Raw genomic sequence first — 50,171 nt, forward strand, 5'->3', positions numbered from 1 at the left:
TTTTTCCTTTCTGCCACTCCTTTTTTTGTCCTCCCCCTTGTATGCAACCGTTGCCTCCCCCCCCCCCCCCCCCCCCCCCCCTCCCCCCCCCCCCCCGCTCCCACAGGTTATGCGCTGCTCAGGTTGGGATTACAACAACGGCATCGAATAGTTGATGATGAAACGGCTCTGATCGACATCCCGGCCCGCGTCGGTGTTCGACTGGCCGTTGCGCAACGAGAAGCCGACGTTCTTGAAGGTGCCCGACTGAATCACGTAGTCCAGGGTCATGTCGCGCTCCCATTCGGACTGATCCCCGGCCTCTTGCGTCTTGATGCCCGTGCCCTTCAGGTACGCGATCGAGGCTTTCAACCCCGGCACCCCCAATGCCGCGAAGTCGTAGGTGTACTGGCCGAAACCGGTATTCTCGCCCGCCCTTGTGAAGCTCTGGATCATGCGGTCGGTGGGCAGGTAAACGCTGCCGCCGCCGGCGCCTTTGTCCGGCAGGCTGCCCTGGTTGGGTTGTACGAAGTTGCTGCCGTCCCCTACCTGCTGATAGCCCAGCATCACCGCGTGGCCGCCCTTGGCATAAGTGATCGTCGCCACCCAGGTGTTGTTATCGATTTCACCGTCGTTGTCTTCTGTGAAACCCGACACCCGATAGCCCTGTGCGCGCCCCGCCGCCGAGCTGTTGGCGCCGCTGGACGTGGTGTGGAAATAGCGCAGGTCGGTGGTGATCGCACCCGCTTCACCGAGGGACAACAGATGGGTCAGGCCGAAGAAGTTCTGGTTGTAGAAATCCTCCAGTTGCGCGAAGTAATACTGGGCCTTGAGGGTTTTGGTGACGTCGTAATCGCCACCGGCGAAGTAGAACTTGTTGCTGTCGCGGGTGGCGCCGGCAACCGACAGGCCGGTGCGATCCGTCGAGGCACGCCCCACCGCCTGCTCCAGCAATCCGCCGGTCAATGTCAGGCCATCGATATCTTTTGAAGTGATTTGGCTGCCGGTAAACGACTGTGGCAGCACACGAGCATCGTTGGAGAGCAGGATCGGCAGCTTGGGCAACAGCGTGCCGTAACGCAGTTCGGTGTTAGCCAGTCGCATCTTCGCGGTCGGGCCGAAGCTGCTCCAGCTGTCGGCGGCATCGTCGCCGTCCGAGGGGATCATGCCACTGCCGACATGGCGCCCTTTTCCGCTGTCGAGCGTCACGCCGAGCAGCGCCTGGGCATCAAATCCGAAACCGACGGCCCCCTGGGTAAAACCGGACTCATAGCGCAGCACGAAGCCCTGGGCCGTTTCTTCGGTTTTCGACGGCGCCGCCGTGCCGTCGCGGTTGTCGCTGTTGAAATACAGGGTGCGCATCGACAGCGTGGCCTTGCTGTCTTCCAGGAAGCCATGGCTATCGGCGGCCTGGACGCCTGCCGAGCCGCTGGCAAGAAGGATGGCGGCGGGGATTGCTCGTTTGAACATACGGGGGCTCCTGCGAAATTTCTTATCGTTATTGGGGTGTTCTGTTGCTTGTTTCAGGCGCGCAGGATTCCGCACCCGATGGCTGAACATGGGCTTGAAGGTGTCTGGTAAATGGATCGAGACCCGTGGCGCGAAACTCTTAAAACATTTCGGGAGGCGATTTTCAAACTCGATGAAAGTAGTTTTCGTCGAGGGATAAGGTCTGTCGTGCACAGACATGGATCGCGGTCGTATTTGAAAATCCGCCCCGCCGGTTTTCATCCATGGTCAATACTGTTGGCACTGTCCCAAGGAGACCCACCATGTCCCTGACGCTGTACTACCACCCCCTCTCGTCTTTCTGCCACAAAGTGCTGATCGCGCTCTACGAACACGGCATTGCCTTCGAAAAGCGCATCATCGACCTGTCCAACGCCGCCGAGCGGGCAGAACTGGAAGCGTTGTGGCCGCTGTGCAAATTCCCGGTCCTGCGCGATCACGACCGCCAGCGCAACGTGCCGGAATCGAGTGTGATCATCGAGTACCTGGACCAGCTGTATGTCGGCCAGCATCAGTTGATTCCCGATGATTGGGACATCGCGTTGCAGGTACGGTTGTGGGATCGCTTTTTCGACTGCCACGTCCAGCAGCCGATGCAACAGATCGTCGCCGATCGTATACACGCCACCCATGGCGACCTGAGCAAGCAACGCACGACCCTGCTCACCGCCTATGGCATGATCGAGCACCAGCTGCACGAGACCGGCTGGATAGCCAGCCCGAACTTCAGCATGGCTGACTGTTCCGCAGTGCCCGCCCTGTTCTATGCACGCACCCTCGTGCCGTTTCCCGACAACTGCCCGCGCGTGAGTGCGTACTTCGAACGCCTGATCCAGCGACCTTCGGTCCAGGGAATCATCGATGAAGCCCGCCCGTGGTTTGACTGGTACCCGTTTGCCGAGGCCCTTGAAGCACGGTTTCGCTAGCCGATGCCGAAGGTGATCGACGCTTTCTGAGTGTTGGCCCGCGCCTTGCTTTAGCTGATCTCGCTGAAGGGTCCCCCCCAATTTGGTGGAATCGCTGGAGGTGGTCATGTCGGGAAACACAACGCTGGCATTCGTCTTGGCTGTACTGGCTGCCATCGTGATCGTCATGCTCGCGGTTTACGCGGCAGCCGCGGCGACGCTGGTCACCGCGACCACCTTCACGGCCCTCGGCATTGCAGACAAGGTCATACCGGACATCCAACCCCTGACGGCCCTGGCCATCACGCCGAACCAAGCCATGATCATGGCCGCCCTGCAAGCCGGGGGGCTTTCGACCATCACCGAGTTCATGCAGCAGGTCAATCTGGTCATGATCACCGCGACACTCTAACCCCCCCTATCCCCTGTGGGGGCGAGCCTTTGTGGCGAGGGGATTTATCCCCGTTGGCCTGCGCAGCAGGCCCATTTTGGGGGGCCGCTGCGCGACTCAACGGGGATAAATCCCCTCGCCACAGTGTCTTGCCCGCCTCAAAACATCCTTAAGTGAACAGCATTACGCGCTTATGGAGCCACGAACACAGCCCTCCCCATAAACCCAACCCATCCCAGGTAATTTCCCCAATGTCGGGGCTACTTTCGCCAACTCGGTTGCGAGTGTGGCGATCCCGGCCTATGGTCCAGACGAAGCATTGCCGCAACCAATGCGTTAACGCGGCAATCCACCGAGGATCCAAGCAGCGAGGTGACGACATGCCCAACGACTCCCGCCCTGCCGTGCTCGAACTGATCGGTAACACGCCGCTGGTGCGTGTCAGCCGTTTCGATACCGGTCCCTGCACCCTGTTTCTCAAACTCGAATCTCAGAATCCCGGCGGTTCGATCAAGGATCGCATCGGCCTGGCGATGATCGACGCCGCCGAGCGCGATGGCCGCCTCAAGCCCGGTGGCACCATCGTCGAAGCCACCGCCGGCAACACCGGACTGGGCCTGGCGCTGGTCGGCCGGGCCAAGGGTTACCGCGTGGTACTGGTGGTGCCGGACAAGATGTCCACCGAAAAAGTCCTGCACCTCAAGGCCATGGGCGCCGAGGTGCACATCACCCGCTCGGATGTCGGCAAGGGCCATCCCGATTATTACCAGGACGTTGCCGCGCGCCTGGCCGCGGAAATTCCCAATGCCTTCTTCGCCGACCAATTCAACAACCCGGCCAACCCACTGGCCCATGAATGCAGCACGGCGCCAGAGATCTGGGCGCAGACCCAGCATGACGTGGACGCTATCGTTGTCGGCGTCGGTTCCGCCGGCACACTGACCGGATTGACCCGTTTCTTTAACCGCGTGCAGCCGAATCTTGAAATGGTACTGGCCGATCCGGTCGGTTCAGTAATGGCCGAATACAGCCGCAGCGGCACCCTCGGCACGCCGGGCTCCTGGGCGGTAGAAGGCATCGGTGAGGACTTCATTCCGTCGATCGCCGACCTGTCCAGCGTGCGCCACGCTTACTCGATCAGCGACGAGGAAAGCTTCGATCACGCCCGCCAATTGCTGCGTGCCGAGGGGATTCTCGGCGGATCGTCGACCGGCACCCTGCTGGCGGCGGCGCTGCGTTATTGCCGCGAACAGACCGAACCGAAACGCGTGGTCAGCTTCGTTTGCGACACCGGTACCCGTTACCTGTCGAAGGTCTATAACGATCAATGGATGAACGATCAGGGCCTGCTGCCGAGCAAGCGCTACGGCGACCTGCGCGACCTGATCGCACGGCGTTTCGAGGATGGCCGGGTGATCAGCGTCGGCCCCGATGACACCCTGCTCACCGCGTTCCAGCGCATGCGCCTGGCAGACGTGTCGCAACTGCCGGTACTGGTGGACGGCAAGCGCCTGGTCGGCGTGATTGACGAGTCCGACATTTTGCTGGGGGTGCATGAAGACGCGTCGCACTTTCGCAAGCCCGTTACCAGTGCGATGACCGACAAACTGCAAATCCTGCCGCCGGATGCCAGCCGAGATCAGCTTGAAGCAGTGCTCGACCGCGGGCTGGTGGCAATCATCGCCGACGACTCGGCCTTCCACGGCCTGGTTACCCGTTTCGACATGCTCAACCATTTACGGAGAACCCTTGCATGAGCCAGCACGATAAAAACGCCCCACCACGCGGCTTCGCCACCCGGGTGATCCACGCCGGGCAGACACCAGACCCCACCACCGGGGCGCTGATGCCGCCGATCTACGCCAACTCAACGTATCTGCAAGACAGTCCCGGCGTGCACAAAGGCTTCGACTACGGGCGCTCGCATAACCCGACGCGCTTTGCGCTGGAGCGCTGCGTGGCCGACCTGGAAGGCGGCACCCGGGGCTTCGCCTTCGCCTCCGGGCTGGCGACGATCTCCACCGTGCTTGAGCTGCTCGAAGCCGGTTCGCACATCGTTTCCGGCAATGACCTGTACGGCGGCACCTTCCGCCTGTTCGACAAGGTGCGCCAACGCAGCGCCGGGCACCGTTTCAGTTTTGTCGACCTGACCGACCTGAGTGCCTTCGAAGCCGCGTTGCAAGACGACACCCGCATGGTGATGGTCGAGACCCCGAGCAATCCCCTGCTGCGCCTCACCGACCTTGCCGCCATCGCCCGCCTCTGCCGCGCCCGCGGCATCATCTGCGTGGCCGACAACACCTTTGCCAGTCCCGCCATTCAGCGTCCGCTGGAGCTGGGCTTCGATATCGTGCTGCACTCGACGACCAAGTACCTCAACGGCCATTCCGACGTGATCGGCGGCATTGCCGTGGTCGGCCAGAACGCCGAACTGGCCGAGCGCCTGGGCTTCCTGCAAAACGCCGTGGGTGCCATCGCCGGACCGTTCGACGCCTTCCTCACGCTGCGCGGCGTGAAGACCCTGGCGCTGCGCATGGAGCGCCATTGCAGCAATGCGCTCCAACTGGCGCAATGGCTGGAACGTCAACCGCAGGTGGCGCGGGTTTACTACCCCGGTCTGCCTTCGCACCCGCAGCACGAACTGGCGCGTAAACAAATGCGCGGCTTCGGCGGGATGATCTCCCTCGACCTGAACACCGACCTCGCCGGTTCCAAGCGTTTTCTGGAAAACGTGAAGATCTTCGCCCTGGCCGAGAGCCTGGGGGGCGTGGAAAGCCTGATCGAGCACCCGGCGATCATGACCCACGCCACCATCCCCGCCGACACCCGCGCGCAACTGGGCATCGGCGATGCGCTGGTGCGGTTGTCCGTGGGCGTCGAGGATCTGGAGGATTTGCGGGCGGATCTGGCGCAGGCGCTGGCAACGATCTAACGACACACAAGCATCCCGACCGTGCCCGTCAGGCACGGTCGCCGATGCAGGCGTCACTGGACCTCTTCTGCCGGGTCCACCCAATCCACGTCATGCAGCGCGAGATAGCGTTTTACCGCAACGCCCAGGGTCGGAAAAAACGCGTCTTCGCCAAACCGTTCGAACAGCCCGAAGCGCTTCAGCTTGTCCTTGACCGGGTCCTTCATTTCCGCCATGCATAACTCGATACCCGCCGCCTGCAGGGTTTCGTCGAGATCGGCCAGCATGTCGGCAGAGGTCACGTCCACGCTGGTCACCGGTTCCGCCGCAATCACCAGCCAGCGCACCGGCGTGGGCGATGCATTCACCGCGTCCAGTACCCGTTCATGGAACAACTCGGCGTTGGCGAAAAACAGCGGCGCGTCCCAGCGAAACATGACCAGGCCTGGTATCAGGCTCGCGTCGGGATAGCGTTTGATGTCGTGGTAGCCCCGTACGCCTTTGGCACGTCCCAGGACCGTGGAGTATGGACGCCAGCCATCCCAGAGGAATTCGATGACGGCAATCACGATGGCAAGGCCGATCCCCTCGATGGCACCGAACACCGCCACACCCACAGTGCAAGCGATGGACAGCCAGAATTCCCAACGCTGGATACGATAGATGCGTCGCAAGTCGCTGACTTCGATCAGGCCGATAGCGGAGGCGATCACCACCGCCGCCAGTGCACTGTTGGGTAGATGCTTGAGCAGGTCCGGCGCCACCAGCAGCAGAGCGGCAACCGCCAGCGCACCGACGACGCCGGTCAATTGGGTTTTGGCCCCCGCGGCTTCCGCCACAGGGGTGCGTGACGAACTGCTGCAGATGGGAAAACCCTGAAAAAAGCCCGCTGCCAGGTTGGCGGCACCGAGCCCGACCATTTCCTGATTCGGGTCCACGTAGGTACGGGTGCGTGCCGCATAGACGCGAGACAGCACGCTGGTGTCGGCAAACGAGACAAGCGCCACGGCACACCCGCCAATCAATACCGGGACGATATCGGCCGTCGTGATCCACGGAATGGCAAACGCCGGCAAGCCCTGCGGCAGCGAGCCGAGGACCTTCACCCCGGCTTGCGTGTCGAGTTCCAGTAGCCCCACAACGACGGTGGCCGCAGCCACTGCAATCAGGATGGTCGGCAGGCGCTTATAGCGCTTGAGCAGCAGGATCACCGCCAGGGTCGCTGCGCCGATCGCCAACGTGGTCCAGTTGGTTTTTCCATCCATCACCGCCGTGGCGATGGCCCACAGGTTTCTCAGAGGCCCGTCAGTTTCAATGGAAAAGCCGAAGAGCTTGGGTAACTGGCTAATCAGGACCGTCAACGCGATCCCGTTCATGTAGCCGTAGCGGATCGGTTTCGAAAGCAGCTCCGTGATGAACCCCAGGCGCGCGATGCCGCCCAGGATGCACACGGTCCCCGAGACGATGGCCATCATGCCCGCCAGCGCAACGGCGCGCTGCGGATCACCGCCCGACAGTGGCAAAACCACTGCGAGGATGACGGCTGCCAGCGAGGAGTCCGGCCCCAGTACCAGAATCCGGCTGGGCCCGAACAAGGCGTATGCGATCAACGGAATGATGGTCGCATAGAGGCCATAGATACCCGGTACACCCGAAGCCACCGCATACGCGATACCGACGGGCACCAGCATGGTGGTCAGCACCAGTCCGGCGACGATATCGTTGCGCAACCAGCCGATTTCGTACCTGCGCAGCGTCAGCAAGCCCGGGAGCCAGCGGCTCCAGTGTTTCTGATCGTCACCGGTAGCGCGATGGGCGATCCGCCCCGGTTCCGGGTCGGTGGGCAAAGAATCCAAATGGCTCATGGGACGCCTCCTATTCTTCAAAGCGACCCGTGGTGCCACGGTCGTGCTCGTATCGACGGATCAGAGGAAACGCCGGCAGCCAGGATTCGCGACGCACGGTCCAGAGCTCGTAAGTGGGCGTCAGTTGGTCAGGGGTGTCGAGGGATCCCAGGTTCACTTCGATTTCGTCTGCAGTGCGTCCGAAAACGGACGACCCGCAGCGGGGACAGAAGAACCGCCCGGCGTAGTCCCGTGTTTCACCTTCGATGGTCACCGCTTCCTCGGGGAAAATCGCCGAGGCGTGAAACAAAGCTCCATGATGCTTGCGACAGTCCAGGCAGTGACAAAGACCTACCCGATACGGGCGTCCCGCCGCCACCAGTCGAACGTTGCCGCAAAGACAACCGCCGGTGAATCGGTCCATGCTGTGTCTCCCCTTCAGCCATACGGTCGAAATCTCACTGCGCGTGACAGTTCAATCATAGACCTCAGTGGAGATGTCGCACCTTGAGGTGACAGGCACTGAAGACCAGCGCGTCTTGAGTCTTGTCTAATTACTGTGGCGAGCGAGCTTGCTCGCGCTGGGCTGCGCAGCAGCCCCGAAAATCTGGCAACCCATGCAATTTTTGTGAGTGCTGCGCACTCAAGCGGGAGCTAACTCCCTCGCCACAGGTATGGATGCCCATTCTTGAGAAAACAACATTAAGCTCATTGCGCCCCTGCCTTTCGACAGGGGCGCATACGGCTCAAGTCAACAATCAGAAGTCTTGCGCAGTCGGCCGCAGGACAATTTCGTTGATGTCGACATCCGCAGGCTGCTCGATCGCATAAGCGATGGCCCGTGCCACCGAAGCCGCTGGAATCGCCTTCTTGTAGAACTCGCCCACCACCTCGGCGCTTGGCTGGTGGCCGCTACCGAACTTGAGCTCGGAATCCACCGCCCCCGGTTCGATGGTCGTGGTGCGGATATGGCCGCCGACCTCGTGACGCAGGCCCTCGGAGATGGCTCGTACAGCGAATTTGGTGCCGCTGTAGACCGATCCACCCGGGCTGAACACCTTGATGCCGGCGACCGAGGAAATGTTGATGAAGTGACCGCTGGCTTGTGCTTCAAACAGTGGCAACGCTGCCGCGATGCCATACAGCACGCCCTTGACGTTGATGTCGATCATGCGGTCCCACTCATCGACGCGCCGCTCCGAGATCGGCGAAATCGCCATCAGCCCCGCGTTATTGATCATCACGTCAACGCGACCGAACACCTCGACCGCCCTGGCCACCAGCGCAGACAAGTCCTCCTGGCGCGTCACATCGATGGGATGGGCAATCGCCTTGCCGCCTTCTGCCGTGATATCCCGGACAATCGTGTCCAGGCGATCCTGGCGACGAGCGCCCAGCACCACATGGGCACCGAGTGCTGCCAGATGGCGTGCAGTGGCTTCGCCCAGACCGCTGCTGGCACCGGTGATGACGACGACTTTGCCCTGGATGTTTTTACTCATGTTCAGCGCTCCTGTTGAGGCTTTGCTGGGTTGATGGATTCAGTCTGCGCTGGTTTTATCTGCCAGAAAATGGAAGAGTTAGGATTTGAGAATTCCATTTTCTGGAACAGGAGTGACGGCAATGCTCAACCGCATGGAGCTGATCCGCATCTTTTCGGTGGCGGCGGACTCGGCGACCTTTCGCGACGCTGCCACTCGCCTCGGCACTTCCCCGCAGACCGTGACCCGGGCCATCAAGGAGCTCGAACGCACGTTCGGGGAGCTGTTGTTCCACCGCAGTACTCGGCAGGTTCACGTCACGGCTTTTGGCGCCGAACTCGCCGTACAGGCCCGGGAAACCCTCGAACGGGTCGACCGGTTGTTTGTCACCCACAGCAAACATGAGGAAGAAGGCCTTGTCGGTCGCGTCGGCATCACCGCGCCGCACGCCATCGGCAAGCTCTATCTCACCGAATACCTGAGACCGCTGATGCGGGAAAATCCCGGGCTGAGCATCGACCTGAGCCTGGATGACCAACTCACCGACGCCGTGGCCAGCAAGATCGACATCGGCATTCGTATCGGTGCCGTACGGGATCGACGTTACATCGCCAGGGCGGTTGCGCGTGTCGAACTGAAAATCGTCGCGGCCCCCTCACTCATCGACGCGGTACAACGCCCGGACAGCCTCGAAGCATTGAAGCGCTTGCCGCTGTCGATGCTGATGGATCGCAACAACGGTCGCCCCTGGCCGTGGGTGTTTGCCGGGGGGCAGGCGTTCCTGCCCTCCTCCCCGGCGTTCACCTGCGACGACCCCGAAACCGAACGCGAGATCGTTCTGGCGGGACTGGCCTTCGGACAGATGCCCGGCTACCTGGCAGAGCCGCTCCTGTCCGATGGGCGACTGGTCGAGGTCATGCAAGACGAAGCGCCGCCAACGACCGAATTGATTATCTACCGCCCGCAGACAGGTCCCGTGGCGCCCCGGGTCAGGCGGGTGTACGACCATCTGGTCAAGTGTTTCTCGGATCCCGAGATCTTTCCGCAGAGCAAACGCTGACAGTCGACCTGATTTTTCAGGCTTCCCCCATCCCCTGTAGGAGCGAGCTTGCTCGCGATGGCGATGTATCAAACGACATCAATATTGAATGTACCGGCCTCATCGCGAGCAAGCTCGCTCCTACAGGGGATAATGCCAATCGCGGGATCAGGCTTTGTCAGCCACATCCGCTGCCACGTCCACCAGCAATTGCCGAAACCATTGGTGTGCAGGGTCGTTGCGATATCGCACGTGCCAGGCAATCTGCACCGGAAAGGTTCCAAGAATGCGTAACCGAAATGGCCAGCTCGCGCCGCAAGCCCTGACGCTCGAGCGCTTGAAACAGCCCGGCCCGCAGGCGCCCCGGCGGCTGGATATTGACGTGCCGCATCTGCTCGTATTGCTCGCGCGACAGGGTGTTTTCGATCTCGGGATGGTCGGCGCGCGTGACGCTGCGTTCCTCGATCAGCGCGATAAAAACCGGTAAAAGATTGAGGTCGTATCGCATGAGTCACTGCCGGTGGGTTGGCTGAAGTGAAGCCCTTAGGATCATCCGTGGTGATATCTAAAATTCACTCGGTCGATTTTTGGAATATCTGCCGTTGAATCATAGTTGAGCGATCATCCACCGGCCCGTCCGCGTTCCATGCGAGCACCGTCAACCATCCATGAGGTCCACTTCGTGAGCAAAGCGCCCTACGTTCCCCCCAAGGTCTGGAAACACAACGCCCCGTCTGGCGGTCAGTTCGCGAACATCAACCGCCCCGTGGCCGGCCCGACCCATGAGAAAACGCTGCCGATTGGCAAGCACCCGTTGCAGCTGTATTCACTGGCCACGCCCAATGGCGTGAAGGTGACCATCCTGCTCGAGGAGCTGCTGGCGCTGGGTCATGCCGATGCCGAGTACGACGCGTGGCTGATCCGCATCGGCGAGGGCGACCAGTTCTCCAGTGGCTTTGTCGACATCAACCCGAACTCGAAGATCCCCGCGCTGCTGGACCACAGCGTGCAGCCGCCGATCCGCGTCTTCGAGTCTGGCTCGATCCTGCTTTACCTGGCGGAAAAATTCGGCGAGTTCCTGCCCCGCGATCCCGCCGGGCGCACCGAAACCCTGAACTGGCTGTTCTGGCAGATGGGCTCGGCGCCCTACCTGGGCGGCGGTTTCGGTCACTTCTACGCCTATGCGCCCGAGAAGCTCGAGTACCCGATCAACCGCTTCACCATGGAGGCTAAACGTCAACTGGACGTGCTCGACCGCCGCCTTGGCGAAAGCCGCTACCTGGCCGGTAACCATTACAGCATCGCCGATATCGCGGTCTGGCCGTGGTACGGTCAGTTGGTGCGGGACAAGGTGTATTCGGCTGCCGAATTCCTTTCTGCTCACGAATACACAAACGTGCAACGGTGGGCCGAGGAAATCGCCAAGCGCCCTGCCGTCATCCGTGGCCAGCGCGTCAACCGGACGTGGGGGGATGAGGCAAGCCAGGTGCCGGAGCGGCATCAGGCCAGCGATCTGGACTAAAGACCCAAGGAGCAAGCAGAACCCACTGTGGGAGCGAGCCTGCTCGCGAAGGCGGTGTATCAGGCGAAATCAGCGTTGATTGACCCACCGCGTTCGCGAGCAGGCTCGCTCCCACAGGGTGAATCAGAGCGTGGCGTCGATTTTTTTTGCGGCGTCTTCGCTGACCCAGGCGTGCCACACTTCCGGGTGTTCCTTGAGGAACATCCTGGCCAGCTTGGGTGATTCGATGCGTTCGCGGGTCATCCGCGCCAGATTGTGGTTCAGCAGATCGATGGGAATGTTGACCTTCTGCAGTACCTCGACCAGCTCGGGGGCCTGTTCATGAAAAACACTGGAGAGGCCAACCATGGTGACGACGTCTTTGTTTGCCCCGGTCTTTTCGTCCAGTCTTATCGCATCGATCTGCCCCATCAGCGGCGTCGGTGACCAGTAGTAGAACAGCACCGGCTCACCGCGCTTGTAGCTGGACAGGACCGCCGCATCCAATGCCGCACCGGTGCCTGGACGGAAATTGGTGAAGGTGTTTTCAAGGCCGTACTCCTTCAACATCTCGGTATTGTCCTGCTCGCAGATCCAACCCGCGGGACAGTTGTAGAAGCGCCCCTTGGACGGTTCCTCCGAATCCTTGAACACGCCGGGGTATTTGCTCAAATCGGCGACGGTCTTGAGGTCGGGGGCTTGTGCAGGCCGATTGCGCTTGGCATCCCCCTCGACGACATAACGCGGTACGTACCAACCCTGGGTCGCCCCAACGATCGGCGCCCCCACCCCGACGACCTTTCCGGCCGCCGCGGATTTTTTCCAGACCTCGCTGCGTTCCATCCACTCTTCGCCGAACACCTGGATGTCATTGGCGGCCAGGGCAGTTTCCAGAATGATGGTGTTGCCAACCAACTGGTCCGTTTTGCAGCCGTAGCCATCCTTGAGCACGATCATCATGATGTCGGTGAGGAGCATCCCGCTCTCCCAGTTCAGACCGGCAAACTTCACCGACTTGCCCGAATCACACCACCCTGATGCCTGGCTTGAAGCACTGCCAACGAGCAAACCCAGGGTAAGTAACGAGGCCAGTAGTTTCTTCCTGTTTTTCATGATCAGACGCTCCGAAATTATTATTGGGGGCAGCGAACTGGTGCGTGCTACACGCGAAGGGGTGAATCAATGCTTTTTATTGTTCGAGAGGATGCTCAAGCCAACGGGTCGACCGAGGTGCGTCCATAAAAAAGTTTTCGGGCATAGTCGCTGAACTCGACATTGGGCTGATCCACATAAGCGAATACAGCATTGAGTCTGAGCCTGTCTCCTTCCACCGGCGTCACACGATGCAGTGAATAACGGCCACGGAACAATGACAAGGTGCCAGGCACCTGCGGCAATATCTCTACCTTTTGGGTTTTGGGGTCATCGAGGAACTGCCTGACCGCCTCATGGCAATCATCGTTCTCGTTACGAAGCATGCGCACATACTCGAAATCCCCACCGACGTTCGCGGCCTGCAGCGATAGCGTGACGCTGAAGTCGGAACGATCGAAATGCCATCCCAATTGCTGCCCGGCAGTAAAGCCCTGCAAGTTCAGCGCGGCCAGGGGATCGGCATGGCGATAGAGCCTGTCCAGGCCTAATACATCCCTGATAAACGCCAGCACATCGTCCGACTCATAGAGGTTCCGGACCCAGTTGTCGGCAGGAATGTCCGCGTAGGCGACGGTGTCTTTTTCGGTGTTCATCAACCGCCGCAACGGGTGCTGCGGATCGACACTCGGCTCCTGGGGTTTGAAATACACCGTGTGGTTTTCCCGGAAATGGAACATCCGCGGGTGCAGTGCGAGGGTTTGATCGGCCATCGTGGCCACAGGTGTATCGCGGACAAATCCAGGAAAGATTGCAACGCCCTCCTGCTGGAGCAGCGCTTGGCTTCGAGCGACCAGTTCGCGATACGCGCAGCTGTTTCGATCAGTGATGGGATATCGCTCAAAGTCGACGATATCGCCCAGGGTGACGGCGGGTTCCAGCGCAAGCATGGTCATGGTTCTTGTTCTCCGTGGGTTCTTGCTGGAACCAGATTGCTATGCGGCAAAAAACAAGTCACGCTCATAATTTTACGTATTTTTGTGAATTATTTTCAGGTCGCGCACCCATGAGACTCACCCTGGATCACCTGGTCATGCTGCAAACGCTGTCGGAAGTCGACTCCGTCACCGCCGTCGCCGAGCGCTTATGGCTGACGCCTTCCGCTGTCAGCCATCGCATGCGCGAAGCCGAGCGTCGGTTGGGCGTGAACCTGACCGAGCGCTCGGGCGGAAAGCTGAGGCTCAGCCCCGCGGGCGTACGCCTGGAACGCGCCGCCCGGGACATCATCACGATTCTCAATGAAGCGGAGTCAGAGGCTCGATCCATGGCCGGAGGGGTCACCGCGTTTGTACGCATGGGGGTGACGTCCTATGGCCCGTTTCGTTGGATTCCAAAGTTCATCAAGCACTACTCGAGCCTGCGCCCGGACATCGAAATCACCCTGGTGACGGTGCCGCGCAATGATGTCTACGCGAGCCTGATGCAAGGCCGGCTTGATGTATCGATCATCGATGACGGGATGGTGCCGAGCGGCGTGGCGAAACTGCCCCTGTTCCGGGACGATCTGATTGCAATCATGGCCACCGACCATCCACTGGCGGGAAGAAAGAATATCTATGCCGAAGACTTCAAGACTTACAACCTGGTGACGTATTCCACCGACCGTGCAAGCGGCTGGGAATACGACCGATTCTTTGCCCCCGCCAGCATCCTGCCGCGGCGGATGATCACGGTTGAAGTGATCGAAGCCATCGTCGAACTGGTGCGTTCCGGCTACGGCATCAGCATATTGCAACGTGATCTGGTGACACCCAGCCTTGAGCGTGGGGAGCTGGCCTGGGCCGACCTGAATGACGGCCTGGATATCGCGTGGAATGCAATCATCCGGCCTTCCGAACAGGAAGGCAGTGAGGTCAATAAAATGGTCACCGCGTTGAATGACTGGATCAAAACCCAGGAAAAAACCTGAATGGCCAGTGAGCAACAAGACAACACTCTTCCAAAGGGCGGAGCACCTGACTTTAAACCGTGACGCCCCAGAACTTTTTCCGGTTTATCGGTCTATGTGGATAGGCTCATTCGCCGGGCAAGCGCGACACCGCAGGCTTGCCACCAGATGGCCACACGTCAGACTGTCAATCAGAGGTTGTCTTTGCTCATGAAATTCCCTGATCCACGGATAGTGCTCTTCGGCCTGTTCGCGTTCGCGGTAGCGGGCTCGGCATCAGCCACACAGATGAAGACCTCAACCCCTGTTTTCGCAACACAAGTCGCAGACGTTCAAACGCCCACTCGGGTGGCCGAAAGCCCCTGGCCTAGCCTGGCCAGTGTCGCCGGTCAGCAGCCAGGGCCGTTGCTGGCCCATGACGACCGGTACTGGCATGACGGCCGTTGGCACGACCGCAGAGACCACTGGCGCCGCGACGATTGGCGCCGGGAGCAATGGCGCAGAGAGCAGGCCCGCCGGGAGGCCGAGCGCCATCGCGACTGGGAGCGCCAGCATGACCGGGCCATGCGCCACCGCTACGAAGACGATCGCCGCTACTATCGTCGCTGATACCTCGGAATCAATTCCCGCAACATGGGCGATGCTGCGCCAACCTGCCAAGCCAGGACTTGAATCGGCCCGAGATGGCAGTACTCGCCCAGGCATCTGATTGACGGGTTAACCTGATACCATTCAGAGCCCAAGACGCCGAGTGGAAAAGAATGAATCGTCGTAAAAAAATCAATCAGCTATTAAAGGCTCATGCCAAAAAGGCCAGTGCCAAACTGGCACCGAAAAAGCCCAAGTACATCAGTAAGGCCGACCGGTTGAAACTGGAGGCTGAATCCATTCAAGAGCCGGTCATTTCCTCCGAAAGCTGATCCAGGCATCTGGGCACGACCGCCATTGACCCCACGCCTATGTCGGGCTTTCCCACGCAGGCTCGAAAAGAGAGGTCGAAGGACATGACGATCAAGCGTATGGACAACGTGCTGATCGTTGTCGATGATCTCGAAGCGGTGAAGGCGTTCTTTATCGAGTTGGGCCTCAAGCTTGAGGGCCAAACCACGGTTGAAGGGCCTTCCATCGGTCGCCTCATCGGGCTTGGAGACGTCCGGGCCACCCTCGTAATGCTGCGCACACCCGATGGACAGGGGATTGAACTGGACAAGTTTCACACGCCCGACGCCATCCGGTTCGGCCCCGTGGACGCGCCGGTGAACGCCTTGGGCCTTCGTCGCATCCTGTTTGCCGTCGACGGCATCGATGCAGTCGTTGCGCGAATGCAGGCCCATGGCGCCGAACTCATCGGCCGGATGCAATACGAGAATTCGTACCGGCTCGCCTATATTCGTGGGCCCGAGGGCATTATCGTCGGGCTTGCCGAACAGCTGGGTCAAGGGTCGGCGGGCGACTTGCCAGACGCCTGATGCGGCCACTGTCGAACGCCTCGGTAGCGCTGGAGCGAACCGGTATTGCGCCGGGCACCAACGCCAGCCGGATGACTTATCGGGTATCGCCCGATACCCTTACCTTGCCGTCGCCTGACGGCTTGCAGGTCAAATCCTTTTTCACTCAGACGAGCGTGTCATGAAATCCCCCGCAGGTTTGCTGCTGTCGGCTATCGAGCTGGACCGTGCCAGTACCATTCCCCTGTACCGCCAACTGTACTTGCAGATTCGTAAACAGATACTCAACGGCCGGCTCCAGGGCGGTGTGCGCCTGCCGTCGACCCGCACCTTGAGCAACGAGCTGGCGTTATCGCGGATCACCATTCTCAATGCGTTCGATCAGTTGATTGCCGAAGGCTTCCTGGCCTCGCGTACCGGCGCCGGCACTTATGTCGGTACCGAGTGGGAAAGCCGGGGGCTGGAGGATGAGCAACAGCGCCAGCCACCGCGCCTGTCCGACCTGAGCCAGTCGATGCTGTCGCTGCGCAGCGATCATTTTCGCGGGGTGTCCTATGCCGACTGGGACCCCGCGACCCCGACCTCCTTCCTGCCTAGCCACAGCACCTATGACGCCTTCCCGCAGGCGATCTGGCGACGCCTGATGAACCGCCACCTGCTCAAGCCAACCAAGGCGATTCTGGGCTATGGCGAGTTGCAGGGCTTGCAGGCGTTTCGCGAGGCGATTGCCGAATACGTCTTCGATGCGCGGGGCATCGACTGCACGGCGGACCAAGTGGTGATCGTTTCCGGTGCGCAGCAAGCGTTCAACCTGCTGGGCATGCTGCTGCTCAATCCGCAGGACAGCGTCTGGATGGAGGACCCGGGGCACATCGCCGCGCGCATTGCGTTGCAGGCCCAGGGGGCGCAGATCGTACCGTTGCGTATCGACGAACAGGGGATCGATGTCGAGCAAGGCCTGGCCGAGAGCCCCGATGCCCGACTGGTATTTTGCACGCCTTCGCGCCAGCATCCCTTGGGTGTCACCCTCAGTTATGCGCGACGCCAGGCCTTGATCGATTGGGCAGCGCAGCATCAGAGCTGGATCATCGAGGACGACTGCGACAGCGAGTTTCGCTACAGTGGCCGCCTCCTCCCGGCGCTGTACGCCATGGACCAGATGGCCCGGGTGATCTACGTCGGCACGTTCAGCAAAGTGCTCTTTCCCTCACTGAGACTGGGTTATGTGATTTTGCCGCAGGCCCTGGTCGAACCCTTCTGCACCCTGCGTGCGGTCATGGATCGCAGCCCGCCCACGCTGCTTCAGGCGACAACGGCGGACTTCATGAGCGAAGGCCACTTCCTGGGGCATATTCGCCGCATGCGTGCGCTGTACAAGGCGCGCCAGCAGGCATTGATCGAACAGTTCGAACAACAGATCGGCCACTTTTTCAGGATCACCCCGACGGATGCCGGCATGCACCTGATCGCCTGGCTGCCCCTCGAAGTGAGTGACACCGATCTCGCCCGGCAACTGGGCCAGTACAACATTCACACCTACGCCTTGAGCGACTACCGCATCCGGCATGCCCTGCCGCCGGCGCTGTTGATCGGCTTTGCCGGCACGCCGGAGAACCAGGCCCGGGAACGGGTCGAAGCGCTGGCCCGGGCCTTGCGCACATTGGGTTATCTGCCGCCAACCACTTGATGCCAAGCAAGTGGCCTTATCAATTAATTGATAGTGGATCTATCGAGCGTTCCTGACTGGCGCGATAAAGACTGCGCCGGTAGACCCGGTGTCTGAACCAGGAACGACTTTAATGAACAATAAGATCCAGGAACGATTCAACGCCTTGCTGAGCCATAACGTGGTCGAACACGGGACCGTTCCCGTGCTGACCGACGCACTGGCCCGGCGGCTGCTTGAACGTCTCGGGCAATTGCGCCTGTTTGCCCACGCCTACCCGCTACTGACCAACCTCACCCATGGCCGGGTGACCCCTGCCGACCTGCTGGACTTCGCCTATCGCCACGAGCTGCAAGGCCTGAGCCTGCACCTGCTCGACGGCGAGGAAAACAGCCTGAGCCAAATGTCACCCGCACAACTTCAGGCCTTTGCCGCCAAGGCCAGGGCGCTGGAGCTGGACGTGCACCTGGAAATCAGCAGCACGCTGAAAAAGGATGTCGATCAGGTGATCGCCATCGCCAGGGCCCTGGAGGTGCGCAACATCCGTGTTTACTCACGTTACGAGGGCACGCTGTCGAGGGTCATGGACGTGATCGAGACCGACTTGCACTACCTCGCGCAACAGGCCGACGAACACGATCTGTACTTCGATTTCGAGCAACACGAAGAACTCAAGAGCAACGAAATCGCGCAGCTGCTCAATCGCCTCGACCACCCTCGCCTGCATGCCCTGTTCGACTTCGGCAACATGATCAATGCCTGCGAGCAACCCTTGCAGGCCCTGCGCAACCTGGCGCCGCACATCCGCCAGACCCACCTCAAGGGGGTGCGCATCGTCCCCGAGCAAAACGGTTTCGGCCATTACGGCGTGTTGCAGGGCAGCGACGAGGACGACCTGCCAGGCGCCCGCATGCTGTTCGAGCTGTTGATGCTGGGCGACGCCACCCCGCAGGTGATCGCCTTCATTCTCGAGCAGGAAAACCATTACGTGGCCCCGGCCTTCCGTCAAAGCGTCGAGGACGCCGATCCCTTCATTGCCTACCGGGAGATGAGCGAAACGCCGCTGCCGAACGGCTTCTCGCTGGAACGAATGCTGGCCGATGAACACCGCTGGGCGAACAACCAGGTCGCCTGGGTCCGTGGCGTGCTGGCCGAATTGCGCACCCTGGCCGAACTGACCCTGGCCACTTCCTCCAACGCCTGACCTGACGACCCGAATAAGCCCGGAGAACAATAATGACAACTCAAAACAAGGCCAAATGGCTCAGATTCCTGATCCTCATCCTCGGTGGCGGCACCGTCTACAAGCTGGCGAACCTCAAGGACGCCTTCTATGTGCCCATGCAGGAATTCATGGGCTTGAGCCACACTGAAATCGGCATGCTGTTGAGTGCCAACGCAATCATCGCGACCGCACTGTTCGTGCTGGGCGGCCTGCTCGCCGATCGCTACGAGACGCGCAAACTGATTCCCCTCGGCCTGATCGGCACCGGCAGCCTGGGGCTGTACCTGGCAACCTTTCCGCCTTTCAACCACTTGCTGATCGTCTTCAGTCTGCTGGCCGTCTGTGCCGACTGTCTGTTCTGGCCTTCGCTGCTCAAAGCCATCCGCAACCTGGGTGACGATCAGGAACAAGGCCGGTTGTTCGGCCTGCTCGAAGGCGGACGTGGCGTGGTCGACACCCTGGTGGCGTTTTCCGCCCTGGGCGTGTTCGTGGCCATGGGTTCGGGCGAAACCGGCCTGAAGTCGGCGATCCTGTTCTACTCGGTCATCGACATTCTGGCGGGTACCCTGACCTGGTTCCTGCTCAAGGGCGGCAACACGCAGTCGGTGGCCAAGCCGAAGAATGGCCTGGCGAACCTGATGGAAGCGATCAAGGTACCGGGCATCTGGCTGGTCAGCCTCAACGTGTTCATGGTCTACATCGTCTACTGCGGCCTGACCTATTTCATTCCTTACCTCAAGGAAATGTACGGGCTACCCGTAGCCTTGGTGGGCGCCTACGGCATCATCAACCAGTATTTCCTGAAGATCCTTGGCGGACCTGCCGGCGGCTTCATTGCCGACAAGCAGTTCAAGAGCACCAGCCGCTACCTGAAGTGGGCCTTCCTGGCGCTGCTACCACTGATGGGCGTGATCATGCTGATTCCGAAAAGCCCGGGCTTCATCTATGCGGGCATGGCCGCCACCCTGTCCTTCGCCCTGATCGTGTTCTCGATGCGTGGCGTGTTCTGGGCGCCCATGGGTGAAGTCGGCATTCCTCAGCACATCACCGGCTCGGCCTTCGGCATCGGCTGCCTGATCGGCTACGCCCCCGGCATGTTCGCCTACATCATCTATGGCGCGCTCCTCGACCACTTCCCCGGTCAACAGGGCTACAACTATGTCTTCACGCTGATGAGCGTGCTGGCCATTGTCGGCTTCATGGTGTCCAGCCTGCTTTATCAAGCGGTGCGTAAAAAACCCGTGAACGCTGAGGGGATGAGCGCGGCACAAGCCTGATCCGCGCCTTGAGTGCCGGGAGGAGCAAGCGTATGACACGCCTGCTTCTCCCGAGCCCTCAGACAGCCATTGATCGCTCGCGCAACTCACTGTTGAGAATGCGGTCGTTCTCGCTGTAATCGACCGGGCAGTCGATCACATGCACGCCCGGCGTTTTGATGCAGTGCTCCAGCAGCGGCAGCAGTCCTTCTGCACGTTCCACACGATGACCGTTGGCACCATATGCCTCTGCGTACTTCACGAAATCCGGGTTACCGTAATCCAGACCGAAATCGGTAAAGCCCATGTTCGCCTGCTTCCAGCGGATCATGCCGTAACCGTCGTCACGCAGGATCACCACGGTGACGTGCATCTTCAGGCGCACCGCCGTTTCCAGCTCCTGGCTGTTCATCATGAAGCCGCCATCGCCGCACACGGCGATGACCGGACGATCCGGGTACACCAGATGCGAGGCCATGGCTGATGGCAGGCCGGCGCCCATGGTGGCCAGTGCATTATCGAGCAACACGGTGTTCGGCTTGTGCGCCTTGTAGTTGCGGGCGAACCAGATCTTGTAGATACCGTTGTCCAGCGCCACGATGCCATCGGACGGTAGCGCACGGCGGACATCGGCCACCAGGCGCTGCGGATACACCGGGTAGCGATTGTCATCGGCCCCTTCGGCGATCTGCACTTCGTTGGCTTCGCGAATCGCCAGCAGGCGGGTGAAGTCCCAATGTGCGGTGTCGTTCAATGCTTCGCCGATCTGCCAGACGGCGTTGGCAATGTCGCCGATGACTTCGATCTGCGGGAAATACACGGCATCGACTTCAGCGGAACGGAAGTTGATGTGAATGACTTCGGTACCGCCGCGCACCATGAAGAACGGAGGTTTCTCAATCACGTCGTGGCCGATATTGATGATCAGGTCGGCGGCTTCAACCGCACGATGCACGAAGTCACCGGAAGACAACGCCGCGTTGCCGAGGAAGCGCGGGTGACGCTCGTCGACCACCCCCTTGCCCAGCTGGGTGGTGACGAATGGGAAGCCGGTCTTATCGATCAATTGCTCAAGGACCTTGGCGGTCATCTTGCGGTTAGCGCCGGCACCGATCACCAGGATAGGACTGCGGGCCTTTTGCAGTTTCTCGACAGCGGCATCGATGGCGCAATGTTCGGCCAGCGGCCGGCGATGCACGCTACGCGGGATTGGCAAACTGTCGGTTTGCTCGGCGGCGATGTCTTCCGGCAGCTCCAGGTGCACGGCGCCGGGCTTTTCCTCTTCCGCCAGACGGAAGGCTTCACGCATGCGCGAGGGAATGTTGTCGGCTGAGGCGAGCTGGTGGGTGTACTTGGTGATGGGCGCCATCATGTCGCACACGTCGATGATCTGGAAGCGACCCTGCTTGGACTTCTTGATCGGCTTCTGGCCAGTGATCATCAGCATCGGCATGCCACCCAAATAAGCATAGGCACCGGCAGTGACCAGGTTGGTCGCCCCTGGGCCGAGGGTCGACAGGCTGACACCGGTCTTGCCGGTCAGGCGGCCATAGGTGGCGGCCATGAAACCGGCGGACTGCTCGTGCCGGGTCAGGACCAGCTTGATCGGCGATTTGCGCAAGGACTCCAGCAAGTCCAGGTTTTCTTCACCGGGAATGCCGAACACATACTCGACACCTTCGTTTTCCAGGCATTGCACAACGACATCAGCGGCCTTGGCCATCTTGCTTGAAACCTCAGAGATCATGTTGGGGTTTGGCTCAGAATATGTTGAACGGAATCGTTGTCACCATCCGGAGCTCTTTGACGCTGCCATCGATTTCGTTGGGCGTGGCACGGTGAGCCACATAGCCCAATTGGAACGTACTGTTTTTCAGTTTGCCGCTCTGCAGGGTGTATGAACTCAAGAGACCCGACTCCTGGTGTTTATCACCATCGGAACGTTTTGCCGGATAACTGTTGCCCTTATAGTGAGTGCCATCGATGCCCCAGCCACGGACGTTGTACAAATAAAATGTCAGCCCGGGTAATCCATAGGGCGCTGCATCGAACAGGTAGGCCAGTTGTACGGACTTTTCGTTGGGCCCGTTGTAGTTCGACAAAAACGAGTTAGCCAGCGACGTCCCTTTGCTTTCATGGATATAGTCAAAGTATTCATTGCCATTTATCTGCTGCCAGGCGAATACCAGGCCATGAGCACCGTGGGTCAACTTGAATGCCAAGCTATAGGCATCATTATCAATGGGGCCCATTTTCGCCGAGCCCTGATCATTGGTTTTATAGTAGTTGAACGAGGTATTGAGCCCCAGTACGGCTCGATCCCCGGCACTGTGCACAAAGCCGACATAGTATTGATTCCAGAAGTCCTCAACCTGCGTCGCATAAACGCTTGTCTTCAAGCTGGCAAAGGGGGTGTAGGTAGCGCCCGCAATGTAAGCCACATCGCTGGACACGCTACGATTACCGTACTCGGACACAATATCCGTCGTACTTTGCTCCGAGCGCGGAGACACTTTATCGAACGCCCCCAAATCGAAACTCAGGTTATTGAACTCAACACTATTGAGACTGATACCTTCGAAACTTGAAGGCAGTGCCCTGTTCGTGTTGTTGGCAATCATGGGCGTTTGCATATTCTGGCGGCCCACCGTCAGCGTCGAGTTCGATACCCGCGCCTTGACGTTTGCCAGCCCCAGCTTGCTCCATTGATCGACGGCCTCTCCGTCACTGTCGGTCAGTGTCCGGTTGCCACCGCCGGCAATTCGCCCCTTGCCCTGTTCGAGGGCAATGGCGTTGTAGAGCCCTACCTCAACGCCAAGGCCCAATGCGCCTTGAGTAAAGCCGGAGCGATAGTCCAGGATCGTTCCCTGGACCCAGGTATCGCGGCGATCCGTAGGCTCCAGCGTGCCATCACCTTTCTTGATGAAAAATGTACTATTGCGGTCAGCCTGTTCCTTGGACAGGAAGTTCTTGGTACTTCCCGACAGCGATTGCCCGGCAATGAGCCCCGTCGCTTCATCCTGGGCACTGCTGGACTTGAGCTGGGTGGCGACAAAGTTCTCCGCCAGGGCCACCGGTGTCGTTACAAGAAAAATCAAAGGCAAAACGGTACGCTGCATATAAACCATTTTTAATACCAGAGTTTTTATTATTAGATCAGGATTTAGAAACGTTGTTATTTCGATAACACCGAATGCGAACCGCCACAAAGCACATCGATGCAATGAGCGCTTAATCCAAAAAGCAGAATGAATACAAGCGCCACATTGACCAACACTCAAAAACACCTAACTTTTATCTAACCGAGACGTACCCGCTAAAAAACCAAGTTGCCCCTCAGCCGTTAAAACCAATTACTTTCGAACATCTATATTTTTTGACTCAGGCAAGAACAACATCGCAAGCAGACTCACAACGCTGACCCCGGCCAAATACCATGCCGGTGCCATTGGACTGTGAGTGACGGCAATCAACCAGGTCACGACAAATTGGGTTGTTCCACCAAATATCGCCGTCCCCAGTGCATAAACCAAAGACAGACCTGTACTGCGAACGGCAATCGGCAACAATTCGGGAATTTGAACAAGCCCGGCAGTGGCAAACATGGCGGTCAGTGCTGCAATCACTGAGTTCACCGTGAACAGGGTGAGCAACGTAGGCGCATTCACCAGCCACAGGAACAGTGGAACAATGGCCAACGTCAACGCGACCCGAGGAATAAAATTAGTGATCTTTCTTCCGAAGCGATCGCTCAGCAAACCGCCCAGCAGCGCAAAAGCAAAAGTCACGAGCCCACCAACCAATACACTGCCCTGGGCGATAGGCGCAGAAAGCTTGAGGACTTGCACGGCGTAACTGACCATGTAGTTGCCGACTTGCGACGCAACGCCAATCGAAGCGAACAGGAGAATACCCAGCAGCAGTACCCTTTTATGCTCGCGAATGACAACACCCACGATCTCGGAACTTGTCCGCTCCTGCGCCGCTTCATGGGTTTCCGGCAAGGCCCTGCGCATATAGACAACGATGGGAATCAACACAAGGCTAAGGAAGAACGGAACGCGCCATCCCCAGCTTTCCAACTGCTCTGCACTCAGCCACAAGGACAGTGCGACACCCAGCACCCCACCCACAGCGACAGCGATTCCCTGGCTCGCAATCTGCCAGCTGGAATAAAACCCACGACGATGAGGAGGAGCGGCTTCGATCAATAGCGACGTCGCAGGGCCGACTTCACCCCCCAGCGCCAATCCCTGAATCAATCGGCAAATAACGACGAGAATCGGTGCGGCAATACCAATTGACTGATAACTGGGCGTCATTGCCAAGCCAATCGTACCGATCGTAATCATGGCTACCGTCAGAATCATGGCGGGCTTGCGCCCTGCCCGATCGGCATAGGCGCCGATCAGAATGCCACCCAATGGCCGCGCAAAAAAACCAACGCCAAAGGTTGCAACGGCGGCCATCAAGCTGCCGTATTCACCAGCCACCGGAAAAAATGCCTTGCCGATGTAAACGGCGAAATAGGCATAGATGACGAAATCATAAAATTCGAGGGCGTTGCCGGCCACCGCCGCCGCAATCGCTTTTTTGTTGATGGTTGCCTGATCAGCGACTGCATCTGCACCTGAGCAGCCAGTGTCGACCATTGAAGATATTGTTTGATTATTCATTTAATGATCATCGGGTTAGTTAACGTTCGAAACCACTGGACGCTCTTGTTGGCCTAAAACCGCCAGTCCATTGAGGGCCTGTACGACGGCCTGCTCCCCCTGCTCCCAAACCCTTTGCTGCCACTCCGGCTGGTCAGGGTAGAAGGTGCCCTTGAGACGACTGGCTATGCCGTGTTCTGTCCTGCACAGGCCATAACGGTAGGCCCAATGGTCCGCCCTGAGAGCCGTGATCACCTGCTCAAACGGGTAGGTGCCATATTCAAGACAAATGCCGATGTGTCGGGCGCCTGCACACTCTTGAACAATGGCGGTCTGAATCGGGCCGCTCATGGCCACACTGGTGGACGTGCCGGTGTGTACGTTGGTCAGTTCGCCCCACCAACCCTGGGCGAGATTGAACGTGTCATGATCAAAACCGGCGAAGATTTTTTCACCGTAACCGAAGGGCCCCAGACCGGTGTGAATATCGATGGAAGCCAGCACTTTTGTATGGGCCGTGTACTTGCGCAAAATGGTCCTGAACGTGTCGTTGCTCCAGGTGGGAGCCTTTCCACCAAACCACATGCCGTTTTCAAACTTGTATTGCCCTATGGACATGGCCTGTTGCAGCGCCTTGTCACCAAAGTCCCGGCGATACGTCTCCAGTACCTCATCACTTTCAGGCGGCCATTGCTGCGGCAGCAAGGCATCATGAATGTGCTCATAACCAGGGTTCTGCGGCAGGCTGGAATCAAAGTCGATAAAGTTTCGATTAAGGTCGACGTTTTCCTGCGTGACTCGGCGCAAGTGCGAAAAACCGAACGGGTTGATCGCGTGCACATACAACACGGACGTGTCGGCGGGTTTTGGCAACGTCATCCCGAGCAATCCGGTTTGCACGGCTGAACCCGTGAACCCTTCAACGCCATGAACCCCGCTGATGACAACGAGCATTCTGGACGCATCCAGGGAGCCCTCGACCACGACATCGGTGGCCAGCGTCTCACCTTCCGCACCTTTGAGTTCCAGCTCGTAACTGTCCACAGCCAGGCCTTTCGATTGCGCAGCCGCCAGGAATTTTCTTCGGGATTCAGCGTACGTCTGACTGAAGAGCTGAGATATTGTTTTTGTGTTCATTAGACTCTCGTTTTTCACCGACTTGCCCTGCACGATTGCGCACGGACAATGGATCGCTGTCGGCATGCGTTACCAAAGGCTTTGAATATCGCTCGAGCAAAGTCGCTGTCCTCCACTCGCATTTCCGGATGCCACTGCACAGCCAGTGCAAAGCCGGGTGCTCCCTCTACGGAAAAGGCTTCAATCAACCCATCCGGAGCGAGCGCCTCAACCTTCAATCCCGAGCCCAACTTCTCCACACCCTGGTGGTGCAGCGAATTCACCAGAACATTTTTTTCTTCACATAACCCCGACAAGACACCGCCCGGCAGGATCTCTATCGAATGGCAGTCCTGGTACCAATCCTTGATCGGTCGCGATTGATCGCCTTCCCGATGGTCAATGGCGCCGGGCTTTTCGTGGACAGCGGTGTTCAAGGTGCCGCCCCAGGCCACATTCATTTCCTGAAAGCCGCGACAAATCCCCAGCACCGGAATGCCCTCGGCAACGAGTGCTTTCACCAACGGCAAAACCGTTGCGTCCCGTGCCAGGTCAAGCAGAGCGCCTTGCGGACACGCCGCTTCGCCATATCGATGCGGGGAAACGTTCGATGGGCTGCCTGTGAGGACAACGCCGTCGACATGAGCGATCAGACTGTCGATGTCGATGGCCGCTTCGTCGGCCGGCAATGCCATAGGCATCCCGCCGGACACCGTTGCCACCGCATCCACATAGCCGTGGAGCAATGCATGGGCTTGATGGCCGTAACGCTCCACCCGGTCGGTGGCGATGGCGATCAGTGGCTTGACTGATGAGAGGGGTGAGGCGTGGGACATGAATGTGTACTTGTCATTGGTGTGTATGGATTCGAGTGTAAGGAGTGATGTTTATTTAGGTAAATTGCAATTTCCTGCTTAATATCTTGCAGATCTTGCAACTGGAGAGCCGCACATGAATACGCGACAGCTTCACCATTTTGTGGCGGTGATGGACACCGGATCACTCAGCGCCGCTGCCGAGGCTGTGCACTTGAGCATTCCGGCGTTGTCCAGAAGCCTCAAAGCCCTGGAAGACGAGCTTCGTGTATCGCTATTCGATAGAAGCAATCGCCGCTTGCGCCCTACTCCTTATGCGTTGGAGTACCTGGATCGAGCACGGCGCATTGTGTTTGATGAGCGCGAAGGCGCACGGGCATTGAGCCTGATGAAGAACGGCGCCTACGGCCCCCTGGCGTTTGGGCTCGGGTCTTCCCTGGCGGTAGACTTGCTCGCGCCCTTGATCAACGAATTGATTGCCCATGGGCCAAATCTGAGAGTTCAGGCACAGGTGGAAAGCACCAATGCCCTGCTGGACTCACTGCGAAAGGAAAAACTCGATTTCTTCGTGGGCGACGTCAGTGCCGCCGCCAGTTCTTCGGACCTGTTGTCAGAGCCTTTATATAAATGCACTTACGGTTGGTTTGTCAGACACGACCATCCGCTGGCCAATAAAAAGAAAATAACCATCAGCGAATTGGAAAACTTTCCAATCATAGGATCCGGTTATATCAGCGACACCCTGGCATTCAATATTTCACAACTGTATGGATGGCAATTGCCGCTGGAGAAGAACTTTTCCGTCAACATAAACAATCTTGAAACCATCCATAAACTCCTCTCTTCCTCTCACATGATCTCCCCCTCTACTTACAACGCGATGCATCAACCATTAAAAAACAAAACCGTCGTAGCCCTGGACGTCTACCCTCCCCTAAAGCTGGATATGACCTTGGGGATTGTAAGATTGGCGTTTCGCACGTTGGTACCGTCTACGGAGCACGCGTTCGAGATCATAAGAAACTATTTCGTCAAACTAGACAAAGAAATTGCCAACTACATTATTTAGCCGCCGCGTAAAACAATAGCGGCGAGGCCACAACTTGCTTCACTTCAACTGCGTTCTTATTTCGGTCCCGGGCACGAAAAATTTTTCGGGATCATCGACCTGCTTCAGGTCAATCAAGGCTCGGCAAATGCAATGGGAGAATTGTTCCTTTATCGCGTCGGGGTCTTGCCATGCCATCTGCGATGATTGCAGGGGTTGTCCGTTGGACGATTTATAGCAGGTACAGTTGTCGAGTCGAGTGATGCCGTTATTGCTCTGACACGCAGTGGTCAGCAATGCAATCGCGATGAGCATGACGAAGCGTTTCATTGGCTCCCCTCCCAGGCTGTGCTGCTCGATAGGCCCGACACTAGAAGCAAGCTTAGCTCTCATTTTCCATCGCTCCATCCACTGGCGAGCTTTGGCCGCTTTGGGCCCACGATCAGCCGATGGTCGTGGCACTGCGCCTGTCGTTGGCGCATGGCTAAGCTTAATAAATCGGGGGTAATTGAAACCGGGGGGGGGTGACAGCGATCAGCGAACCTGGCTTGGCAGCAAGACAGGACTCCAAAGGAGACGAACATGTATGCAGTCATAAGAACCTACCTGGGTACTGGCGCCAAGCAGCTTTTCGAGCTTCTGGAGAAGCGCAATGCCGATGTCGAGGCGACCCTGCGGGGAGTGCCTGGCCTTGTCACCTACACATTGCTCAATACCGGAGATGGCGGCACGGCAGTGACTGTATGCACAGACAAGGCCGGCAGCGACGCGAGCTTGAAAGTCGCACGTGACTGGATTCAGAAAAATGCATCGCATATCCACGCGAACCCGCCGATCGTGACGGAAGGCCCGGTGATTGTGCAGATCAAATAGCACGTCCTCCCGACGGCTCAGTCGACGGGACGCAGACGAGTCGCCAGGTTGAGCAAGCCCAGAAAAATACGGGCATGCCGATCGTAGGTGTCGCGGCTTGCCGGGAGCCTTTACTGCTGTTTTCGATGGGGTGGCGCCCACCCCACCCCGCTTTTGTGTCGGCAGCGCGGTCAGCACGAAGACCCATTTGTGGGAGCGGGCCTGCTCGCGAAGAGGGCGTGTCAGTCACACTGATGTTGTTTGACACACCGCCTTCGCGAGCAGGCTCGCTCCCACAGGAGGACTGCCTTGGCCTGAAGGTCGAGCCACTCAAGACCGCTTGCGCCGCGCTTGGTCTTCCTCCGCCAGTGCCTGACACACCAACGCCCGAGCCGCCCACGCCGCGGTACTCACTGACTCTTCAATGCTCGCGCCGCCGACATCGCGCACAGCGATCAACGCTTCGGTGCCCATGACGATCGACAACGCCTGCTTCAGTCGCTTTCGCGCCCGGGGTGAGAGCACGTCCTTGAGCGAGTCGACGATCGGCTCGATGTAGCTCATGCGTCGCCCCGGTCGCAGGGGCATCCCGGACACCTCGTTTTCCAGCCACACCGTCATGAACGAGCGCTCCATCACGTGCAGGCCGATCTCGTCGTCGATCAACAGCTTGTTCAGCGCAGTGGCGGCCTGGCCAATGCCCTTCACCGGATCGTCCCCCGGTCGCCAGATACGCTCCAGCGGCGTCATGTCGCGATCGGCCGCCGTCTCGCTGATCAATGCCTCAATCGAAGGAAAGTAACGATAAGCCGTGGCCCGCGACACCCTGGCGCGCTCCGCCACTTGCGCAACCGTCGGATTCAGCCCCTCATCGCGCATGGCGATGGCGGCATCGATGAGCGCCTGACGCGTTCTCAATCGCTGGTTGACGCGACCTTGCGGGTCGTCGTGACCATTCGGCGGAATTGACTTTTTGGGCGACATGGAATCGATGATACTCCGTCTTGTAATGAGACTTGAGTCTCATAATAGACACAAGGAAACCCATCAACAACCGGTCGAAGCCATCGGGCACGATGTCACGGGATGTGCCACTGGCATGACGACTTCAGTAACTGAACGCGCCTCGGGCGCATGAGGTGAATGCCATGCATCACAATCCCCTTTCGCGGACCTGGTTTCGGCTGGCGGCCGTCTACTTTGCTATCGGCGTGCTGCTGGGCGTGGCGATGGGCGCGTCTGGCGATCACTCGCTCTACGCGGTACATGCCCATGTCAATCTATTGGGATGGGTGTCCATGGCCCTGTTCGGGCTCGTCGGCAGCGTGTGCCCGTCAATCACCGAAGGGCGCGTATCGGCTGCACAGTTCTGGATGTACAACGTCGGCGTTCCGGTGATGCTCGCTGCACTGACGTTGCGCCTCAAGGGGTTCCCTTCAGTCGAACCATTGATTGCCGGCGCCTCCCTCCTCATTGGCTGCAGCGTGCTGATTTTTGTCTGGCTGGTGTTCTCGCGCATCGGTGTAACCGCCGGGTACTTGAGCGGCGAGTCGCGTCTGTCATAACGCAGAAAACCGGCCACGGCGTTTGGGCAGGGTATCGATACCCTGCCCTTTGCGACATGGACCTGACGCCTGCCGGTGCGCATTGGCAATCAATGTCTATGCTCTGGCATACGTGCAATTCGACTCGTCATCGAAATCTGAAACTATAAATGGAGTGCACCGACAAAATTCCGGGAAATCAGCACATGACCGATTTATTCAACGCCATTGCACTAGGATTGCTGGCGCTGCTGCCACTGACCAATCCTCCCACCACAGTGGCCCTGTTTCTCGCCCTCAGCAAAGGACTCAGCCAGAAGGAAAAGAACGAACAAGCATTCCTGACCTCGCTCTACGTCTTCCTGATCATGACCGTGACCTACTACATCGGTGAGTACGTGATGGATGCCTTTAGCATCTCCATACCGGGCTTGCGTATGGCCGGAGGCGGGATTCTGGTCATCCTGGGTTTGAAAATGCTGTTCCCACCGCCTGCCCGCGCTCCTACTGCGGTCAACGTTAACGAAAAAGCCAGCTTTGCCTTCATCCCGCTTGCGATGCCCAGCACCGCTGGCCCCGGGACCATCGCGATGATTATCAGCTCGGCCGCCACGATCAAGCACAGCACGCTGTTCCCGGCTTGGGTGCTATTGGCCGCCCCTCCGTTAATTTTTTTGTTGACCGCCCTAATCCTTTGGCTATGTTTACGTGGCTCCGGCGTGGTCATGAAGGTAACAGGCGAGTCCGGTATTGATGCCATCTCACGCCTGATGGGCTTTTTGCTGGTTTGCATGGGCGCCCAGTTCGCCATCAATGGGACAGTTGAAATCGTGCAAACCCTCATCGACAACAACGCTCATCTTTTCCGTCCACACTGATTCGATCGCCCTGTATGGAAGAAGGCGATGACCACTATCAGCAATAGGACTTGTGCCTGGGATTTTTTCGCCTGTTGCGAACGGAAAAAAAACATTGCATTGAATCCGGGGTATCAAAATCTCTTTGCTACCCTTAGTGAACGTCAACGAGGCGGGCTGTTTTCCTTCCTGACATTGATCCAGCCCTTTCAAGGACTGACTGGCCACACGGGGATGAGGCAATGCGTATTTCACTGTTTTACGCGGTGTCGGCTGTATTGTTTCTTGGTGGATCTCCTTGCCTCGCCCAGACTCCGGCAGCGCCTGCAACCGCAGCCGCTGCCACACCTGTCGCGGCAACGGCCAAAGATCCCGTATTTACCCAGGAGCAGTTGGACCAGATGCTTGCTCCCGTGGCGTTGTACCCGGATCCCCTGCTGGCACAAGTATTGATGGCCACCACCTACCCTGGGGAAATCGCCGAGGCGGTGACCTGGTCCAAGGCACACCCGGACGCCAAGGGCGATGACGCGGTCAAACAAGTGGCGAACCAACCCTGGGACCCTAGCGTTCAGGCCTTGGTCGCCTTCCCGCAAGTCCTGGCAACCCTGGGCCAGGACCCCGTTTGGGTGCAGCGCCTGGGCGATGCCTTCCTGGCACAACCCGACGACGTCATGAACGCCGTGCAACGCTTGCGTCGCCAGGCGCAAGCGGCGGGCAACCTGCAGAGCAACCAGTATCAGAACGTGACCGTCCAGAACGCCCCGGCGCCGGCAACCACGTATTCTGCTCCGGCCCCCGCCAGCAGCTCAACCATCATTATTCAGCCGGCCGATCCACAGGTGGTGTACGTCCCCACTTACAACCCGACCACGGTCTACGGCACCTGGGCCTATCCTGCATCGCCGCCCGTGTACTATCCACCGCCACCTGCCTATTACCCCGGCCAGGCATTGATGGCCGGGCTGGCGTTCGGTACCGGCGTGGCCATCGTCGCTTCGTTGTGGGGTGACTGCGACTGGGGCGATAACGACATCGACATCGACGTCGACCGCTACAACAACATCAATCGCAACACGCAAATCAACAGAAACCAGAACAAGTGGCAGCACAACTCCGTTCACCGTGATGGCGTGCCTTATCGTGACAACCGCAGCCGCGAGCAATTCGGTCGGCAACTGGACGGCTCCCGGCAGCGGGAAGCCTTTCGCGGCGATACTGCTCAGCGTGCCCAGGCCCGTGAAAGAGCGCGCGGCTCCATGGACAGGGCCGGCTTCGAACGCCCTCCCACCAACAATCGACAGGCCCGTGATCAGGTACGCAGAGCCGAGTCCTCCCCCTCGGTCGGCAATCGGATGCAAGGCGGCGCGGACAGACCCAGGACAGCAGACAGAGGCCAGGGCACCGGCAGAAACATTCGGGAGAATCAGCAACCCCGCAGACAAACCGCTCAAACGAATCAACGCAGACAGGATTATTCGCAGGTCCGTCAGCAAAATCGACCGGCCGCCAGCCCCGGAAGTGCGCGCAACAACGCCTTCGCCGGCGCACGTTCACCGTCTCGCAGCAATGAACAAGCCTTCCGTGGCCGGGCCAGCCAGGCCTCTGCCCAGCGCCCCGCCGCCGCGCGATCCGCCGGCCATCAGATCAGCAGGCCATCCGGTGGTGGAGGCATGCGCCAAAGAGGAGGAGGTCGCCGGTGAACAAACATCCTCGGATCAAAGCACTCATGGGCGCACTCCCCTCTGCCCTGGCACTCGTTGCCGGTCTGGCATGGTCGTGCATCGTTACGGCACAGCAGTCATTTCCAACACCGGAAAAGGCCGTTCAGGCATTCGTTGATGCCCTGGGCAAGAAGCAAGCCGATCAGGCACGCCTGACCGAGCTACTGGGTGAAGAATGGCGCAGTTTCATCCCTCGAAGCGGCATGCAGCGCAGTGATGTGGATGCGTTTATAAAGCTGTACCACGAACAGCATCGCATCGAAAAACCCAGCGAACGCGAGGCCGTCCTTTCGGTCGGCAAGGACCCATGGACGCTGCCGATCCCCATGAAAAAAACCGCCAACGGTTGGCGCTTCGACATCAAGGCCGGCAGCGCCGAAGTTCGGGCACGTCGCATTGGCAGCAACGAACTTTCCGCGATGCAAGCGGAGCTGACCTACCACGACGCCCAGATGGAGTATGCGTCAGTGGATCGTGACGGTGACGGCGCCCTCGAATATGCACAGCAAATCTTCAGCACCCCCGGCAAGCACGACGGACTGTATTGGGCGGAAGACGACAGCGGTCAAATCAGCCCGTTGGGCCCCTTGTTCGGCAAGGCCGTGGCCGGCGAAGACTGGCATGGTTACCACTTCCGCATCCTTAAGGGACAAGGTCCATCGGCACCCGGTGGCGCCTACAGCTACCTCATCGGAGACAAAATGAGCCGTGGCTTTGCCATGATCGCCTGGCCGGCCAAATACGATGACACCGGTGTGATGAGCTTCATGATCAGCCATGAAGGACAGATCTTCGAAAAAGACCTGGGCCCCGGCAGTAACAAAGTGGCGGAGTCGATGAAGCTGTTTGACCCCGATGACAGCTGGAAGGAAGCGTCCGTCGATCAGCCGCAGTAATCGTCAGTCTGCCGAACGGCACCAAGGGGGGGGCAACCGCCGTCTACGCTGAACAGGACACGATCACACACACGCCGATGCGGCAGGGGAAACGGGATGACCGGCAAACCACTGCGCCAATGTTCGTCATGGCTGCTGCCTACCCTGCTCGCCATCAGCCTGGCGCTGGTCGCGGGCTGTGCACGAAAGCCCGTCACCTACGCACGCACCCCGAGCATAGGCTCAAATTGCTATGCAAAAGCGCTGCCCACCGCTGGCGAAGGTGGTCTGGCCTGGGGTTCGACCCTGAGCGTGGCCCGGCAAAAATCCCTGAACAATTGCATACGCTATGCCGGCCGGTCCGGTGGCACGCCGGATACCTGCCAGGTGGTGTTGGCGGAGTGTAAAAATTAGAGCCCTCTGTCAGGGCAGGATCATTGTGATCAAGTATTGCCCGGACTGCACCGGTTTGCCTGTCCCATCCAATAATCGGTATTGCTGATCGTAGTACCGGCCCTGCCCTTTGTCGGCGATCAGCGTGACCGTGATATCGGTGCGAGCAACGAGCGGATCATTCACTTGAATGACTGTGCCACGGCCGGCAGCAGGACAAGCGTTCAACACCAGGGTAGCGTCTGCCCCCAGGCTTGAACGGCAGCCGCGCTCAACGATGGCCCCCTCGAACCGGATTGAGCCTGGAGCCGTAAGTGCGGCTGCCCAGCAAGCGCTGTTCAATGTCAGGAAAGTGCAGACGGCGACAGACAGATACCTGATCTTCATTGCTCACGCTCCCTGTTGTGGTAAGGACTACGTCGTCACTGATGGACGGAACTTGAGCCTACAGTAACGATTCGTTACCGATAACCCAGGTTCAACCATGGCGTGCACTCACAGCCTGGTTTTTACAGTGACGAACATTTTTATGCGGTCGTGAATCTCCTGGAGCGCATGACGAAATGGCTCATGTCGCTCACTGGTCGTCGGGTCTTCAAAGTTTCACGCTTGCCCTTTCGATGTCCAACTCGCTGGCACAGTGATCTGAAAAACGCACCGCTCAGTAAAGCAGCGCGCTCGATCGCCCGACTTCAAGTCGACGGAATGCGCTGTTTCCAATTTTTTCAGTGGCGGCTTCGCTTGCGATCACGGTCTATGGTGATTGCAGGTGTGCGCGGCGAGAGGACCGTTTCATGAAAATCGTAGTCACCAGTGTGATGGTCGACGACCAAGCCAAGGCGCTGGCCTTCTACCGAGACGTGCTCGGTTTCGAACTCAAGCATGACATCCCGATGGGGCAGTTTCGCTGGCTGACGCTTACTTCACCGGGCGATCCCGATGGCGTCGAACTGTTGCTGGAGCCGGACGCTCATCCGGCGGCGAAACCGTTCAAGGCGGCGGTGAAACAGGATGGCATTCCCTATACCTCCTTTGGTGTCGACGACGTCCATGCCGAGTACGCAAGGCTATGCGCCGCCGGCGTGCGCTTTACACAGCCGCCGACGGCCATGGGGCCGGTGACCACGGCGGTGTTTGATGATACGTGCGGTAACTTGATCCAGATCGCGCAAAAGCAATGATCTGTGGCAGTCATGCGAACGCCATCGCGGGCAAGCCCGCTCCCACAGGTTTTGTGTCGATCACCAATATTGCGTACGCCGCAATACCTGTGGGAGCAGCTTTCAACCCCAGCGACGGCCCTTGCCCCCTCACGTCGGGGAAATGGTCGCCAGCAAGCCAATTGCAATCGTCAGCACCAGAAAGCCACCCAGAAAAATCGCCATCTTGCCCATAAGGCCCCCTACACATTGAGTTTGCGGTGCACCGCTGCCAGGGCTGCGGAACTTGCCGCTATTGTGCGGGGCGAACTGAGTGCATTACAGAGGCAGAAAGCGCGGAAAAATACGGATCAGATGGAAACTGAACATGAAAAAGCCCGCTGACCGATAACGGTTCAGCGGGCTTATTCTTACGCCTTACATTGAGGCTACGCCTGCGGATCGACGTGATCCAGCACGCGATTCACCGACAACTCCGCGAGCGCGATCATCTGCTGGATCCCCAAGGCCAGATTGCATTTCGGGCCGTCGAGGATAAACGCCAGCTCACTGGCCATGACACTGGCCGAGGCAAGGGTTTCGCAGGCGTGAACCAGCAGGGTTTCGTTGTTGACGTCGGGGGCGATGGTGAAGATGGGGTTGGGGCGGCGCTCGGCCATGGCTGGCTTTGGCGGTGGCATTAGTGGATCGGTTTCGGGGGATTGAACAGTTGCAGATGGATTTGCGTTTTCGTTGAGCATACTGGAACTCCAAATAGACTGGGCTCCTATGAAATCGGGCTACCACACCCGATCGCTGAATTGGCAGCGACGGCGGGAAGGTTAACGAGAGGGCCTGGCAAGCGCAAGTCTGGATGGTGCGCGTTATCGTTGACGTCCATCGCGAGCAGGCTCGCTCCTACAGTAGATGGTGGTGTTGCCAGATTTTGTGATCGACACAAAACTTTGTAGGAGCTGTCGAGTGGAACGAGGCTGCGATCTTTTAATTTTTAAAAGCAAAGATCAAAAGATCGCAGCCTTCGGCAGCTCCTACAGTTGATTGAGTACATTAGTGAAGATCAGGTCGGCTGTCAGGCCGCCTTCGCGAGCAGGCTCGCTCCCACAGGGGATTGGGTGCACACGCTAATCCAGGTCGAGTGTCAGCTCGCCTCGACGGCTTTTGATTTTGATCTGCCCGCCCCATCGGGAGGCTGAGCGGAGGCGTTTATCCGGGGAGTGGCGCGCAGCGCCGTTCGACGCAGTCGAACACGCTGCATGTAGGTGCAGCGAAGCAAACCGGAGGGCAGTGTCCCCGGATGAATGCCGGAGCGAAGGAACCCCGAGCCTTGGCGAGGGGCCGGACGCCGGGGCGAGACCTTTGCTTCCTTTGGGGCGTTTGCCAAAGGGAGTCGACCGTCAGGTCGAAACCATAGGTGGCCGTTACCGCAGCAATGGATATGTACCCGGTCAGCAAGAGACAGGTCGGCTGGTAGGCCGCCTTCGCTGGCAAGCCAGCTCCCACAGGTACCGCGGCGAGCACATGAAAATCATACAACCCACCCACGAAAAAGCCCGCCAACCGTCACCGGTTCAGCGGGCTTTCTTCATTGCCATTCAGTCAGCCCCACCACTATGGCAGGACAACCGAATTACAGCGCCATATCAGTCGCTGCATTCTCTTTCACAGGCTTGGCTTTCTCAGCCGGAGCAGCCGGTACAGCCACCTGACCAATCACCGGCGGCGTTGGCAGTTCCAGCACCTTGGCGGTGTAGGCCCACTCCTCGGCCACTTTGGCCGGATCGTTGTTCAGCTGGGTGCCGTAGCTCGGCACGATCTTATGCAGTTTTTCCTGCCACTCAGGGGTCGCGACCTTGTCCTTGAATACCTTCTGGATCACGGACAGCATGATCGGTGCAGCGGTCGAGGCACCTGGCGATGCGCCCAGCAGACCGGCGATCGAACTGTCGGCGGAAGCGACGATTTCGGTGCCCAGTTTCAGCACGCCACCGGCGGCTTCGTCACGCTTGATGATTTGCACACGCTGGCCCGCTTGCCACAGGCGCCAGTCTTCGGCCTTGGCGTTCGGGAAGTACTCTTTCAGGGCGTTGAGGCGGTCTTCGTCAGACAGCATCAGCTGACCGGCCAGGTACTCGACCAGCGGGTATTCCTTGATGCCGACCTTGGTCATCGGCCACACGTTATGCGTGGTCGTGGTGGTCAGCAGGTCCAGGTACGAGCCTTCCTTGAGGAACTTGGTGCTGAAGGTGGCGAATGGGCCAAACAGGATCACGCGCTTGCCGTCGAGCACGCGGGTGTCCAGGTGCGGAACCGACATTGGCGGTGCGCCAACGGAGGCTTTGCCGTAGGCCTTGGCCAGGTGTTGCTCGGCAATGGTCGGGTTTTCGGTCACAAGGAACGAGCCGCCCACCGGGAAGCCTGCGTATTCACGGGCTTCAGGAATGCCCGACTTCTGCAGCAGGTGCAGGGCACCGCCGCCGGCGCCGATGAACACGAACTTGGCGTCGGTTTCGGTTTTGCTGCCGTCTTTCAGGTTTTTGTAGCTGACGCGCCAGCTGCCGTCTTCGTTGCGGGTGATGTCCTGCACTTCGCTGGACAGCTTCAAGTCGAATTTCGGCGTGGTTTGCAAGTGGGCCACGAACTGGCGAGTGATTTCGCCGAAGTTCATGTCGGTACCCAGCGGGCTCCAGGTGGCCGCGATTTTCTGGTTCGGGTCACGCCCTTCCATCATCAGCGGGACCCACTTCTTGATCACTGCCGGGTCTTCGGAGTACTGCATGCCGGCGAACAGCGGGCTCGCTTGCAGGGCTTCGTAACGCTTTTTCAGGAACTTGATGTTGTCGTCACCCCACACAAAGCTCATGTGTGGCGTGGAATTGATGAACGAACGCGGGTTTTTCAGCACGCCTTGCTGAACCTGCCACGCCCAAAACTGGCGGGAGATCTGGAACGCTTCGTTGATTTCAACGGCTTTCGGAATCGACACGTTGCCTTTGTCGTCTTCCGGGGTGTAGTTCAGTTCGGCCAGGGCGGAGTGACCGGTACCGGCGTTGTTCCAGCCGTTGGAGCTTTCCAGGGCGACGCCGTCGAGGCGCTCGATCATTTGCATCGAGGTGCCGGGTTCCAGCTCATTGAGCCACACACCCAGGGTCGCACTCATGATGCCGCCGCCAATCAGCAGCACATCGACCTTCTTGGCCTCTTCGGCCTGGGCCGTCGTGATCCCCAACGACAAGGCCAGCCCCAGCAGGGCTGTGTTCACTTTCTTAAACATCTGTAGCACCTATGATAAAACGTCATCCGCCCTTCGATCCTTACTCACGAGCCCCCGATTCACGGCATGACAGGCAAGTGCCTGGGGTTCTCGCGCCTAACTTTCGCAGGGTGGGCACACAAGGCCGATTGACTGCATCGACCCCAGTTATATGTCCCTTCTGAACTGACTTTTTATCTTTTTTGGCTTCAGCTACTTGAGCGACAGGGATTCCGTTCGCCCGCCTCTAAGGCAGGAAAACTGAATAGGTCAAACCAAGTTGGCGCGAAGAATATCACGACATGGCAAACCCGCGCGTCTGTTCGCGACCGGATGGTCCGGGCAGCCGCGCCTGGCCTTCTATACTGATCGGGGCTTTCTCTGGATGAGCGTGTGAGGAACAGCCCCCGAGCAATAGGAGTAATAGCCATGAGCGACAAAGACGATCTGCGCAAGTATTCCGCTGAAGTGGTCGACGGCGTCGAAGCGGCGCCAGCCCGGTCCATGCTGCGTGCCGTGGGTTTTACCGACGAGGATTTCAAAAAGCCGCAGATCGGCATCGCCTCCACCTGGGCCATGGTCACGCCGTGCAACATGCACATCGACAAGCTTGCGCTGGAGGCCGAAAAAGGCGCGAATGCCGCCGGCGCCAAGGGCGTGATCTTCAACACCATCACCATTTCCGACGGCATCGCCAACGGCACCGAGGGCATGAAGTACTCGCTGGTGTCCCGCGAGGTGATTGCCGACTCCATCGAAACGGTGGCTGGTTGCGAAGGTTTCGATGGACTGGTGACCGTGGGCGGTTGCGACAAGAACATGCCGGGTTGTCTGATCGGCATGGCACGGCTCAATCGCCCGTCGATCTTCGTGTACGGCGGCACCATCCGCCCCGGTGCCGGGCACACTGACATCATTTCCGTGTTCGAGGCCGTGGGCCAGCATGCACGCGGTGACATCAGCGACATCCAGGTCAAGCAGATCGAAGAAGTGGCGATTCCCGGGCCTGGCTCCTGTGGCGGCATGTACACCGCTAACACCATGGCCTCGGCCATCGAAGCGCTGGGCATGAGCCTGCCCGGTTCCAGCTCTCAGGATGCCGTGGGCAGCGACAAGGTCTCGGACAGTTTCCGCGCCGGACAGCAGGTCATGGAGTTGCTCAAACTCGACCTAAAGCCTCGGGACATCATGACCCGCAAGGCCTTCGAAAACGCCATTCGCGTGGTGATCGCCCTCGCCGGTTCGACCAACGCCGTGCTGCACTTGCTGGCCATGGCCAATGCGGTGGATGTCGAACTGACCCTGGATGACTTCGTCGAACTGGGCAAGGTTTCCCCGGTGGTGGCCGACCTGCGCCCCAGCGGCAAATACATGATGAGCGAGTTGGTGGCCATCGGCGGCATCCAGCCGTTGATGAAACGCATGCTGGCCGCCGGCATGCTGCACGGCGATGTCATGACCGTCACTGGCAAGACCCTCGCCGAAAACCTCGAAGATGTTAAGGATTACCCGGATGGCCAGGACGTGATCCTGCCCTTCGACCAGCCGATCAAAAAGGACTCGCACCTGGTGGTGCTGCGCGGCAACCTCTCGCCCGAAGGCTCGGTGGCCAAGATCACTGGCAAGGAAGGCTTGCGCTTTGAAGGCAAGGCGCGGGTTTATCACGGTGAGGAAGGCGCGCTGGCCGGCATTCTCAACGGCGAAGTGCAACCTGGCGAGGTGATCGTGATTCGCTACGAAGGGCCCAAGGGCGGACCGGGCATGCGCGAAATGCTTTCGCCGACTTCAGCGGTGATGGGCAAGGGGTTAGGCAAGGAGGTGGCGTTGATCACCGATGGCCGTTTTTCCGGAGGCTCCCATGGTTTCGTGGTGGGGCATATCACGCCGGAAGCCTTCGAGGGCGGGCCGATTGCACTAATCAAGGACGGCGACCTGATCACCATCGATGCTGAAACCCGGCAAATCTCTGTGGCGGTGTCGGACGCCGAACTGGCTGCGCGCAAGGCGCGGTGGGTGCGGCCGCCATCGAAGTACAAACGCGGGGTGCTGGCCAAATATGCGAAGACGGTGTCCAGTGCTTCGGAGGGGGCGGTGACGGATAAGTATCTTTAGCCGGTCAGTCCGCCGGTGTCTGGTCTATTGCTTTCGCGAGCAGGCTCGCTCCCACAGTGGTTCTGTGTACACCAAACCATTGTGGGAGCGAGCCTGCTCGCGAAGAGGCCCCTGAAGTCGGCACAAATCTGTAAGGATGGATCAGAGCCTGAAGCGATCCACCGACTGTGAAAGCTTGCCCGCCAACGAAGACAACTCATCCGTCGTCGAAGCCGTCTGCCCGATGACCTTGCTGTTGCCTTCGGACATGCCGGCAATCATCTCCACCTGATGGGCGATTTCGTTGCTGGCCAGGCTCTGTTCGCCGATGGTACGGCTGATGTCGTTGACCAGTTGCGTGGTGTTGAGCGTGGCGTCGAGGATTTCGCGGATGGCGCGTTCGACATCCGCGGTCACGGCCATGCCTTTGTCGACCTGAGCCACACCCTCCTCCATGCTGACCACTGCCTCGCGGGTACTTTGCTGAATGCGCGAGACCATGGCGGCAATTTCCTGGGTAGAAGCGCTGGTGCGTCCGGCCAGGCTGCGCACTTCGTCGGCCACCACGGCAAATCCGCGCCCCTGCTCACCGGCGCGAGCAGCTTCGATGGCGGCGTTCAACGCCAGCAGGTTGGTCTGGTCGGCAATGCCCTTGATCACCTGGATGATGCTGAAAATCCCTTCGGACTCCTTGTCCAGTGTACGAATAACCTGGGCCGACTGTTGCGCCGAACGGGCGATACCGTCCATGTCGTTGACCACCTGATGAATCACGCGTCCGCCATCCTTGGCCAGTGTCTCGGCCTGATTGGCCATGTTCAGCGCCCGTTCGGCGTGGCGTGTGATTTCCTCGATGCTCGCGGTCATTTCGCTGGCGGCCGCAGCCATGGTGCTGGCCGCGGCGCTTTGTTGCTGGCTGCTGCCGGCGACCTCGTGGCAGCCATTGCTCAACCGTTCGCTCATGCCACTGACGCCATGAGCGTTGCTGCGCACCACTTCGATCATGCCGCGTAAATCCCGCTGCATGGTGGCCAGGCTGCGGATCAATCGGCTGGCTTCGTCCTTGCGGTCGGTCTCGGCAATCGGCTCGCTCAGGTTGCCATGGGCGATGCTGTCGGCAATGCGACTGGCGCTCTGCAACGGCCCCATGATGCTCACGATCGCCGAACGGCCCAGCACGAGCAGCAGCAACAGGCTCGCGATGAGTACTGCGCCGACGGTGAAGTTGGCGTTGCTGATGGCCTGCGCCGTGCCTTGGCTGGTCTGTTGCGTGTTGCTTTCAATCAGCTCGCTGAGCGCGGCCATCTGGTCTTCCAGTTGGCTGAACGCCATGTTGAAGGCGCTCAATTCCTTCTGCGCGGTGTCGGGGTTTTCCAAGGCCAGGCTGACGATGCGTTCGGCGGCGCTGATGTAGGTATCGAGGCTGGGCTTGATCTGGTTCAGCGCGGTTTTCAGGGTGTCGTTGACCGGCAGCTTGAGATTGTCACCGAGCATCTGCCGGAAATGCGCGGTGTGCTCCTCCAGCGAACTGCGCACTTCCGCCTGGCTGCTTGTGCTTTTACCTAGCCCCACCAGCATCGCCGACAGCACGTCGGCGCGCAGGGCGTCGTGCATCATGTCGGCTTCCAGGTGATTGCGCAGTGCGGCCATGCCGACATCGTTATCTTGCACCGCTTTCGCCATCTGGCCATTTCCCAGGTAACTCACCAACCCCATGATCAAGGCAGTGAGTACGCCAGTCCCGATCAGCAACAGTAAACGCAGTTTTATGGACACTCTGTGGTTCCTCTTTTCGCACGTTTTCGAATGATTCAAGCCCATTGCTGAAAAGGTTATCGGCGGTGTCCGTCGGGAATTGAAAGCCTGGTCCCGGCTTTTAAGGCTTTGGCGACATGCGGTAGGTATCGGCCCCTATCAATTATCCGACCACCATCTTCCATTCCAGGAGATTTCTGCTAGGTTGTACGACGACTTACAACAACAAGGAAACACCCATGAAAAAGGTCAAAGTGCTAATTGGTTTTCTCTGCCTGTTCAGCGGTTACGTCGCAGCCACCCCCTCATCCAGTGACAAGGACGTAGCCCAGGCTGTCGATCATCTGACCGATGCCATGCTGCACAAGAACATCGCGCAACTTCAGGCCCTGACCGCCGAGAACCTGACGTACGGGCACTCCAGCGGCAAAATCCAGGACAAGAAAGCCTTCATTGCCGATATCGAAACCGGCAAAAGTGCGTTCAAGACCCTTGAAATGCAGAACCAGACCATCACCGTTTCCGGGGACGTAGCGTTGGTCCGTCACCACTTTTCGGCCCAGGCCCTGAAGGGCACGGAAGTGGTTCCCACCGAAATCGAGAACTTCCAGATCTGGCAGAAACAGGGCGGAAAATGGCTACTGGTAGGACGACAGGCCTATAAATTCTAATAATTCAGACTCTACATTGAACCGGTGGGAGCGAGCCTGCTCGCGAAGGCGGTGAACCAGTCTAAGCAGATGTTGACTGACACACCGCTTTCGCGAGCAGGCTCGCTCCCACAGGGTTGAAGGTAAGCTCGCACTTGATCAGGCGATACCCACCTCCACCCTCCCCTCATTCAAACGCGCCGGCCAGACCCGCAGGCGTTGTTCCGGATACTCCAGGCAACTGCCATCTTCCAAACGAAAGTGCTGCTTGTAGATGGGCGATGCCACCACCAGATCCCCCTTGATGCTGCCCACCAGGCCACGGCCAATCACGTTGGCCCCCGATTGCGGGTCATGGTTGTCGATGGCGTAGAGGGTTTTGCCCTCCATGCCCGGCAGGTAGAACAGCGCCACTTGCGCGCCGTCCAGCCAGACCACCACACCAGAGTCATTCACCAGGTCCTGCTGGCTGCACACCGATTGCCAGACAGCAGGCGAAGCGGTTTCAACGCGTTGGGTATTGGACTGAGTCATCAGACGTTCTCCTCGGTGACAGGGATCAGGTTGAGTTCGGCGGCCATGATCGGGCGCCGTTGGCCACGCTCCTGGACGAAGTGAATGTCCGGGTCTGGGCGTTTGTCGTTGACGAAGGTACGGAAGCGCTTGAGCTTTTCCGGGTCCTTGAGGGCGTTGGCCCACTCGCACTCATAACGATTGACCACCAACTGCATCTGCGACTCGAGCTCGGCACCCAAGCCCAGGCTGTCGTGGATGATCACGTCCTTGAGGTAGTCCAGGCCGCCCTCCAGGCTTTCGCGCCACACCGAGGTGCGCTGCAGTTTGTCGGCGGTGCGGATGTAGAACATCAGGAAACGGTCGATGTAGCGGATCAGCGTTGCGTCATCGAGGTCGGTGGCGAACAGTTCGGCATGACGCGGACGCATGCCGCCGTTGCCGGCGATATAGAGGTTCCAGCCCTTCTCGGTGGCGATCACGCCGACGTCCTTGCTTTGCGCTTCGGCGCATTCACGGGTGCAGCCGGACACCGCGAACTTGAGCTTGTGCGGCGAACGCAGGCCCTTGTAGCGGTCTTCGATAGTCAGGGCCATTTGCACGCTGTCCTGCACGCCGTAACGGCACCAGGTGCTGCCCACACAGGACTTCACGGTGCGGGTCGATTTGCCGTAGGCATGCCCGGTCTCGAAACCGGCTTCAATCAACTCGCTCCAGATGTCCGGCAATTGATGCAATTGCGCGCCGAACAGATCGATGCGCTGTCCACCAGTGATCTTGGTGTAAAGGTCGTATTTCTTCGCCACCACGCCGATGGCAATCAGCTTGTCGGCGGTGATCTCGCCGCCGGGAATGCGTGGCACCACCGAGTAAGTGCCGTTTTTCTGCATGTTGGCCATGAAGGTGTCGTTGGTGTCCTGCAACGGCACCAGCGACGGGTCCATGATCGGCTGGTTCCAGCACGAGGCCAGGATCGAGCCCACCGCCGGTTTGCACACATCGCAGCCGGTGTGGCCGCGACCATGCTTGGCCAGCAGCTCTTCGAAGCTGATCACCCCTTCAACCCGCACCAGTGCATACAACTCCTGACGGGTATAAGCGAAGTGTTCGCACAGGCTCTTGTCGACACTGACGCCACGGGCAATCAATTCATGCTCGAAGACTTGCTTGAGCAGCCCGGCACAACCGCCACAACCGGTGCAGGCCTTGGTTTGCGATTTGAGCAGGCCGAGGTCGGTGCAGCCGCCGTCGATGGCCGAGCAGATGGCGCCCTTGGTGACGTTGTGGCACGAGCAGACGGTGGCCGTTTCCGGCAAGGCGCCAGGGCCGAGGGTCGGCGCGCCCTCGGACGACGGCAGGATCAGCGCGGCCGGTTCCGCCGGCAAGGCAATCGCGTTCTGCATGTATTGCAGTAGCGTGTCGTAGTAGCTGTTGTCGCCAATCAGCACTGCGCCGAGCACGTGCTTGCCGCTGGCGTCCACCACCAGGCGGCGGTAGCTGGCCGTGGTCTCGTCGATGAACTGATAACTGCGCGCACCCGGGGTATTGGCGTGGGCATCGCCGATGGAGCCGACATCGACCCCCAGCAACTTGAGTTTGGTCGACATGTCAGCGCCCTGGAACGGCTCGGCAACGTCGTCGCACAGCCGCGCCGCGACACTGCGGGCCATTTGGTAGCCGGGTGCGACCAGGCCGAACAGGCTGCCGTTCCACGATGCACACTCACCGATGGCGTAGATGTTCGGGTCGCAGCTCAGGCAGGTGTCGTCGATCACCACGCCACCGCGCGGCCCGATCTCCAGTGCGCATTGGCGGGCCAACGCATCCTGGGCGCGGATACCGGCGGAGAACACCACCAGATCGGTTTCCAGAAACTCGTCGTTGGCAAAATTCATGCGATAGCGGTACTGCTCGCCCGCGCTGATCGATTGTGTGGCACGGGACAGGTGCACGCCGACGCCTAGCCGCTCGATCTGCGCCTTGAGCGCCAGGCCACCGAGGTCATCCAGTTGCACCGGCATCAGACGCGGCGCGAATTCCACCACATGGGCTTCAAGGCCCAGGCTTTTCAGGGCGTTCGCCGCTTCCAGGCCCAGCAGGCCACCACCGACCACCACACCACGCCGGGCATTGGCCGCTGCGGCGCGAATGGCATCGAGGTCTTCCAGGGTGCGATACACCAGGCGCGACTCGCCTTCGGCGCCTTCGATCGGCGGCACGAACGGATAGGAGCCGGTAGCCAGCACCAGCTTGTCGTAGGCCACGCGACCTTGAGCGGTAATCACCTCACGCTGCACGCGGTCGATGTCCAACACCGGCACGCCCAGATGCAGCGTGACGCCCGGCGTCTGGTACAGCGAGGCATCGCTCAACGCCAGCGACTCGGCATCGCGACCGGTGAAGTACTCGGACAGATGCACACGGTCATAGGCGCGCATCGGCTCTTCGCTGAAAACATGCAAGCGATAGCGGTCCAGGGCGCCGCGCTCGATCAACTGCTCGACACAATGGTGTCCGACCATGCCATTGCCGATCACGACCAGCGTTTGCAACTTGTTCAACGTGGCTACATTGCAATTCATAAACGACCCTGCCCATCACGGTTCAAAAAGCAAAAAAAAAACGCCTGAAACCTTGCGGTTCCAGGCGTCTTTGCCTGTTCTTTTGCGGTGTCGAACCAGACGGCCATGCCCGGTTCACCGATATTGCCCACGACCTGTGCGGCCAGTCGATCGACGTTGACCGAGAGGGCTGCCCATCTATATGGATGGGCTTGGGGGGATCTTTGCAGGGTTTGTGCCAGTCGATGACCGAGGCTGGAGAAATGTCGCGGGGCCGGCGGTTCAGGTGTGTTTCAGGGTCGATCTGCCGGGAGGTTGGATCAGAAAATCGCTACGCACTGGTGCACGCTGCCAGGCTTCGCGCTTTATTAAAGTGCATGTGGTTGCCGAAAATCTTCAGGCGAGAAGAAAAACCTGTGGCGAGGGAGCTTGCTCCCGCTGGGGCGCGCAGCGGCCCTGAGACTTACCACTGCGATACCCGGGTAAATTGCAGGCACAGGGTTTGGGGCTGCTGCGCAGCCCAGCGGGAGCAAGCTCCCTCGCCACAAGGTGTGTGGTGTTCAGCAACACCGCGTATTGCACTTGCCGCGACCGAACCGTGCTTCCTGACGCTCGCGGAAAAACGCCTCGTAACTCATCACCGGTTCGCCCGGGTGGTTGATCGCCATTTGCGCGACGTAGTTGTCGTAATCGGGAACGCCCACCATCAACTGGGCGCTCTGGCGGAAAAATCGGACGGCATTTTGCAGTTTGCGCAGCATGGCCATGCTCTCCATGGGGGTTGGACGCCCCTATGGAACCCCACGGATGTATCTGCAATGTGTCCGTGTACAGGCTATTTGTATTCTTGTGTAGTCAAGGCCCCGCGACGTTTTGGCGCATGACCGACCGGCGATCGATTAAGCGCCACAGGGCAACAGTTTGTTAACATCCTCGCGCTTTTTTTCGTCTGATCCGTCAGGCACTGTGTTTTTTCAGTTGCTGCACAGGAAGCTTTATTTCCATGAGTACGTTGTATTCCCGTCGCACGGTCCTGCAAGGCATGAGCCTGCTGAGCCTCGGCCTGCTCGCCGGCTGCGATGACAGCAGCAAGCTGTCGTTCAAGTACGGCAAGGATCTGAGCGACAAGATCATGGGGCGCTCCTTCAAACTCAAGGATGCCCAGGGCGAAACCCGGATGCTGGGCAGCTATCAGGGGATGATGCCGATGATCTTCTTCGGTTTCACCCAATGTCCGGCCGTTTGCCCGACGACGCTGGCCCGGGCGGCCCAGGCGAAGAAACTGATGGGCCGCGATGGCGAGCGCCTGCAAGTGATCTTCATCACCCTGGACCCCGAGCGCGACACACCCGAAATGCTCGACAAATACGTCAAGGCGTTCGACCCGAGTTTCGAGGCGCTGTATGGCACGCTGGAAGAAACGGCCGCCACCGCCAAGGAGTTCGGCGTATTCTTCGAGAAGGTGCCAAGCGGCGATACCTACACCCTGTCCCATACTGCGACCAGCTACGTGTTCGACTCCCGAGGCAATTTGCGCCTGGGGCTGTCCGCGTCCCTGACCGCTCAAGAGTGCGCAGAAGACCTGCTCACCGTCATGGAGGTTTGCTGATGACTTCGTTTTACGCGCCACGTATTAAAAAGCCGGGTATCAAACAGTTGGTTCTGGGCCTGTCCCTGATCGGCATGGCGTGGCAAGTGTCCGCCCAAACCCAGGTGAGTGATGCCTGGGTCCGCGCCACGGTGGCCGGCCAGCATTCGACCGGCGCTTTCATGACCCTGCAGGCCGACGCCGACAGCAAGCTGCTCAGCGTGCAGTCCCCCGTGGCGAAGAACGTGCAAATCCACCAGATGAGCATGAAGGACGATGTGATGCGCATGGGTCAGGTCGACTCCGTTGCATTGCCGGCCGGCAAACCGGTGAGCCTGGCCCCTGGCGGCTACCACATCATGCTGATGGACCTGACCGCCCAGGTGGCAGAAGGCAGTAAAGTGCCGCTGACCCTGACGGTGGAAAACGCCAAGGGCGAGAAAGAGACGATCAAGGTCGACGCCGACGCACGTTCTCTTGGCGCAATGGATCACGGCGGCATGGATCACAGCAAGATGGATCACAGCAAGATGCAATGATGGCCTGACAGCCTCGGTCAACGAGGCTGTTCACTGATGGGAGGTGCGTACCATGACGACCAACACCGAAACCGCGATCCTCGCCGGTGGCTGCTTCTGGGGCATGCAGGATCTGTTGCGTCGCTACCCCGGCGTATTGTCCACCCGGGTCGGCTACTCTGGCGGCGATGTACCCAATGCAACCTACCGCAACCATGGCACCCACGCCGAAGCGATCGAAATCGTTTTCGATCCCGAGCAGATCAGCTATCGCCAGATCCTCGAATTCTTCTTCCAGATCCACGACCCGACCACCAAAAACCGCCAGGGCAATGACCTGGGTACGAGCTATCGCTCGGCCCTTTATTATCTGAGCGACGAACAGCGGCAGATCGCTGAAGACACCGTTGCCGACGTCGAGGCCTCAGGTCTCTGGCCGGGCAAGGTCGTCACCGAAATCGAGCCCGCCGGCCCGTTCTGGGAAGCGGAGCCCGAACACCAGGACTACCTCGAGCGCTACCCCAACGGCTACACCTGCCACTTCATCCGGCCGAACTGGACCCTGCCCAAACGCGGTTTATGACTACCCCTGTAGGAGCGAGCTTGCTCGCGATGGACGTAACGGCACCGCGTTCATCCAGGCAGCCCTCGTTATCGTTAACGACCATCGCGAGCATGCTCGCTCCTACACGGGTTATTTGCGTTTGGCGGTATTGAGCGCCACAGCCGTGCGAATCAGCGCCTTCAAGGCGACCTCATCAATCGCATCGCCTTCATGCAGATCGATCGCACGCCGGGTGTTGCCCTCAAGGCTGGCATTGAATAACCCCGAAGGATCGTCCAGCGCGGCGCCCTTGGCGAAGGTCATCTTCACCGCGTTCTTGTAGGTTTCACCGGTGCAGATGATCCCGGCGTGCGACCACACCGGAACCCCTCTCCACTTCACTTCCTCGATCACCTCGGGGTCGGCCAGCTTGACCAGCGCCCTGACCCGCGCCAGCGTCTGGCCACGCCAATCGTCCAGGTCACGAATTTTTGCGTCGATCTGTTCGCTGGCGGAGCCCACATCCTGCAGCTGCGTCGAACCGGTCGTGTCCTTTTGCATACTCGCCTCCTCCGTTCCAATCCCCGAGTAAGGCACAGCGAAACGCAGTTCGCCATGCCATCGGTCGTGCGAAAAATGACGCGAAAAACCCGGCGCTCGCCTGACACAATTTTGCTCAGCAAGGTGCCAATTGCGATCTAGACTCAATTAACAGCGGGAAAAAGCACGCGCCAGCTCAATCAAAAGGCCAATAAAAACAAGGAATTCACCTTGAACACTTCAACCCTTTGCCTCCTGGGAGGCTTGCTTGTTTCGGCAGGTGCGTGCGCCAACGGAGTTATTCCTGTCCTCGAACTGGACTTCACAAGGTCGGCCACCGAAACCCTGAAAAAACACGGCATCAACGACGCGTGCATCATCACCGCCGGCAATCCGGGAACCTTCACCTACTGCCGGGAGGGGTCGGCAACGCTCTGGAAATATCAGATGCTGGACATGGACCCACAGGCGTTACCCGTCAAGGGCACCCTGTCTTCGTCGATGGTCGGCGGAAGAATCACGATCGCCGAAGTCAACAGCCCAGCCTGCGCCGAAGAAACGCCCAAGCCAATGGTCAATCCGGTAATTACCCGCGCAGTGGTACTCGGCCTGATCATCGTGTTTCTGTTCATGGGTTTGCGCTACACCTATCAAGCAACCAAGGACGGATTCGATGAGCGCACTCTGGTCTCCGGCACGCATATGCATCGGTCGGCGGGCTCCATTCATTTGAGTCGCTATACGGCGAAGGCCTTGGGCGCCTTTGCCATCGCCGCTTTCGTAGCCTTTGTTTATTTCGGCTATACCGCGCTTTGAATGTGGGCGTTGTGGGGGGGGGGAGTGTTTCCCCCCCCCCCCAAAAGTCGTTCCCCCAACGAGGGGACTGCTGACCACACAAAACAATCGGGAGACCCCCCCTCCCAAAAC

At 59.3% G+C, this 50,171-nt stretch carries 50 protein-coding genes and 2 pseudogenes; 28 read left to right on the plus strand and 24 right to left on the minus strand.

The genetic code is table 11. The annotated features are described in order from the left end of the window. Positions 1–129 precede the first annotated feature (129 nt). Positions 130–1,449: an OprD family porin gene (locus tag ACSFE6_RS17125; protein WP_435428738.1), complete on the minus strand. Its 1,320-nt coding sequence runs from the start codon at positions 1,447–1,449 to the stop codon at positions 130–132. A 302-nt stretch (positions 1,450–1,751) separates the two neighbouring features. On the opposite strand from ACSFE6_RS17125, the gene ACSFE6_RS17130 reads away from it, so the two are divergent. From ACSFE6_RS17130 to ACSFE6_RS17145, 4 genes are all read left to right on the plus strand, one after another. Beyond that, the gene (locus tag ACSFE6_RS17130; RefSeq protein ID WP_435428739.1) at positions 1,752–2,414 is read left to right on the plus strand and encodes a glutathione S-transferase family protein; all 663 of its coding nucleotides are present in this window, start codon (positions 1,752–1,754) and stop codon (positions 2,412–2,414) included. Between the two features lie 106 nt (positions 2,415–2,520). Continuing rightward, positions 2,521–2,805, plus strand: coding sequence for a hypothetical protein (locus ACSFE6_RS17135; protein ID WP_435428740.1), 285 nt, complete (start codon positions 2,521–2,523; stop codon positions 2,803–2,805). Positions 2,806–3,164: 359 nt separating this feature from the next. After that, on the plus strand, positions 3,165–4,541 hold the full coding sequence (locus ACSFE6_RS17140) for a pyridoxal-phosphate dependent enzyme (protein WP_435428741.1): 1,377 nt from the start codon (positions 3,165–3,167) through the stop codon (positions 4,539–4,541). After that, positions 4,538–5,716 carry a cystathionine gamma-synthase gene (locus tag ACSFE6_RS17145; RefSeq protein WP_435428742.1) on the plus strand — a complete coding sequence of 393 codons (1,179 nt, stop codon included), beginning with the start codon at positions 4,538–4,540 and terminating at the stop codon, positions 5,714–5,716. The genes ACSFE6_RS17140 and ACSFE6_RS17145 overlap by 4 nt, the downstream gene beginning before the upstream one ends. A 53-nt stretch (positions 5,717–5,769) precedes the next feature. On the opposite strand, the gene ACSFE6_RS17150 is transcribed toward ACSFE6_RS17145, so the two are convergent. The 3 genes from ACSFE6_RS17150 to ACSFE6_RS17160 all read right to left on the minus strand — a co-directional run bounded on the left by ACSFE6_RS17150 (position 5,770) and on the right by ACSFE6_RS17160 (position 9,041). Continuing rightward, positions 5,770–7,560: a SulP family inorganic anion transporter gene (locus ACSFE6_RS17150; RefSeq protein ID WP_435428743.1), complete on the minus strand. Its 1,791-nt coding sequence runs from the start codon at positions 7,558–7,560 to the stop codon at positions 5,770–5,772. Positions 7,561–7,570: 10 nt separating this feature from the next. Next, positions 7,571–7,963 carry a GFA family protein gene (locus ACSFE6_RS17155; RefSeq protein WP_435428744.1) on the minus strand — a complete coding sequence of 131 codons (393 nt, stop codon included), beginning with the start codon at positions 7,961–7,963 and terminating at the stop codon, positions 7,571–7,573. Between the two features lie 334 nt (positions 7,964–8,297). Further along, a complete protein-coding gene (locus ACSFE6_RS17160) occupies positions 8,298–9,041 on the minus strand; it encodes an SDR family oxidoreductase (protein WP_435428745.1) in 744 nt (247 codons plus the stop codon). A 121-nt stretch (positions 9,042–9,162) separates the two neighbouring features. On the opposite strand from ACSFE6_RS17160, the gene ACSFE6_RS17165 reads away from it, so the two are divergent. Then, complete coding sequence (locus ACSFE6_RS17165) at positions 9,163–10,080, plus strand: LysR family transcriptional regulator (RefSeq protein ID WP_435428746.1); 918 nt, start codon at positions 9,163–9,165, stop codon at positions 10,078–10,080. 157 nt (positions 10,081–10,237) lie between these two features. Here the strand turns inward: ACSFE6_RS17165 and ACSFE6_RS17170 are convergent, their stop codons facing one another. Next, positions 10,238–10,567, minus strand: coding sequence for a hypothetical protein (locus tag ACSFE6_RS17170; RefSeq protein ID WP_435428747.1), 330 nt, complete (start codon positions 10,565–10,567; stop codon positions 10,238–10,240). 174 nt (positions 10,568–10,741) lie between these two features. On the opposite strand from ACSFE6_RS17170, the gene yghU reads away from it, so the two are divergent. After that, positions 10,742–11,581, plus strand: coding sequence for a glutathione-dependent disulfide-bond oxidoreductase (gene yghU, locus ACSFE6_RS17175; protein ID WP_435428748.1), 840 nt, complete (start codon positions 10,742–10,744; stop codon positions 11,579–11,581). Between the two features lie 123 nt (positions 11,582–11,704). Here yghU and ACSFE6_RS17180 read toward each other — a convergent pair whose 3' ends face one another. Together ACSFE6_RS17180 and ACSFE6_RS17185 are read right to left on the minus strand one after the other, a co-directional pair. Further along, a complete protein-coding gene (locus ACSFE6_RS17180; protein WP_435428749.1) occupies positions 11,705–12,673 on the minus strand; it encodes an ABC transporter substrate-binding protein in 969 nt (322 codons plus the stop codon). A gap of 95 nt (positions 12,674–12,768) precedes the next feature. Further along, a complete protein-coding gene (locus ACSFE6_RS17185) occupies positions 12,769–13,608 on the minus strand; it encodes a HalD/BesD family halogenase (RefSeq protein WP_435428750.1) in 840 nt (279 codons plus the stop codon). A 110-nt stretch (positions 13,609–13,718) separates the two neighbouring features. Between ACSFE6_RS17185 and ACSFE6_RS17190 the strand changes: the two genes are divergently transcribed. The 8 genes from ACSFE6_RS17190 to ACSFE6_RS17225 all read left to right on the plus strand — a co-directional run bounded on the left by ACSFE6_RS17190 (position 13,719) and on the right by ACSFE6_RS17225 (position 20,216). Continuing rightward, on the plus strand, positions 13,719–14,621 hold the full coding sequence (locus ACSFE6_RS17190; RefSeq protein ID WP_435428751.1) for a LysR family transcriptional regulator: 903 nt from the start codon (positions 13,719–13,721) through the stop codon (positions 14,619–14,621). A gap of 189 nt (positions 14,622–14,810) precedes the next feature. Beyond that, complete coding sequence (locus ACSFE6_RS17195; RefSeq protein ID WP_435428752.1) at positions 14,811–15,209, plus strand: hypothetical protein; 399 nt, start codon at positions 14,811–14,813, stop codon at positions 15,207–15,209. 152 nt (positions 15,210–15,361) lie between these two features. Further along, positions 15,362–15,520, plus strand: coding sequence for a DUF2986 domain-containing protein (locus tag ACSFE6_RS17200; RefSeq protein ID WP_435428753.1), 159 nt, complete (start codon positions 15,362–15,364; stop codon positions 15,518–15,520). A gap of 84 nt (positions 15,521–15,604) precedes the next feature. After that, positions 15,605–16,069: a VOC family protein gene (locus ACSFE6_RS17205; RefSeq protein WP_435428754.1), complete on the plus strand. Its 465-nt coding sequence runs from the start codon at positions 15,605–15,607 to the stop codon at positions 16,067–16,069. Beyond that, positions 16,069–16,233, plus strand: coding sequence for a hypothetical protein (locus tag ACSFE6_RS17210; RefSeq protein ID WP_435428755.1), 165 nt, complete (start codon positions 16,069–16,071; stop codon positions 16,231–16,233). Before ACSFE6_RS17205 ends, ACSFE6_RS17210 begins: the two co-directional genes overlap by 1 nt. Continuing rightward, a complete protein-coding gene (locus tag ACSFE6_RS17215) occupies positions 16,230–17,735 on the plus strand; it encodes a PLP-dependent aminotransferase family protein (RefSeq protein ID WP_435428756.1) in 1,506 nt (501 codons plus the stop codon). Before ACSFE6_RS17210 ends, ACSFE6_RS17215 begins: the two co-directional genes overlap by 4 nt. Before the next feature lie 112 nt (positions 17,736–17,847). Further along, positions 17,848–18,918 (plus strand): sugar phosphate isomerase/epimerase family protein, encoded by a 1,071-nt coding sequence (locus tag ACSFE6_RS17220; RefSeq protein WP_435428757.1) that lies wholly within the window; start codon positions 17,848–17,850, stop codon positions 18,916–18,918. A gap of 32 nt (positions 18,919–18,950) precedes the next feature. Beyond that, positions 18,951–20,216 carry an MFS transporter gene (locus ACSFE6_RS17225; RefSeq protein ID WP_435428758.1) on the plus strand — a complete coding sequence of 422 codons (1,266 nt, stop codon included), beginning with the start codon at positions 18,951–18,953 and terminating at the stop codon, positions 20,214–20,216. Positions 20,217–20,274: 58 nt separating this feature from the next. Here ACSFE6_RS17225 and ACSFE6_RS17230 read toward each other — a convergent pair whose 3' ends face one another. The 5 genes from ACSFE6_RS17230 to ACSFE6_RS17250 form a co-directional block, all read right to left on the minus strand. Beyond that, positions 20,275–21,918, minus strand: coding sequence for an acetolactate synthase large subunit (locus ACSFE6_RS17230; protein WP_435428759.1), 1,644 nt, complete (start codon positions 21,916–21,918; stop codon positions 20,275–20,277). A gap of 37 nt (positions 21,919–21,955) precedes the next feature. Further along, a complete protein-coding gene (locus tag ACSFE6_RS17235; protein ID WP_435428760.1) occupies positions 21,956–23,323 on the minus strand; it encodes an OprD family outer membrane porin in 1,368 nt (455 codons plus the stop codon). Positions 23,324–23,548: 225 nt separating this feature from the next. After that, positions 23,549–24,871 (minus strand): MFS transporter, encoded by a 1,323-nt coding sequence (locus ACSFE6_RS17240; protein ID WP_435428761.1) that lies wholly within the window; start codon positions 24,869–24,871, stop codon positions 23,549–23,551. A 15-nt stretch (positions 24,872–24,886) separates the two neighbouring features. Then, a complete protein-coding gene (locus tag ACSFE6_RS17245) occupies positions 24,887–25,987 on the minus strand; it encodes a M14 family metallopeptidase (RefSeq protein WP_435428762.1) in 1,101 nt (366 codons plus the stop codon). Positions 25,988–26,001: 14 nt separating this feature from the next. Beyond that, entirely contained in the window at positions 26,002–26,802 is an 801-nt protein-coding gene (locus ACSFE6_RS17250; protein ID WP_435428763.1) for a gamma-glutamyl-gamma-aminobutyrate hydrolase family protein, read from the minus strand. Between the two features lie 115 nt (positions 26,803–26,917). Here ACSFE6_RS17250 and ACSFE6_RS17255 point away from each other — a divergent pair, with 115 nt between their 5' ends. Continuing rightward, positions 26,918–27,850: a LysR family transcriptional regulator gene (locus ACSFE6_RS17255; protein WP_435428764.1), complete on the plus strand. Its 933-nt coding sequence runs from the start codon at positions 26,918–26,920 to the stop codon at positions 27,848–27,850. A gap of 39 nt (positions 27,851–27,889) precedes the next feature. On the opposite strand, the gene ACSFE6_RS17260 is transcribed toward ACSFE6_RS17255, so the two are convergent. Further along, on the minus strand, positions 27,890–28,159 hold the full coding sequence (locus tag ACSFE6_RS17260; RefSeq protein WP_435428765.1) for a hypothetical protein: 270 nt from the start codon (positions 28,157–28,159) through the stop codon (positions 27,890–27,892). A gap of 252 nt (positions 28,160–28,411) precedes the next feature. Between ACSFE6_RS17260 and ACSFE6_RS17265 the strand changes: the two genes are divergently transcribed. Continuing rightward, entirely contained in the window at positions 28,412–28,702 is a 291-nt protein-coding gene (locus tag ACSFE6_RS17265) for a hypothetical protein (RefSeq protein ID WP_435428766.1), read from the plus strand. 309 nt (positions 28,703–29,011) lie between these two features. Here ACSFE6_RS17265 and ACSFE6_RS17270 read toward each other — a convergent pair whose 3' ends face one another. Next, on the minus strand, positions 29,012–29,665 hold the full coding sequence (locus ACSFE6_RS17270) for a TetR/AcrR family transcriptional regulator (protein WP_435428767.1): 654 nt from the start codon (positions 29,663–29,665) through the stop codon (positions 29,012–29,014). A 164-nt stretch (positions 29,666–29,829) separates the two neighbouring features. On the opposite strand from ACSFE6_RS17270, the gene ACSFE6_RS17275 reads away from it, so the two are divergent. From ACSFE6_RS17275 to ACSFE6_RS17295, 5 genes are all read left to right on the plus strand, one after another. Beyond that, a complete protein-coding gene (locus ACSFE6_RS17275; RefSeq protein ID WP_435428768.1) occupies positions 29,830–30,246 on the plus strand; it encodes a hypothetical protein in 417 nt (138 codons plus the stop codon). A 185-nt stretch (positions 30,247–30,431) separates the two neighbouring features. Then, on the plus strand, positions 30,432–31,103 hold the full coding sequence (locus tag ACSFE6_RS17280; protein WP_435428769.1) for a MarC family NAAT transporter: 672 nt from the start codon (positions 30,432–30,434) through the stop codon (positions 31,101–31,103). A gap of 221 nt (positions 31,104–31,324) precedes the next feature. Further along, positions 31,325–32,785, plus strand: coding sequence for a DUF3300 domain-containing protein (locus ACSFE6_RS17285; RefSeq protein WP_435428770.1), 1,461 nt, complete (start codon positions 31,325–31,327; stop codon positions 32,783–32,785). A 26-nt stretch (positions 32,786–32,811) separates the two neighbouring features. After that, positions 32,812–33,702, plus strand: a complete 891-nt coding sequence (locus tag ACSFE6_RS17290) for a DUF2950 domain-containing protein (protein ID WP_435428786.1) — start codon at positions 32,812–32,814, stop codon at positions 33,700–33,702. A 96-nt stretch (positions 33,703–33,798) separates the two neighbouring features. Further along, on the plus strand, positions 33,799–34,095 hold the full coding sequence (locus ACSFE6_RS17295) for a hypothetical protein (RefSeq protein ID WP_435428771.1): 297 nt from the start codon (positions 33,799–33,801) through the stop codon (positions 34,093–34,095). Between the two features lie 9 nt (positions 34,096–34,104). On the opposite strand, the gene ACSFE6_RS17300 is transcribed toward ACSFE6_RS17295, so the two are convergent. Together ACSFE6_RS17300 and ACSFE6_RS17305 are read right to left on the minus strand one after the other, a co-directional pair. Further along, positions 34,105–34,461 (minus strand): type 1 fimbrial protein, encoded by a 357-nt coding sequence (locus ACSFE6_RS17300; protein WP_435428772.1) that lies wholly within the window; start codon positions 34,459–34,461, stop codon positions 34,105–34,107. Between the two features lie 108 nt (positions 34,462–34,569). Continuing rightward, positions 34,570–34,677, minus strand: a pseudogene (locus tag ACSFE6_RS17305) (ArsR family transcriptional regulator); the annotation flags it as partial. Between the two features lie 191 nt (positions 34,678–34,868). Here ACSFE6_RS17305 and ACSFE6_RS17310 point away from each other — a divergent pair. Continuing rightward, on the plus strand, positions 34,869–35,255 hold the full coding sequence (locus ACSFE6_RS17310; RefSeq protein ID WP_435428773.1) for a VOC family protein: 387 nt from the start codon (positions 34,869–34,871) through the stop codon (positions 35,253–35,255). A 407-nt stretch (positions 35,256–35,662) separates the two neighbouring features. Here the strand turns inward: ACSFE6_RS17310 and ACSFE6_RS17315 are convergent, their stop codons facing one another. After that, positions 35,663–35,974 carry a DUF6124 family protein gene (locus ACSFE6_RS17315; protein WP_435428774.1) on the minus strand — a complete coding sequence of 104 codons (312 nt, stop codon included), beginning with the start codon at positions 35,972–35,974 and terminating at the stop codon, positions 35,663–35,665. A gap of 887 nt (positions 35,975–36,861) precedes the next feature. After that, a complete protein-coding gene (gene mqo, locus ACSFE6_RS17320; RefSeq protein ID WP_435428775.1) occupies positions 36,862–38,505 on the minus strand; it encodes a malate dehydrogenase (quinone) in 1,644 nt (547 codons plus the stop codon). A gap of 408 nt (positions 38,506–38,913) precedes the next feature. On the opposite strand from mqo, the gene ilvD reads away from it, so the two are divergent. After that, positions 38,914–40,596 carry a dihydroxy-acid dehydratase gene (gene ilvD / locus ACSFE6_RS17325; RefSeq protein ID WP_435428776.1) on the plus strand — a complete coding sequence of 561 codons (1,683 nt, stop codon included), beginning with the start codon at positions 38,914–38,916 and terminating at the stop codon, positions 40,594–40,596. Between the two features lie 141 nt (positions 40,597–40,737). Here ilvD and ACSFE6_RS17330 read toward each other — a convergent pair whose 3' ends face one another. Next, positions 40,738–41,601, minus strand: a complete 864-nt coding sequence (locus tag ACSFE6_RS17330) for a methyl-accepting chemotaxis protein (protein ID WP_435428787.1) — start codon at positions 41,599–41,601, stop codon at positions 40,738–40,740. Next, positions 41,596–42,396 (minus strand): annotated as a pseudogene (locus ACSFE6_RS17335) (MCP four helix bundle domain-containing protein); the annotation flags it as partial. The pseudogene ACSFE6_RS17335 and the gene ACSFE6_RS17330, both read right to left, overlap by 6 nt. 173 nt (positions 42,397–42,569) lie before the next feature. Between ACSFE6_RS17335 and ACSFE6_RS17340 the strand changes: the two are divergent. Next, positions 42,570–43,001 (plus strand): nuclear transport factor 2 family protein, encoded by a 432-nt coding sequence (locus tag ACSFE6_RS17340; protein WP_435428777.1) that lies wholly within the window; start codon positions 42,570–42,572, stop codon positions 42,999–43,001. Between the two features lie 138 nt (positions 43,002–43,139). Here the strand turns inward: ACSFE6_RS17340 and nirD are convergent, their stop codons facing one another. From nirD to ACSFE6_RS17355, 3 genes are all read right to left on the minus strand, one after another. Then, entirely contained in the window at positions 43,140–43,514 is a 375-nt protein-coding gene (gene nirD / locus ACSFE6_RS17345) for a nitrite reductase small subunit NirD (RefSeq protein WP_435428778.1), read from the minus strand. Then, positions 43,514–46,075: a nitrite reductase large subunit NirB gene (gene nirB / locus ACSFE6_RS17350; RefSeq protein WP_435428779.1), complete on the minus strand. Its 2,562-nt coding sequence runs from the start codon at positions 46,073–46,075 to the stop codon at positions 43,514–43,516. The genes nirD and nirB overlap by 1 nt, the downstream gene beginning before the upstream one ends. A 539-nt stretch (positions 46,076–46,614) precedes the next feature. After that, complete coding sequence (locus ACSFE6_RS17355; RefSeq protein WP_435428780.1) at positions 46,615–46,815, minus strand: YbdD/YjiX family protein; 201 nt, start codon at positions 46,813–46,815, stop codon at positions 46,615–46,617. Positions 46,816–47,057: 242 nt separating this feature from the next. On the opposite strand from ACSFE6_RS17355, the gene ACSFE6_RS17360 reads away from it, so the two are divergent. Genes ACSFE6_RS17360 through msrA form a run of 3 tightly spaced genes read left to right on the plus strand, consistent with a single transcriptional unit; the run spans position 47,058 to position 48,743 of the window. Then, on the plus strand, positions 47,058–47,663 hold the full coding sequence (locus tag ACSFE6_RS17360) for an SCO family protein (RefSeq protein WP_435428781.1): 606 nt from the start codon (positions 47,058–47,060) through the stop codon (positions 47,661–47,663). Beyond that, positions 47,663–48,181, plus strand: coding sequence for a copper chaperone PCu(A)C (locus ACSFE6_RS17365; protein ID WP_435428782.1), 519 nt, complete (start codon positions 47,663–47,665; stop codon positions 48,179–48,181). Before ACSFE6_RS17360 ends, ACSFE6_RS17365 begins: the two co-directional genes overlap by 1 nt. 52 nt (positions 48,182–48,233) lie before the next feature. Continuing rightward, the gene (gene msrA / locus ACSFE6_RS17370; RefSeq protein WP_435428783.1) at positions 48,234–48,743 is read left to right on the plus strand and encodes a peptide-methionine (S)-S-oxide reductase MsrA; all 510 of its coding nucleotides are present in this window, start codon (positions 48,234–48,236) and stop codon (positions 48,741–48,743) included. A 111-nt stretch (positions 48,744–48,854) separates the two neighbouring features. Here msrA and ACSFE6_RS17375 read toward each other — a convergent pair whose 3' ends face one another. After that, a complete protein-coding gene (locus ACSFE6_RS17375; RefSeq protein ID WP_435428784.1) occupies positions 48,855–49,265 on the minus strand; it encodes a DUF1801 domain-containing protein in 411 nt (136 codons plus the stop codon). A 210-nt stretch (positions 49,266–49,475) separates the two neighbouring features. On the opposite strand from ACSFE6_RS17375, the gene ACSFE6_RS17380 reads away from it, so the two are divergent. Beyond that, positions 49,476–50,060 carry a hypothetical protein gene (locus tag ACSFE6_RS17380; RefSeq protein ID WP_435428785.1) on the plus strand — a complete coding sequence of 195 codons (585 nt, stop codon included), beginning with the start codon at positions 49,476–49,478 and terminating at the stop codon, positions 50,058–50,060. Positions 50,061–50,171: the final 111 nt, after the last annotated feature.

The sequence above is a fragment of the Pseudomonas baetica genome, assembly GCF_051216495.1.
Classification (GTDB): domain Bacteria; phylum Pseudomonadota; class Gammaproteobacteria; order Pseudomonadales; family Pseudomonadaceae; genus Aquipseudomonas; species Aquipseudomonas baetica_B.

Excerpts from the sequence above, each read along its gene's own strand:
- ACSFE6_RS17330 (WP_435428787.1), bottom strand. The coding sequence starts at position 41,601 with ATGCAGCGGGATTTACGCGGCATGATCGAAGTGGTGCGCAGCAACGCT.
- ACSFE6_RS17310 (WP_435428773.1), top strand. The coding sequence starts at position 34,869 with ATGAAAATCGTAGTCACCAGTGTGATGGTCGACGACCAAGCCAAGGCG.
- ACSFE6_RS17285 (WP_435428770.1), top strand. The coding sequence starts at position 31,325 with ATGCGTATTTCACTGTTTTACGCGGTGTCGGCTGTATTGTTTCTTGGT.
- ACSFE6_RS17150 (WP_435428743.1), bottom strand. The coding sequence starts at position 7,560 with ATGAGCCATTTGGATTCTTTGCCCACCGACCCGGAACCGGGGCGGATC.
- ACSFE6_RS17125 (WP_435428738.1), bottom strand. The coding sequence starts at position 1,449 with ATGTTCAAACGAGCAATCCCCGCCGCCATCCTTCTTGCCAGCGGCTCG.
- ACSFE6_RS17365 (WP_435428782.1), top strand. The coding sequence starts at position 47,663 with ATGACTTCGTTTTACGCGCCACGTATTAAAAAGCCGGGTATCAAACAG.
- ACSFE6_RS17300 (WP_435428772.1), bottom strand. The coding sequence starts at position 34,461 with ATGAAGATCAGGTATCTGTCTGTCGCCGTCTGCACTTTCCTGACATTG.
- ACSFE6_RS17195 (WP_435428752.1), top strand. The coding sequence starts at position 14,811 with ATGAAATTCCCTGATCCACGGATAGTGCTCTTCGGCCTGTTCGCGTTC.
- ACSFE6_RS17290 (WP_435428786.1), top strand. The coding sequence starts at position 32,812 with ATGGGCGCACTCCCCTCTGCCCTGGCACTCGTTGCCGGTCTGGCATGG.
- ACSFE6_RS17255 (WP_435428764.1), top strand. The coding sequence starts at position 26,918 with ATGAATACGCGACAGCTTCACCATTTTGTGGCGGTGATGGACACCGGA.
- ACSFE6_RS17355 (WP_435428780.1), bottom strand. The coding sequence starts at position 46,815 with ATGCTGCGCAAACTGCAAAATGCCGTCCGATTTTTCCGCCAGAGCGCC.
- ACSFE6_RS17360 (WP_435428781.1), top strand. The coding sequence starts at position 47,058 with ATGAGTACGTTGTATTCCCGTCGCACGGTCCTGCAAGGCATGAGCCTG.
- mqo (WP_435428775.1), bottom strand. The coding sequence starts at position 38,505 with ATGTTTAAGAAAGTGAACACAGCCCTGCTGGGGCTGGCCTTGTCGTTG.
- ACSFE6_RS17130 (WP_435428739.1), top strand. The coding sequence starts at position 1,752 with ATGTCCCTGACGCTGTACTACCACCCCCTCTCGTCTTTCTGCCACAAA.
- ACSFE6_RS17250 (WP_435428763.1), bottom strand. The coding sequence starts at position 26,802 with ATGTCCCACGCCTCACCCCTCTCATCAGTCAAGCCACTGATCGCCATC.
- ACSFE6_RS17135 (WP_435428740.1), top strand. The coding sequence starts at position 2,521 with ATGTCGGGAAACACAACGCTGGCATTCGTCTTGGCTGTACTGGCTGCC.
- ACSFE6_RS17160 (WP_435428745.1), bottom strand. The coding sequence starts at position 9,041 with ATGAGTAAAAACATCCAGGGCAAAGTCGTCGTCATCACCGGTGCCAGC.
- ACSFE6_RS17145 (WP_435428742.1), top strand. The coding sequence starts at position 4,538 with ATGAGCCAGCACGATAAAAACGCCCCACCACGCGGCTTCGCCACCCGG.
- ACSFE6_RS17210 (WP_435428755.1), top strand. The coding sequence starts at position 16,069 with ATGCGGCCACTGTCGAACGCCTCGGTAGCGCTGGAGCGAACCGGTATT.
- ACSFE6_RS17180 (WP_435428749.1), bottom strand. The coding sequence starts at position 12,673 with ATGAAAAACAGGAAGAAACTACTGGCCTCGTTACTTACCCTGGGTTTG.
- ACSFE6_RS17240 (WP_435428761.1), bottom strand. The coding sequence starts at position 24,871 with ATGAATAATCAAACAATATCTTCAATGGTCGACACTGGCTGCTCAGGT.
- ACSFE6_RS17165 (WP_435428746.1), top strand. The coding sequence starts at position 9,163 with ATGCTCAACCGCATGGAGCTGATCCGCATCTTTTCGGTGGCGGCGGAC.
- ACSFE6_RS17185 (WP_435428750.1), bottom strand. The coding sequence starts at position 13,608 with ATGACCATGCTTGCGCTGGAACCCGCCGTCACCCTGGGCGATATCGTC.
- ACSFE6_RS17280 (WP_435428769.1), top strand. The coding sequence starts at position 30,432 with ATGACCGATTTATTCAACGCCATTGCACTAGGATTGCTGGCGCTGCTG.
- ACSFE6_RS17315 (WP_435428774.1), bottom strand. The coding sequence starts at position 35,974 with ATGCTCAACGAAAACGCAAATCCATCTGCAACTGTTCAATCCCCCGAA.
- ACSFE6_RS17170 (WP_435428747.1), bottom strand. The coding sequence starts at position 10,567 with ATGCGATACGACCTCAATCTTTTACCGGTTTTTATCGCGCTGATCGAG.
- ACSFE6_RS17190 (WP_435428751.1), top strand. The coding sequence starts at position 13,719 with ATGAGACTCACCCTGGATCACCTGGTCATGCTGCAAACGCTGTCGGAA.
- ACSFE6_RS17205 (WP_435428754.1), top strand. The coding sequence starts at position 15,605 with ATGACGATCAAGCGTATGGACAACGTGCTGATCGTTGTCGATGATCTC.
- ACSFE6_RS17235 (WP_435428760.1), bottom strand. The coding sequence starts at position 23,323 with ATGGTTTATATGCAGCGTACCGTTTTGCCTTTGATTTTTCTTGTAACG.
- ACSFE6_RS17270 (WP_435428767.1), bottom strand. The coding sequence starts at position 29,665 with ATGTCGCCCAAAAAGTCAATTCCGCCGAATGGTCACGACGACCCGCAA.
- ilvD (WP_435428776.1), top strand. The coding sequence starts at position 38,914 with ATGAGCGACAAAGACGATCTGCGCAAGTATTCCGCTGAAGTGGTCGAC.
- nirD (WP_435428778.1), bottom strand. The coding sequence starts at position 43,514 with ATGACTCAGTCCAATACCCAACGCGTTGAAACCGCTTCGCCTGCTGTC.
- ACSFE6_RS17260 (WP_435428765.1), bottom strand. The coding sequence starts at position 28,159 with ATGAAACGCTTCGTCATGCTCATCGCGATTGCATTGCTGACCACTGCG.
- ACSFE6_RS17200 (WP_435428753.1), top strand. The coding sequence starts at position 15,362 with ATGAATCGTCGTAAAAAAATCAATCAGCTATTAAAGGCTCATGCCAAA.
- ACSFE6_RS17340 (WP_435428777.1), top strand. The coding sequence starts at position 42,570 with ATGAAAAAGGTCAAAGTGCTAATTGGTTTTCTCTGCCTGTTCAGCGGT.
- ACSFE6_RS17220 (WP_435428757.1), top strand. The coding sequence starts at position 17,848 with ATGAACAATAAGATCCAGGAACGATTCAACGCCTTGCTGAGCCATAAC.
- ACSFE6_RS17215 (WP_435428756.1), top strand. The coding sequence starts at position 16,230 with ATGAAATCCCCCGCAGGTTTGCTGCTGTCGGCTATCGAGCTGGACCGT.
- ACSFE6_RS17295 (WP_435428771.1), top strand. The coding sequence starts at position 33,799 with ATGACCGGCAAACCACTGCGCCAATGTTCGTCATGGCTGCTGCCTACC.
- ACSFE6_RS17375 (WP_435428784.1), bottom strand. The coding sequence starts at position 49,265 with ATGCAAAAGGACACGACCGGTTCGACGCAGCTGCAGGATGTGGGCTCC.
- msrA (WP_435428783.1), top strand. The coding sequence starts at position 48,234 with ATGACGACCAACACCGAAACCGCGATCCTCGCCGGTGGCTGCTTCTGG.
- ACSFE6_RS17140 (WP_435428741.1), top strand. The coding sequence starts at position 3,165 with ATGCCCAACGACTCCCGCCCTGCCGTGCTCGAACTGATCGGTAACACG.
- ACSFE6_RS17275 (WP_435428768.1), top strand. The coding sequence starts at position 29,830 with ATGCATCACAATCCCCTTTCGCGGACCTGGTTTCGGCTGGCGGCCGTC.
- ACSFE6_RS17225 (WP_435428758.1), top strand. The coding sequence starts at position 18,951 with ATGACAACTCAAAACAAGGCCAAATGGCTCAGATTCCTGATCCTCATC.
- ACSFE6_RS17245 (WP_435428762.1), bottom strand. The coding sequence starts at position 25,987 with ATGAACACAAAAACAATATCTCAGCTCTTCAGTCAGACGTACGCTGAA.
- ACSFE6_RS17230 (WP_435428759.1), bottom strand. The coding sequence starts at position 21,918 with ATGGCCAAGGCCGCTGATGTCGTTGTGCAATGCCTGGAAAACGAAGGT.
- nirB (WP_435428779.1), bottom strand. The coding sequence starts at position 46,075 with ATGAATTGCAATGTAGCCACGTTGAACAAGTTGCAAACGCTGGTCGTG.
- ACSFE6_RS17265 (WP_435428766.1), top strand. The coding sequence starts at position 28,412 with ATGTATGCAGTCATAAGAACCTACCTGGGTACTGGCGCCAAGCAGCTT.
- ACSFE6_RS17155 (WP_435428744.1), bottom strand. The coding sequence starts at position 7,963 with ATGGACCGATTCACCGGCGGTTGTCTTTGCGGCAACGTTCGACTGGTG.